This is a genomic window from Azonexus sp. R2A61 (assembly GCF_021401135.1).
GTDB lineage: Bacteria > Pseudomonadota > Gammaproteobacteria > Burkholderiales > Rhodocyclaceae > Azonexus.
The window spans coordinates 1-57,671 of sequence record NZ_JACBFO010000006.1 but is presented as its reverse complement, the minus strand read 5'-3'; the positions used below and the strand labels follow the sequence as shown (position 1 = coordinate 57,671).

Annotated in this window: 47 protein-coding genes and 1 tRNA gene (1 of these 48 running past the window's edge); 28 read left to right on the top strand and 20 right to left on the bottom strand. The window is 64.6% G+C overall.

The window, feature by feature from the left end; all coding sequences use genetic code 11:
• The 3 genes in view from L0962_RS16805 to mnmA are tightly spaced (each overlapping or abutting the next) and all read left to right on the top strand, a layout consistent with a single transcriptional unit that may run on beyond the window.
• On the top strand, positions 1-279 hold the 3' portion of the coding sequence (locus L0962_RS16805; RefSeq protein ID WP_234087631.1) for an NUDIX hydrolase. The gene continues 177 nt to the left of window position 1, outside the view; 279 of the gene's 456 nt are visible here — the last part of the coding sequence; its start codon lies off the left edge, out of view; its stop codon occupies positions 277-279.
• Positions 279-839, top strand: coding sequence for a hypothetical protein (locus L0962_RS16800; RefSeq protein WP_234087630.1), 561 nt, complete (start codon positions 279-281; stop codon positions 837-839). Before L0962_RS16805 ends, L0962_RS16800 begins: the two co-directional genes overlap by 1 nt.
• The gene (gene mnmA / locus L0962_RS16795) at positions 832-1,929 is read left to right on the top strand and encodes a tRNA 2-thiouridine(34) synthase MnmA (RefSeq protein ID WP_234087629.1); all 1,098 of its coding nucleotides are present in this window, start codon (positions 832-834) and stop codon (positions 1,927-1,929) included. The genes L0962_RS16800 and mnmA overlap by 8 nt, the downstream gene beginning before the upstream one ends.
• 12 nt (positions 1,930-1,941) lie before the next feature.
• On the opposite strand, the gene L0962_RS16790 is transcribed toward mnmA, so the two are convergent.
• Positions 1,942-2,511 carry an HD-GYP domain-containing protein gene (locus L0962_RS16790; protein ID WP_234087628.1) on the bottom strand — a complete coding sequence of 190 codons (570 nt, stop codon included), beginning with the start codon at positions 2,509-2,511 and terminating at the stop codon, positions 1,942-1,944.
• A gap of 75 nt (positions 2,512-2,586) precedes the next feature.
• Positions 2,587-3,195: a glutathione S-transferase gene (locus L0962_RS16785; RefSeq protein ID WP_234087627.1), complete on the bottom strand. Its 609-nt coding sequence runs from the start codon at positions 3,193-3,195 to the stop codon at positions 2,587-2,589.
• Positions 3,196-3,308: 113 nt separating this feature from the next.
• Here L0962_RS16785 and purB point away from each other — a divergent pair, with 113 nt between their 5' ends.
• The 5 genes from purB to L0962_RS16760 all read left to right on the top strand — a co-directional run bounded on the left by purB (position 3,309) and on the right by L0962_RS16760 (position 6,550).
• Positions 3,309-4,676: an adenylosuccinate lyase gene (gene purB, locus L0962_RS16780; RefSeq protein ID WP_234087626.1), complete on the top strand. Its 1,368-nt coding sequence runs from the start codon at positions 3,309-3,311 to the stop codon at positions 4,674-4,676.
• Positions 4,676-4,870 (top strand): hypothetical protein, encoded by a 195-nt coding sequence (locus L0962_RS16775; RefSeq protein ID WP_234087625.1) that lies wholly within the window; start codon positions 4,676-4,678, stop codon positions 4,868-4,870. Before purB ends, L0962_RS16775 begins: the two co-directional genes overlap by 1 nt.
• A gap of 2 nt (positions 4,871-4,872) precedes the next feature.
• Positions 4,873-5,190: a DUF2322 family protein gene (locus tag L0962_RS16770; RefSeq protein WP_234087624.1), complete on the top strand. Its 318-nt coding sequence runs from the start codon at positions 4,873-4,875 to the stop codon at positions 5,188-5,190.
• Between the two features lie 130 nt (positions 5,191-5,320).
• The gene (locus L0962_RS16765) at positions 5,321-5,773 is read left to right on the top strand and encodes a cytochrome c (protein WP_234087770.1); all 453 of its coding nucleotides are present in this window, start codon (positions 5,321-5,323) and stop codon (positions 5,771-5,773) included.
• Between the two features lie 81 nt (positions 5,774-5,854).
• A complete protein-coding gene (locus L0962_RS16760; protein ID WP_234087623.1) occupies positions 5,855-6,550 on the top strand; it encodes a cytochrome b/b6 domain-containing protein in 696 nt (231 codons plus the stop codon).
• Positions 6,551-6,634: 84 nt separating this feature from the next.
• On the opposite strand, the gene secF is transcribed toward L0962_RS16760, so the two are convergent.
• Genes secF through queA form a run of 5 tightly spaced genes read right to left on the bottom strand, consistent with a single transcriptional unit; the run spans position 6,635 to position 12,040 of the window.
• Positions 6,635-7,582 (bottom strand): protein translocase subunit SecF, encoded by a 948-nt coding sequence (secF, locus tag L0962_RS16755; protein WP_234087622.1) that lies wholly within the window; start codon positions 7,580-7,582, stop codon positions 6,635-6,637.
• A gap of 12 nt (positions 7,583-7,594) precedes the next feature.
• A complete protein-coding gene (secD, locus tag L0962_RS16750; protein ID WP_234087621.1) occupies positions 7,595-9,472 on the bottom strand; it encodes a protein translocase subunit SecD in 1,878 nt (625 codons plus the stop codon).
• 49 nt (positions 9,473-9,521) lie between these two features.
• Complete coding sequence (gene yajC / locus L0962_RS16745) at positions 9,522-9,845, bottom strand: preprotein translocase subunit YajC (protein WP_234087620.1); 324 nt, start codon at positions 9,843-9,845, stop codon at positions 9,522-9,524.
• Between the two features lie 43 nt (positions 9,846-9,888).
• Positions 9,889-10,998: a tRNA guanosine(34) transglycosylase Tgt gene (tgt, locus tag L0962_RS16740; protein WP_234087619.1), complete on the bottom strand. Its 1,110-nt coding sequence runs from the start codon at positions 10,996-10,998 to the stop codon at positions 9,889-9,891.
• The gene (queA, locus tag L0962_RS16735; RefSeq protein WP_234087618.1) at positions 10,988-12,040 is read right to left on the bottom strand and encodes a tRNA preQ1(34) S-adenosylmethionine ribosyltransferase-isomerase QueA; all 1,053 of its coding nucleotides are present in this window, start codon (positions 12,038-12,040) and stop codon (positions 10,988-10,990) included. Before queA ends, tgt begins: the two co-directional genes overlap by 11 nt.
• Positions 12,041-12,234: 194 nt before the next feature.
• On the opposite strand from queA, the gene L0962_RS16730 reads away from it, so the two are divergent.
• The 3 genes from L0962_RS16730 to L0962_RS16720 are packed head-to-tail and all read left to right on the top strand — an operon-like array spanning position 12,235 to position 14,539.
• Positions 12,235-12,780 carry a YfiR family protein gene (locus L0962_RS16730; RefSeq protein WP_234087617.1) on the top strand — a complete coding sequence of 182 codons (546 nt, stop codon included), beginning with the start codon at positions 12,235-12,237 and terminating at the stop codon, positions 12,778-12,780.
• Positions 12,777-14,051 carry a diguanylate cyclase gene (locus L0962_RS16725; protein WP_234087616.1) on the top strand — a complete coding sequence of 425 codons (1,275 nt, stop codon included), beginning with the start codon at positions 12,777-12,779 and terminating at the stop codon, positions 14,049-14,051. The genes L0962_RS16730 and L0962_RS16725 overlap by 4 nt, the downstream gene beginning before the upstream one ends.
• A complete protein-coding gene (locus L0962_RS16720; protein WP_234087615.1) occupies positions 14,051-14,539 on the top strand; it encodes an OmpA family protein in 489 nt (162 codons plus the stop codon). The genes L0962_RS16725 and L0962_RS16720 overlap by 1 nt, the downstream gene beginning before the upstream one ends.
• Before the next feature lie 42 nt (positions 14,540-14,581).
• Here L0962_RS16720 and L0962_RS16715 read toward each other — a convergent pair.
• The 7 genes from L0962_RS16715 to L0962_RS16685 all read right to left on the bottom strand — a co-directional run bounded on the left by L0962_RS16715 (position 14,582) and on the right by L0962_RS16685 (position 23,572).
• Positions 14,582-14,666 (bottom strand) — tRNA-Leu (locus tag L0962_RS16715).
• A 25-nt stretch (positions 14,667-14,691) separates the two neighbouring features.
• Entirely contained in the window at positions 14,692-15,093 is a 402-nt protein-coding gene (locus L0962_RS16710; protein WP_234087614.1) for a Rap1a/Tai family immunity protein, read from the bottom strand.
• Positions 15,090-15,854, bottom strand: a complete 765-nt coding sequence (gene cobA, locus L0962_RS16705; protein ID WP_234087613.1) for a uroporphyrinogen-III C-methyltransferase — start codon at positions 15,852-15,854, stop codon at positions 15,090-15,092. The genes L0962_RS16710 and cobA overlap by 4 nt, the downstream gene beginning before the upstream one ends.
• Entirely contained in the window at positions 15,851-18,445 is a 2,595-nt protein-coding gene (gene cphA / locus L0962_RS16700) for a cyanophycin synthetase (protein WP_234087612.1), read from the bottom strand. Before cphA (L0962_RS16700) ends, cobA begins: the two co-directional genes overlap by 4 nt.
• Before the next feature lie 18 nt (positions 18,446-18,463).
• Positions 18,464-20,707, bottom strand: a complete 2,244-nt coding sequence (cphA, locus tag L0962_RS16695) for a cyanophycin synthetase (protein WP_234087611.1) — start codon at positions 20,705-20,707, stop codon at positions 18,464-18,466.
• A gap of 96 nt (positions 20,708-20,803) precedes the next feature.
• The gene (locus tag L0962_RS16690; RefSeq protein ID WP_234087610.1) at positions 20,804-21,274 is read right to left on the bottom strand and encodes a DUF1854 domain-containing protein; all 471 of its coding nucleotides are present in this window, start codon (positions 21,272-21,274) and stop codon (positions 20,804-20,806) included.
• A gap of 6 nt (positions 21,275-21,280) precedes the next feature.
• Positions 21,281-23,572, bottom strand: a complete 2,292-nt coding sequence (locus tag L0962_RS16685) for an ABC transporter ATP-binding protein (protein WP_234087609.1) — start codon at positions 23,570-23,572, stop codon at positions 21,281-21,283.
• 104 nt (positions 23,573-23,676) lie between these two features.
• On the opposite strand from L0962_RS16685, the gene L0962_RS16680 reads away from it, so the two are divergent.
• From L0962_RS16680 to L0962_RS16670, 3 genes are read left to right on the top strand one after another with little or no spacing between them, the layout of a single operon-like run.
• Positions 23,677-24,246: a pseudouridine synthase gene (locus L0962_RS16680; RefSeq protein ID WP_234087608.1), complete on the top strand. Its 570-nt coding sequence runs from the start codon at positions 23,677-23,679 to the stop codon at positions 24,244-24,246.
• Positions 24,246-24,683, top strand: a complete 438-nt coding sequence (locus L0962_RS16675; protein WP_234087607.1) for a DUF192 domain-containing protein — start codon at positions 24,246-24,248, stop codon at positions 24,681-24,683. Before L0962_RS16680 ends, L0962_RS16675 begins: the two co-directional genes overlap by 1 nt.
• On the top strand, positions 24,683-25,189 hold the full coding sequence (locus L0962_RS16670) for a chorismate lyase (protein ID WP_234087606.1): 507 nt from the start codon (positions 24,683-24,685) through the stop codon (positions 25,187-25,189). Before L0962_RS16675 ends, L0962_RS16670 begins: the two co-directional genes overlap by 1 nt.
• 3 nt (positions 25,190-25,192) lie before the next feature.
• Here the strand turns inward: L0962_RS16670 and L0962_RS16665 are convergent, their stop codons facing one another.
• The 3 genes from L0962_RS16665 to L0962_RS16655 all read right to left on the bottom strand — a co-directional run bounded on the left by L0962_RS16665 (position 25,193) and on the right by L0962_RS16655 (position 27,828).
• Positions 25,193-25,585 (bottom strand): hypothetical protein, encoded by a 393-nt coding sequence (locus L0962_RS16665; protein WP_234087605.1) that lies wholly within the window; start codon positions 25,583-25,585, stop codon positions 25,193-25,195.
• A 122-nt stretch (positions 25,586-25,707) separates the two neighbouring features.
• Positions 25,708-27,564, bottom strand: a complete 1,857-nt coding sequence (locus L0962_RS16660; protein WP_234087604.1) for a sodium:solute symporter family protein — start codon at positions 27,562-27,564, stop codon at positions 25,708-25,710.
• Positions 27,565-27,573: 9 nt separating this feature from the next.
• A complete protein-coding gene (locus L0962_RS16655) occupies positions 27,574-27,828 on the bottom strand; it encodes a DUF4212 domain-containing protein (RefSeq protein ID WP_234087603.1) in 255 nt (84 codons plus the stop codon).
• 39 nt (positions 27,829-27,867) lie between these two features.
• Here L0962_RS16655 and L0962_RS16650 point away from each other — a divergent pair, with 39 nt between their 5' ends.
• The 3 genes from L0962_RS16650 (at position 27,868) to L0962_RS16640 (ending at position 40,876) form a co-directional block, all read left to right on the top strand.
• Positions 27,868-29,820, top strand: coding sequence for a ShlB/FhaC/HecB family hemolysin secretion/activation protein (locus tag L0962_RS16650; protein WP_234087602.1), 1,953 nt, complete (start codon positions 27,868-27,870; stop codon positions 29,818-29,820).
• Positions 29,821-29,833: 13 nt separating this feature from the next.
• Positions 29,834-40,330 carry a hemagglutinin repeat-containing protein gene (locus L0962_RS16645; protein ID WP_234087601.1) on the top strand — a complete coding sequence of 3,499 codons (10,497 nt, stop codon included), beginning with the start codon at positions 29,834-29,836 and terminating at the stop codon, positions 40,328-40,330.
• Between the two features lie 102 nt (positions 40,331-40,432).
• Positions 40,433-40,876, top strand: coding sequence for an SET domain-containing protein-lysine N-methyltransferase (locus L0962_RS16640; RefSeq protein ID WP_234087600.1), 444 nt, complete (start codon positions 40,433-40,435; stop codon positions 40,874-40,876).
• Positions 40,877-40,883: 7 nt separating this feature from the next.
• Here L0962_RS16640 and L0962_RS16635 read toward each other — a convergent pair whose 3' ends face one another.
• From L0962_RS16635 to xseA, 3 genes are all read right to left on the bottom strand, one after another.
• Complete coding sequence (locus tag L0962_RS16635; protein WP_234087599.1) at positions 40,884-44,639, bottom strand: AAA family ATPase; 3,756 nt, start codon at positions 44,637-44,639, stop codon at positions 40,884-40,886.
• Between the two features lie 107 nt (positions 44,640-44,746).
• On the bottom strand, positions 44,747-45,334 hold the full coding sequence (locus tag L0962_RS16630; protein ID WP_234087598.1) for a superoxide dismutase: 588 nt from the start codon (positions 45,332-45,334) through the stop codon (positions 44,747-44,749).
• A 33-nt stretch (positions 45,335-45,367) separates the two neighbouring features.
• Complete coding sequence (gene xseA / locus L0962_RS16625; protein ID WP_234087597.1) at positions 45,368-46,714, bottom strand: exodeoxyribonuclease VII large subunit; 1,347 nt, start codon at positions 46,712-46,714, stop codon at positions 45,368-45,370.
• 282 nt (positions 46,715-46,996) lie between these two features.
• Here xseA and L0962_RS16620 point away from each other — a divergent pair, with 282 nt between their 5' ends.
• From L0962_RS16620 to L0962_RS16570, 11 genes are all read left to right on the top strand, one after another.
• Positions 46,997-47,602: a MotA/TolQ/ExbB proton channel family protein gene (locus L0962_RS16620; RefSeq protein WP_234087596.1), complete on the top strand. Its 606-nt coding sequence runs from the start codon at positions 46,997-46,999 to the stop codon at positions 47,600-47,602.
• 4 nt (positions 47,603-47,606) lie between these two features.
• On the top strand, positions 47,607-48,020 hold the full coding sequence (locus L0962_RS16615; RefSeq protein WP_234087595.1) for a biopolymer transporter ExbD: 414 nt from the start codon (positions 47,607-47,609) through the stop codon (positions 48,018-48,020).
• Entirely contained in the window at positions 48,017-49,021 is a 1,005-nt protein-coding gene (gene lpxK, locus L0962_RS16610) for a tetraacyldisaccharide 4'-kinase (RefSeq protein WP_367398037.1), read from the top strand. The genes L0962_RS16615 and lpxK overlap by 4 nt, the downstream gene beginning before the upstream one ends.
• A complete protein-coding gene (locus L0962_RS16605) occupies positions 49,002-49,178 on the top strand; it encodes a Trm112 family protein (RefSeq protein ID WP_234087594.1) in 177 nt (58 codons plus the stop codon). Before lpxK ends, L0962_RS16605 begins: the two co-directional genes overlap by 20 nt.
• A complete protein-coding gene (gene kdsB / locus L0962_RS16600; protein WP_234087593.1) occupies positions 49,175-49,948 on the top strand; it encodes a 3-deoxy-manno-octulosonate cytidylyltransferase in 774 nt (257 codons plus the stop codon). Before L0962_RS16605 ends, kdsB begins: the two co-directional genes overlap by 4 nt.
• A gap of 85 nt (positions 49,949-50,033) precedes the next feature.
• Positions 50,034-50,687, top strand: coding sequence for an adenylate kinase (gene adk / locus L0962_RS16595; protein ID WP_121459297.1), 654 nt, complete (start codon positions 50,034-50,036; stop codon positions 50,685-50,687).
• A gap of 4 nt (positions 50,688-50,691) precedes the next feature.
• Positions 50,692-51,945, top strand: a complete 1,254-nt coding sequence (locus L0962_RS16590) for a 6-phosphofructokinase (RefSeq protein ID WP_234087592.1) — start codon at positions 50,692-50,694, stop codon at positions 51,943-51,945.
• A 96-nt stretch (positions 51,946-52,041) separates the two neighbouring features.
• Positions 52,042-54,210: a type I secretion system permease/ATPase gene (locus tag L0962_RS16585; RefSeq protein ID WP_234087591.1), complete on the top strand. Its 2,169-nt coding sequence runs from the start codon at positions 52,042-52,044 to the stop codon at positions 54,208-54,210.
• A complete protein-coding gene (locus tag L0962_RS16580; protein ID WP_234087590.1) occupies positions 54,207-55,622 on the top strand; it encodes an HlyD family type I secretion periplasmic adaptor subunit in 1,416 nt (471 codons plus the stop codon). Before L0962_RS16585 ends, L0962_RS16580 begins: the two co-directional genes overlap by 4 nt.
• On the top strand, positions 55,622-56,233 hold the full coding sequence (locus L0962_RS16575; protein WP_234087589.1) for a response regulator transcription factor: 612 nt from the start codon (positions 55,622-55,624) through the stop codon (positions 56,231-56,233). Before L0962_RS16580 ends, L0962_RS16575 begins: the two co-directional genes overlap by 1 nt.
• 90 nt (positions 56,234-56,323) lie before the next feature.
• Positions 56,324-57,671 (top strand): retention module-containing protein (locus L0962_RS16570; RefSeq protein WP_234087588.1); only part of this gene is annotated, 1,348 nt, incomplete at its 3' end.

Below are 57,671 nucleotides of genomic sequence, written 5' to 3'. Positions count from 1 at the left end.
ACCGCCTACCATTTCAGGCCGACGCATCTGGTCGGCATCTACCAGTGGAAGCATCCGGTCAAGGCGTTGACCTACCTGCGTTTTGCGTTCGGCGGCGAACTGCGCGGCTACGAGGCCGGCCGGCCGCTCGACGACGGTATCGTCGGTGCCCGCTGGCTGACGCTCGACGAAGTGAAGGCGACGCAGGCGCGCCATCGCAGCCCGCTGATCCTGCGCTGTTGCGAAGATCTGCTGGCCGGCCGGCACTATCCGCTCGACTTGCTGGTGCATTACGACTGATGCTGCGGTCGACGGCCCTTTTCGGCCTTTTTCTGTGGTCGACCGTGGCGGTCGCCGATGAGACGGTCCTGGTCTGTCACGGCTACGGTTGCCTCGGGCAAAGCGAAATCCACTATTCGGAAGGTCAGCTCGGCGACGTGCGGCGTTTGCTGCGGGCTGCGGTCGACCCCGTCGATGAGCGAAAAAGGCTGGCCGAGGCGGTTGGGCTGCTGTATCGCTGGGCCGGCGAACAATCGGACGTACGCAACGACCGCGCCGGCAATTTCAACGACGGGCACGTGCCCGGCAAGATGGATTGCATCGACCATTCGACGTCGACCACGCGTTTGCTCGAGGTGCTGGCCGGCCGCGGCTATCTGCGCTGGCATCGGGTGCTGGCGCCCGAAGGCCGGTATTTTCTCGGCCTGTTCGTCAATCACTGGTCAGCGACGATCGAGGAAACCGGCGGGCCGCAGGCCGGCGCGCGTTTCGTCGTCGACAGCTGGTTCGTCAACAATGGAGAAGCAGCGGTGATCCTGCCGCTGGATGACTGGAAGAAAGGGGCTGGGCCCGATGTCTAAGGGAACCGTGGTGGTGGGATTGTCGGGCGGCGTCGATTCGTCGGTCGCGGCGTTGCTGTTGAAGCGCCAGGGCTGGAAGGTGATCGGCCTGTTCATGAAGAACTGGGAGGACGACGACAACGACGAGTATTGCTCGTCGCGCCAGGACCTGGTCGATGTGATGAGCGTCGCCGACGTCATCGGCATCGACGTCGAGGTGGTCAATTTCGCCGCCGAGTACCGCGAGCGGGTGTTTGCCGAGTTCCTGCGCGAGTACCAGGCCGGCCGCACGCCGAATCCGGACATCCTGTGCAACTCGGAAATCAAGTTCAAGGCCTTCCTCGACCACGCCATGCAGCTTGGTGCCGACAAGATCGCCACCGGCCACTACGCCGGCGTGCGCGAGTTCGACGGCAAGTTCCAGTTGCTCAAGGCCGAGGATGGGACCAAGGACCAGAGCTATTTCCTCTATCGCCTGAACCAGGCGCAGCTGTCGAAGACGCTGTTTCCGCTGGCCGACATCTACAAGCGCGAAGTGCGCAAGATCGCCGAAAGCGAGGGCCTGCACGTCGCTGCCAAGAAGGATTCGACCGGCATCTGTTTCATCGGTGAGCGGCCGTTCAAGGACTTCCTCAGCCGCTACCTGCCGCCGAAGCAGGGCGAAATCCGCCGCCTCGACGACGGCAAGGTGCTGGGCAGCCACGACGGCCTGATGTACCACACCATCGGCCAGCGCAAGGGGCTGCACATCGGCGGCCTGAAGGAGAAGGGCCAGCCCGGCGGCGGCGATCACGACGCCTGGTTCGTCGCCGGCAAGGACATGGAGAAGAACGTGCTCTACGTCGTCCAGGGCCACGACCATCCGGCGCTGCTGCGCGACGACCTGATTGCCGAACAGCTGAGCTGGGTGTCCGGGCAGGCACCACATACCAACTGGGTGTATACCGCCAAGCCGCGCTACCGGACCAGCGACCAGCCCTGCCATGTCGAGGCGGTCGACGGCGAAGCCTGCACGATCCGCTTCGCCGAGCCGCAGTGGGCGCTGACGCCCGGCCAGTCGGTGGTGCTTTACGAAAGCCGGGTTTGCCTCGGTGGCGGGGTGATCCGCTGAGCGTCGCCGCGCTCAGGCCGCACGCAGCGGCGAACGTTCGATGAGGTGACGGAAGGCGTGCAGCAGGTCCGGATCGAATTTCCGCGACTCGCTGTCCAGGATGCTGATGATGTCGCGATGGCTGCGGCCGCCATGGTAGGGGCGGCTGACCGCCATCGCGTCGTAGTTGTCGACCAGTGCGATGATCCGCGCGGCAAGCGGAATGTCTTCGCCGGCCAGTTGGTCGGGATAGCCGCTGCCGTCGAAGTTTTCGTGGTGATGGCGGACGATGCGACCGAGTTCGACCGCCTGTTCGTCGGCGATCGATAGCACGATCTGCTGGCCGATCGCCGGGTGAGCCTGCATTGCCGCCCGTTCATCCGGATCGAAGGGCGCCGCCTTGTGCAGGATGCGGTCCGGGATGCCGATCTTGCCGATATCGTGGCATTGGGCACCGAGTTTCAGCATGTCCAGCTCGCGCTGGCTCAGCTCGAGGTGGATGCCGAGTTCCTGCGACAGCTCGACGACGCGGTCGCAATGCTGGCGGGTGCCGCGATCGCGGGCGCACAGGGCGCTGCTCAGGGAACGGGTGATGTCGTGCATGGGAAGGATTCCGGCCGGTGTCGACCGGGTGGACAGCGCCGGGCCCCGATTGGTTCGCCCGGCGTGTGCGGCGGTTCAGTCGTGCGGCACGCTTTCGGCGAACGACGGACGTGCCATCAGCTTGTCGTAGAGCTTGGCCAGGTTCGGATGGCTTTCCTGCCAGTGGATGTCCGGAAAACGGAAACACAGGTAACCGAGCGCAGCGCCGACGGCAATGTCGGCCAGCGAGAAATGAGTGCCCATGCAGAAGGGCTTTTCCGCCAGCTGGCGCGCCATGAACCCGAGCGCGCGCTCGACCTTGTCGTGCTGGCGAGCGATCCAGGTGGCGCTTTGTTCCTTCTTCGGTCGCTTGGATTCCAGCAACGCGCTGACGGCGGCGTCGAGCAGGCCGTCGGCCAGGGCTTCCCAGCGCTTGACTTCGGTCCGCTCGCGGTTGGGGGCCGGGAAAAGCTTGTTGTTCGGCGTTACGTTGTCGATGTGCTCGACGATCACCCGCGAATCGAACAACGGCGTTTCGTCGTCCAGCACCAGAACGGGAATCTTGCCGAGCGGATTGAAATCCGGCACGCCGGTTTCGTCCTGCCAGGGCGAGTCGATCACCAGTTCGTAGTCCATCTTCTTTTCGGCCAGCACGATGCGGACCTTGCGGACGAACGGGCTGGTATGGGAGCCGATCAGCTTCATCGCATGCTCTTGGATTGGGGAAAGCGGATTATAGCGTATCGCCGGGCGAGGTATGGCGCGTCGATGCCGCCGACAGGGTAAAATGTCGGGCTCGACTGACAAGGAAGTTTTTTATGGAATTCAATCCGTTGACCGCACTGTCCCCGCTCGATGGCCGTTATGCCGGCAAGGTCGATGCGCTGCGCGAACATTTCTCCGAATTCGGCCTGATCCGCGCCCGCCTCAAAGTCGAGATCGAGTGGCTGAAAGCCCTGTCGGCTGAACCGCATTTTGCGGAAATTGCCGCTTTTTCCCCGTCGACCGTGGCAGAGCTCGACGCCCTCGTCGCCAGCTTCGGTCCGGCCCAGGCGGCCGAGGTCAAGGCCATCGAGGCGACCACCAACCACGACGTCAAGGCGCTCGAATACTGGATCAAGGACAAGACCAAGGGCAACGCCGAAGTGGTCAAGGTCAGCGAGTTCATCCACTTCGCCTGCACCTCGGAAGACATCAACAACCTGTCGCACGCGCTGATGTGCCAGGGTGCCCGCGAACAGGCCATGCTGCCGACGCTCGACAAGGTCATCGCCAAGCTGGTCGAGCTGGCCCACGCCTACGCCGACATCCCGATGATGAGCCGTACGCACGGCCAGCCGGCGACGCCGTCGACGATGGGCAAGGAAATGGCCAACGTCGCCTACCGTCTGCAGCGCGCCCGCGCCCGCATCGCCCAGGTCGAACTGCTCGGCAAGATCAACGGCGCGGTCGGCAACTACAACGCCCACCTGGCCGCCTATCCGGGCTATGACTGGGAAGGCTTCGCCAAGCGCTTCGTCGAGTCGCTTGGCCTGACTTTCAATCCCTACACCATCCAGATCGAGCCGCACGATGCGCTGGCCGAGCTGTTCGACGCCTTCGCCCGTGCCAACAGCATTCTGGTCGACCTCGACCGCGACGTCTGGGGCTACATCTCGCTGGGCTTCTTCAAGCAGAAGGTCAAGGCTGGCGAAATCGGTTCCTCGACCATGCCGCACAAGGTCAATCCGATCGACTTCGAGAATTCCGAAGGCAACCTCGGCCTGGCCAACGCCATGCTCAAGTTCCTTGCCGAGAAGCTGCCGGTCTCGCGCTGGCAGCGCGACCTGACCGACTCGACGGTGCTCCGCAACATGGGCGTCGGCCTCGGCTACACGCTGCTCGGCTACGACTCGCTGCTGAAGGGCCTGGGCAAGCTGGAAATCAACGCCGACCTGATGAAGGCCGACCTCGACGCCAACTGGGAACTGCTCGCCGAGCCGATCCAGACGGTGATGCGCCGCTACGCCGTGGCCAACGCCTACGAAAAGCTCAAGGAGCTGACCCGCGGCACCCGCGTCTCGCGTGAAGGCATGCAGGCCTTCGTCTCGACGCTGGACATCCCGGAAGCCGCCAAGGCCGAGCTGCTCAAGCTGACGCCCTGGGATTACACCGGCAAGGCCGCCGAACTGGCCAAGCGCATCTGATGTCGTCGCAGGCGCTCAATGCCGCCCTCAAGGGCGGTGCGCTGGGCCTGGCATTCGGGCTGCTGGTGCTGACCGGCGCGTTGCTGGCCGGCGATGCCGGATCCCTGCCGGTGCCGCTGTTGCTGCTGCCGCTGGCCAGCTTTGCCGGCGGCGTGGGCTTCGGCCTGTTCCTGAACAAACGCAAGACTCATTGATCATGTCATTTGCTGAAAACCTGAAGAAACTTCCCGGCATTTCCCACCTTGCCGCCATCAACCTGCTCGACGCCGACGGCAATATCGTTGCGTCGATCGAGAACAAGGCCGGCAGCCAGGGTTCGCTCGCCGTGTATAACCACCTTGCCCAGACCTATGGTTCGATCAATGTCGAGGCGGCGAAGAAGGGCCTGGAAATCTTTGCCGAGCATACCGAGGACGAGCGCGCCAACCCCGGCAAGCATCCGAACATCGCTCGCCTGCTGCAGATCGAAGCCGGCTCGCCGGCCTTGCGCGTCAAGCATCTGTTCGCGGTCTGAAGTCCGGCCTTTTTACAATTGCTTTCGATATCGCCGCGCATCCTGTGCGGCGGGTGTCATATTAGCGGGCTATAATTTTCGTGCTCGTCCCGCTCGGATGGAGCGTTTTGCCAATACAACGGAGAACATGATGAAAAGCAAGCTGACTCTCGCACTGGTCGCCGCCACCCTGGCCGCTTCCGCGCAGGCCCAGGTCAAGGTCGAAGACGCCATCAAGTGGCGTCAGGCGAACTACGCCACGATGGGCTGGAATATGGGCCGCATCAAAGCCAGCCTCGACGGTGCCTATAACAAGGACGAAGTGATCCAGGCGGCCAACGTGATCCAGGCGATCGCCAATTCCGGCATGGGCAAGCTCTATGTGCCGGGCAGCGACAAGGGCAGTGGTTTCCATGAAACCAAGGTCAAGCCGGAACTGTTCACCGAGGGCGCCAAGGTCGGCAAGATCGCCGGCGATTTCAACGCGGCCGCCAACGATCTGGCCAAGGTTGCCGCCACCGGCGACGCCGCGGCAGTCAAGGCCGCGTTCGGCAAGCTGGGCGGCACCTGCAAGTCCTGTCACGACGATTTCCGCAACAAGTGAGCGGAATCAGGCGCAGTGCTTGAGCCGGGGCGCCGCTAGGCGCCCTTTTTGTTTCAAACAACCATAACAACGAGGTCTAGGATGAACAGTCAACGCATCTATCTCTGGGACTTGCCGACGCGTCTTTTTCACTGGTTGCTGGCCTTGTCCATCGTGGCGGCAGTGATCACCGGGCAGGTCGGCGGCAACTGGATCGAATGGCATGCCAAGCTCGGCCTGCTGATCGTCGGTCTGCTCGTCTTTCGCGTGGTCTGGGGCTTTATCGGCTCGACCTATGCGCGTTTTGGCGAGTTCTTCCCGACGCCGGCCAAGATTTCGACCTACCTGAAAGGGGCCTGGCGGCGTCCCGGGCACAATCCGTTGGGCGCGCTATCGGTGTTCGGTCTGCTGGCGGTTTGTGCGCTGCAGGTGACGAGCGGTCTGTTTGCCAATGACGACATCGCCTTCAACGGCCCCTTGCTTGATCTGGTCGGCAAGGCGGTCAGCGACCGCCTGACCGGCTTCCATCATCTGCTGGTCAATCTGCTGATCCTGCTGGTGGCGTTGCATCTGGCGGCCATCGTGTTCTATGCCCATGTCCGCAAGGACAACCTGGTCAAGCCGATGGTTGTCGGCTGGAAGGAAACCGAAGGGCCGGCGGAGTCGGCGAAAGGCGGCGGTTTTGTTGCGCTGCTGGTCGCGCTGATACTTGCCGCAGCAGCGGTCTATGGCGCCAGCGGGGCCTGGATGCCGGCCCCGCCGCCGCCGGCCCCTGCCGCGACGACACCGTCCTGGTGAAATCCGGGCGGCGGTGAAACGCCGGCCGGAAAAACAAAAAAGCCACCGGATCCGGTGGCTTTTTCATGTCGACCGCAGGACGCCTCAGACGCAGGCGCCATCGTCGGTGACGCCTTCGGCGACCGCCTTTTTCGGCTTGACGAACTGTTCGCGCGAAACGCCCAGCCACATCACCAGCGGGCTGGCGACCAGCACCGACGAGTAGATGCCGAAGCAGATGCCGATGGTCAGCGCCAGCGAGAAGTAGTACAGCGTTTCGCCGCCGAAGATCAGCATCGACAGGACCATGATCTGCGTCGAACCGTGGGTGATGATGGTCCGGCTGATCGTGCTGGTGATCGCGTGGTCGAGGACTTGCGGCGTGTTCAGGCCGCGCACCTTCTTGAAGGTTTCGCGGACGCGGTCGAAGACCACCACCGATTCGTTCACCGAGTAGCCGAGCACGGCCAGCACCGCCGCCAGCACCGACAGCGAGAACTCCCACTGGAAGGCGGCGAAGAAGCCGAGGATGATGATCACGTCGTGCAGGTTGGCTATGATCGCCGAGACCGAGAAGCGCCATTCGAAGCGGAAAGCCAGGTAGACGACGATGCCGATGATCACCAGTAGCAGCGCCAGCGCGCCGTTCTCGGCCAGTTCGCGGCCGACCTGCGGGCCGACGAATTCGACGCGCTTGAGATCGGCGCCCGGCGCCTCGGCCGTCAGCGCCTGCATGACCGCCTCGCCCTGTTGCGCGCTGTCCTGGGCGCCGCGCAGCGGCAGGCGGATCAGCACGTCCTGCGACGAACCGAAGTTCTGCACCGCGTAGTCGGAGAAGCCGCTCTTGCCGAGCGCGCCGCGGATCTTCTCGAGATCGGCGGCCTGTTCGTACTTGACCTCGATCAGCGTGCCGCCGGTGAATTCCACCGACAGGTGCAGGCCCTTGGTGACCAGGAAGAAGACGGCGAGCAGGAAGGTGATGAAGGAGATGATGTTGAACTTCAGCGCATGGCGCATGAAGGGGATGTCGTTCTTGATGCGGAAGAATTCCATGACCGTTTTTCCTCAGTTCTTGCGGTCGACCGCAACATTGCCCGGTTTCCAGATGGCGCCGATCGACACCTTGGCGAGCTTCTTCTGGCGACCGTAGATCAGGTTGACCAGCGAACGCGAGATCAGCACCGCCGAGAAGATCGAGGTCATGATGCCCAGGCAGTGCACCACGGCAAAGCCGCGCACCGGGCCGGAGCCGAAGATGAGCAGGGCCAGGCCGGCGATCAGCGTGGTGATGTTGGAGTCCAGGATGGTGCCGAAGGCGCGTTCGTAGCCTTCGGCGATGGCGGCCTGCGGCGGCATGCCGGCGCGCAGTTCCTCGCGGATGCGTTCGTTGATCAGCACGTTGGCGTCGATCGCCATGCCCAGCGTCAGCGCGATGGCGGCGATGCCGGGCAGCGTCAGCGTGGCCTGCAGCAAGGACAGCAGCGCGACCAGCAGCAGCAGGTTGGAAGCCAGCGCGACGACCGAGATGAAACCGAACATCTGGTAGTAGAGGATCATGAATACGGCGATCGCCACGAAGCCCCACAGCGTCGAGTGGAAGCCGCGCTTGATGTTCTCGGCGCCGAGCGTCGGGCCGATCGTGCGTTCCTCGACGATGTCCATCGGCGCCGCCAGCGAACCGGCGCGCAGCAGCAGCGCGACGTCGTTGGCCTCGCTGGTCGTCATGCGGCCGGAAATCTGCACGCGGCCGCCGCCGATCTCGGTACGGATGACCGGCGCGGTGACCACTTCGCCCTTGCCCTTCTCGATCAGCAGGATGGCCATCCGCTTGCCGACGTTGTCGCGCGTGATGTCCTTGAAGATGCGCGCACCGGCCGAATCCAGCGTCAGGTGCACGGCCGGTTCGTGGTTCTGGCCGTCGAAGCCCGGCTGGGCGTCGGTCAGCCGGTCGCCGGTCAGTACGACCTGCTTCTTGACCAGCAGCGGCGAGCCGCCGCGTTCAACGTAGGCTTCGGTGCCGAACGGCGGGTTGCCGGCCAGTGCGGCGTCGAGCGCGCCCGGCGTGTCGTCGACCATGCGGATTTCCAGGGTCGCGGTACGGCCGAGGATGTCCTTGGCCTTGGCGGTGTCCTGTACGCCGGGCAACTGGACGACGATGCGGTCGGCGCCCTGCTGCTGGATCACCGGCTCGGCGACGCCGAGTTCGTTGATCCGGTTGTGCAGCGTGTTGATGTTCTGCTTGATGGCGAATTCGCCGATCTTCTTCAGCGCTTCCGGCTTCAGCGTGGCGATCAGGCGCAGGTCATCGCCGGCGCCGGCTTCGGCGACGAGCAGGTCGGGCGCGTTGTTCGACAGTTGCAGGCGGGCGCCGTCGCGGGTCTCGGCATCGCGGAACTTGATGACGATGCGGTCGCCGTCGCGGTTGATGCCGCCGTGCCGCAGGTTCTTGTCGCGCAGCAGGCTGCGCAGGTCGGCAGCAGTCGAGTCCAGGCGTTTTTCAAGCGCGCCCTTCATGTCGACCTGCAGCAGGAAGTGCACGCCACCGCGCAGGTCCAGGCCGAGATACATCGGCAGCGCGTGCATGGCGGTCAACCAGCGCGGCGAGGCGGAAAGCAGGTTCAACGCGACGACGTACTGGGCGTCGGCGGGGTCCGGGTTGAAGGCGCGCTCGATGGCGTCCTTGGCCTTCAACTGGGTGTCGGTATCCTTGAAGCGTACCTTGACGCCGACATTGTCCAGCTGGATGCCGTCATGGGCGATGCCGGCGGTGCGCAGGATGTCTTCGACACGCGACTGGGTGGCGGTGTCGACCTTGAGCGTGACCTTGGCGCTGGAAACCTGGACGGCCGGCGATTCGCCGAAGAAATTGGGCAGGGTGAAGACGAAGCCGAAGATCAACGCCAGGGCGACGACGACGTACTTCCAGAGAGGGTATCGGTTCATGGCAGCTTTGAAGCGAAAAAGGCGGCCGCAGCCGCCTTTCGGGATCGGATTACAGCGATTTCAGCGTGCCCTTGGGCAGCACGATGGCGACGGCGGGCTTCTGGACCACGACTTCGGTGCCTTCGGCGATCTCGACCTTGACGTAACTGTCGTCGACCTTGGTGACCTTGCCGACCAGGCCGCCGCCGGTGACGACTTCGTCGCCCTTCTGCAGTGCGGCGAGCAGCGCCTTGTGTTCCTTGGCCTTCTTCATTTGCGGGCGGATCATCAGGAACCACAGCACGACGAACATCAGGATCATCGGCAGCAGTTGCATGAAACCCCCCGTCGGGTCGGCTGCGCCAGCGGTCTGGGCATGGGCAAGACTGATCATTCGGTTGTCTCCGGATAAGAAATTTGCAGAACGGGCGATTCTATCATTGGCCGGAAGATCGGTCGTGCGCGAAGGCGACTGACCATGCTTCCAGTTTTCCCGATTCGATGGCGGCGCGCATCTCGGCCATGATCGTCTGGTAGAAATGCAGGTTGTGGATGGTGTTGAGCATGCCGCCGAGAATCTCGCCGCAGCGGAACAGGTGGTGCAGGTAGGCGCGGCTGAAATTCCGGCAGGTATAGCAGGTGCAGGACGAATCGAGCGGGCCGGTGTCGGTCTTGTGCCGGGCGTTCTTGATCTTGATGTCGCCGAAGCGGGTGAACAGGTGGCCGTTGCGCGCGTTGCGCGTCGGCATCACGCAGTCGAACATGTCGATGCCGTTCTTGACGCCGTTGACCAGGTCTTCCGGCGTGCCGACGCCCATCAGGTAGCGCGGCTTGTGCGTCGGCAGGCGCGGTGCGACGTGGGCCAGCACGCGCTGCATGTCTTCCTTGGGCTCGCCGACCGACAGGCCGCCGATCGCCATGCCGTGGAAACCGATGTCGTCGAGGCCGGCCAGCGACTCGTCGCGCAGGTCCTCGTACATCCCGCCCTGGACGATGCCGAACAGCGCGTTGGGATTTTCCAGGCGGTCGAATTCGTCGCGTGAGCGTCTGGCCCAGCGCATGCTCAAGCGCATCGACTTCGCCGCCTCGTCGCGCGTCGCCGGGTAGGGCGTGCATTCGTCGAAGATCATCGCGATGTCCGAGTTGAGTACCTTCTGGATCTGCATCGAGATTTCCGGCGACAGGAACAGCTTGGCGCCATCGATCGGCGAACTGAACTTGACGCCTTCCTCGGTAATCTTGCGCAGCGCACCGAGCGAAAACACCTGAAAGCCGCCGGAGTCGGTCAGGATCGGCTTCTGCCACTGCATGAAGTCGTGCAGGCCCTGATGCGCGTCGATGACGTCCAGCCCCGGCCGCAGCCACAGGTGGAAGGTGTTGCCCAGGCAGATCTGCGCGCCGATGTCGGCGAGCGCGGCCGGCGTCATCGCCTTGACCGTGCCGTAGGTGCCGACCGGCATGAACACCGGCGTCTGGACGACGCCGTGGTTGAGCGTCAGCGTGCCACGGCGGGCGCCACCGTCGGTTTTCAGGAGTTCAAACTGCATGGTCGTTTCTTTCGAGCAGCATCGCGTCGCCGTAGCTGAAAAAACGATAGCGTTCGGCGACGGCATGGGCGTAGGCGGCGCGGATTGCGTCGTAGCCGGCAAAGGCCGAGACGAGCATGAGCAGCGTCGATTTCGGTAGGTGGAAGTTGGTGATCAGCCGGTCGACGACCTGGAAGCGGTAGCCGGGGGTGATGAAGATGTCGGTTTCGGCGGCGCCGGTGCGTACCGTGCCGTCGGCGTTGCCGGCCGATTCCAGGGCGCGCAGGCTGGTCGTGCCGACGGCGATGACGCGGCCGCCGGCAGCGCGGGTGGCGGCAATGGCGGCGGCGGTTTCCGGGGGCACGACAAAGCGCTCGCTGTGCATGCGGTGATCGGCAATCCTGTCCACGCGCACCGGCTGATAGGTGCCGGCGCCGACGTGCAGGGTCAGGAAGGCGGTGGCGATGCCCTGCGCGCGCAGCGTGGCCAGCATCGTGTCGTCGAAATGCAGGCCGGCGGTCGGGGCGGCGACGGCGCCGGGTTCGCGGGCATAGACCGTCTGGTAACGGCTTTCGTCGGCGGCGTCGGCCGGGTGTTCGATATAGGGCGGTAGCGGCAGTCGACCGTGGCTCTCGGCCATTTCCCACCAATTGGCGCGGTCGACCGTACGCAGCGCGAAAAATTCGCCGGCGGCGCCGGCCCGGCCGGTCACCTCGACTTCGAAGGCGTCGGCCAGGCGCAGCCGGCTGCCGGGTTTCGGCGACTTGCTGGCGCGTACTTGGGCGACGGCGTTTTCCGCGTCGACGATGCGTTCGAGCAGGACTTCGACCTGTCCGCCGGTTTCCTTGCTGCCGAAGAAGCGCGCCTTGATCACGCGCGTGTCGTTGAAGACCAGCAGGTCGCCGGCCGACAGCAGCGCGGGCAGGTCGGCAAATTTGCGGTCGACCGGTCGTTGACCGCACAAATGCAGCAGCCGGCTACCGCCGCGTTCGGCGGCGGGGTGCTGGGCGATCAGGTCCGGGGGGAGCGGGAAATCGAAATCGTCGACGGTGAGCGACGTCATGGCGGAAATGGCTCGAAGGGCGGAGGCCGGAAAACGGCGAAGGGCGGAATGATACGGGCTGGAAGCAAGGAAAATCAATTGCTTGCTGTTGTAATTGCCCACCCCGCTGCCAGACGTTATGATCAGCTCATCAAAGTATCTGCAAACGTGCTGTCGCTACGCTGGCGACCGCCTTCCTGCCTGATCGGGTTTCCGTGCGCCGTTTTCTCGCTCCCTTCCTGTCCCTCCTGTTTGCCGGCCTGGCCATTGCCGGCGTTCTGCGCACGGAGTCGTCGGACGCTGCGGCTCCCGAGCCCGCGGCGCAGGTGTCCCGGATGGTGTCCGGCATCATCGGCTACGCGCGCTGGCCGCAGACGCCGGAAAGCTATCGTTTCTGCGTTGCCGGCAAGCCGGTCTATCTGAGCGGGAATGCCGGCGAACTGGCGGCTGCGCTCGATGTGCCGCTGACCTTGCAGAGCGTCGGCGGCGGCGATGCCGGTGCGCTGTCCGGTTGTGACGTGCTCTATCTGGCCGGGCTGAGCGCTGCCCAGCGTGCCGCCTTGCTGGCGGCGGCTATCGGGCGGCCGGTGCTGACCCTGGTCGAAAATGACCCGCTGTGCGCCGATCCCGCCATGTTCTGCCTGAGCGTGAAAGCCGGCGAGGTTGGCCTGCTGGTCAACGTCGATGCAATCTCGCGCAGCGCCGTGCGCGTCAATCCCAAGGTCCTGCAACTGGTTCGCCGCCGGCAGGAGGCTCAGTGAGTACGGCGAAGGCATCGCCGGACCGACTGCCGACGCTGGCCGACGTGCTGCACGTGACCAACATGCGGCTGGCGTTGATCGCCGTACTGCTGGTTGGCGCGTCGTTGTTCGTGCTCGGCCTGATCGCCCTGCGTTTCTACATGCTCGACAACCTGGCGCTTTCCGCCCGTTCGGTCGCTTATGCAGTCGAAGCGCCGGTGGTGTTCGGCGATCGCGATGCGGCGTTCGAGGCGTTGGAGCAGATGACCCAAAGCCGGCCGGTGTCGGTGGCTTACGTCACCGACCGGGATGGCTCGGAAGTCGCCCGCTGGCAGGCCCCCGTGCCGCGCGGCTGGGGATTCCTGGAAAGCCTGCTGGCCCGGGCCTTTCTGCCCGACCCGGCGGTCGAGGCGATCCGTCACAATGGCCGGGATGTCGGCATGGTCAAACTGTTCGGCTCGGGCCGGGATCTGGCCATGTTCCTGTTGATCGCCGGCGTTTGCGGTGCGTTGTCGTTGCTGTTGTGCGGCAGCGTCGCGGTCCGACTGTCGCGACGGGCCAGCCGCGACATTGCGGCGCCCCTGCAGAATCTGGCGACAGTGGCGGCCGGTGCGCGCCGCGAGCGGCGCTTCGAGCGGCGGGTCGCGCCGGCGGCGATCGCCGAGCTGCGCGATCTGGGAGACGATTTCAACGCCCTGCTGGCGGAACTCGAACGCTGGCAGGAGCAGATGCGCAGTCACCATGAAGTGCTTGCCTACCGTGCCAGCCATGACCCGCTGACCGGCCTGGCCAATCGCGCCGGTTTCGAGGATCGCCTGGGCAAGGTGCTGGCGGCGGCGAACCGGGACGGAGGGCATGCCGCGCTGTTCTTCATCGATGCCGATCGATTCAAGTCGATCAACGACGAGTTGGGGCACGAGGTCGGCGATGTGGTGTTGTGCGCCATCGCCCGGCGTCTGCGCGCCCGTGTGCGCGAGAGCGATCTGGTGGCGCGCCTGGGGGGCGACGAATTCGCCGTGCTGCTGTCGCCGCTGAGCGATCTGTCGCAGGCCGCGCGCATCGCGGGCGGCATGCTGGAGAGCATGGTCGAACCGATCGAGTTGCCGTCCGGGCGGATGCTCAATGTGTCGCTCAGCATCGGCATCGCCTTTTACCCCGATCGTGCGGTCGACGCCGCCGGTTTGCTGAAAAAGGCCGACGAAGCCATGTATGAGTCGAAGCGGGCGGGCCGCGGCGTGTATTCGGTCGCGCCGCCGCCGCGCGGCACGATCAGAGGAAAGGAGTCTTCCTGATGCGCAAGTTGTCGATGGGGTTGTTCATGTTCTGCGGCGTGTTGCTGCTGGGGTGTCAGAGTGCGCCGGAAACCCGGCGTGGCCTGAGCGAGGCGCAGATTGCCGCGCTCAAGCAGCAAGGCTTTGTCGAATCCGACGAGGGTTGGGAGTTCAGCGCTTCCGAGAAACTGCTGTTCGGTTCCAACGAATCCGTCCTGACACCGGAAGCCCGGCTGGCGGTCGGCAAGATCAGCGCTTTGCTGACCAAGCTGGAAATTCCCAGCGTTCGGGTCGATGGTCACACCGATGCCACGGGCAGCGTCGCACACAACGAGCAGTTGTCGCTGAAACGGGCGCAGGCTGTTGCCGATGTCCTGATTGCCAGCGGCTTGCCGGCGGTCGGGGTCAAAGTGCGCGGCGTCGGCAGTCGAGCGCCGGTGGCCAGCAATCAGAGCGTCGAAGGACGGATGCAGAACCGCCGTGTCGTGCTGGTGATTCCTGGCGGCTGAAAACGGAAAAGCCTGCATTGCGCAGGCTTTTCTTCACATCCTTGGTGCCCCGGGCCAGACTCGAACTGGCACGCCGTTAAGCGGCGGATTTTGAATCCGCTGCGTCTACCGATTCCGCCACCGGGGCGCGTGGAGGCCGGATTATCCCCGAATCACTTCTTCGATTCAAGTGAATCCGGACAAGGGAAGGCTTTGGCCAGTGCGCCGGCCACCAGCGTGGCGGTAGTTGCGGTGGTACTCGGTGGCACGCGCTCGACATGGATCACCACCGCGCGGACCAGTCGCATCGACAGATCGTCGTCATTGGGCAGGCAGAAAGCGTTGATCTTCATGCCGATTTTGCCGGCCAGGTAGTCACTGACGGCGTAACCGTCGGCAAAGCCGGCGACATAGGAAATACAGCGGCCGCTGCGCATTGCAAAGATCGGATCGCTGTTCTTCTCGCCGCCGTACATCCGTTCGGCCTGGCGGCAGTCCTCCAGCAATTCCTGGGCGGTATAGGCGTGGGCGCTGCCGGCAAGCAGGGCGCTGCACAGTATCAGGAGTTTGATCATCGGTTTTCGAACCAGGAAAGTTTTTCGTGCAGGCCGACCACGCTGCCGACCACGATCAGTGCCGGCGGCTTGATGCCGGACTCGGCGATCCGTTGCGGCAATTCACCCAGCGACGACAGCAGCGTCTGCTGATCGGCCAGTGTCCCCCGGCGGACAACGGCCGCCGGCGTCGATCGTGGCAAGCCATGGGCGATCATCTGGCGGCAGATTTCCGGTGCGCCGCCGATGCCCATGTAGAAAACGACGGTTTGGCCGGGACGCGCCAGAGCGGGCCAGTCCAGGTTGACCGAGTGATCCTTCAGGTGACCCGTGACGAATACGACTGACTGCGCATGATCGCGATGGGTCAGCGGAAAACCTGCGTAGGCGGCGCAGCCGGCGGCGGCAGTGACGCCGGGAACGACTTCGAAGGGAATGCCCGCGGCGTGCAGCGTTTCAAGCTCCTCGCCGCCCCGGCCGAAGATAAAGGGGTCGCCACCTTTCAGGCGGATGACGCGCATGCCCTGGCGGGCCAGATCGACCAGCAATGCGTTGATTTCTTCCTGCTTCAGCGTGTGTTTGGCCGCTTTTTTGCCGACGTATTCCAGCCTGGCCCGGGTGGGGAAAAGCTGGCGAACGCCTTCGCCGACCAAATGGTCGTAGACGATTGCCTGGGCCGATTCGATCAGCCGTGCGGCCTTGACGGTCAGCAACTCGGCGTCGCCGGGCCCGGCGCCGACCAGCCAGACCTTGCCGGTCGTTGCCGGGGCTGCGTCGTTCATGCGGTGCCGGCCTCGACGATGCGTCGCTGGAGGTGCGCCAGCGCTTCTTCCACCTGATCGATCAGGATCAGGCACAGGTCGCCTTTACCCAGTCGGGCGAGCGCAGTGTCGATGGCGACGAATTCGCCGGTGATTTCCTCGACATGACGCACGCGTGACGATTTGGCCAGGCCGGCGCGCAACAGTGCGATGACTTCGCCGTCGGCACGGCCGCGTTGGCAGGCGTCCTGGTAGAGGATGACTTCGTCGAAGGCTTCACCGAGGATCTCCGTCTGTTGCCGGATATCCTCGTCGCGGCGGTCGCCGGCCCCGCTGATGACCACCGAACGGGTGGCCGCCGGCATGTTCTCGACGGCCTTGACCAATGCCGTCATGGCGTCCGGGTTGTGGCCGTAATCGGCAATCAGCGTCGCACCTCGGTAATCGAAGACGTTGAATCGTCCGGGGGCGGTGGCGCTGTCGCTGACAAAGCCGGAAATGGCTTGCTCGATGCTCGTCCACTCGTAGCCGAGTGCCCAGGCGGTGGCGACAGCGGCCATCACGTTCTCGACCTGGAAGCCGATCGTGCCGTTGCGGGTCAGCGGAATGCCGGCCAGCGGAATGCGATGCTTCTTGCGGCCCTCGCTGCAGACGATCTCGTCCTTTTCGACGTAGAGCACGCGCTTGCCCTGGGCGCGGTGGGTGGACAACACCGGATTGTTCGCATCGAGCGCGAAGAAGGTGACGTTGCCCGGGCAGTGCCGTGCCATGGCGGCAACCACCGGATCGGCGGCATTGAGCACGGCGGTGCCGCTCGGCGCGACGTTCTCGACGATGACCCGCTTGATCACCGCCAGATCGTGCACGGTGGTGATGTAGTTGAGGCCGAGGTGATCACCCAGGCCGATGTTGGTGACCACGGCGACGTCGCACATGTCGAAGCCGAGGCCTTCGCGCAACAGACCGCCGCGTGCCGTTTCAAGTACGGCGGCATCGACATCCGGGTGTGCCAGCACGTTGCGTGCGCTGCGTGGGCCGGAGCAGTCGCCGTCGTCGATCCGCTGGTTCTGGACGTAGATGCCGTCGGTACTGGTCATGCCGACGCGCAAGCCGTTTTGTTCGAAGATGCGGCCGATCAGGCGGCTGGTTGTTGTCTTGCCGTTGGTACCGGTGACCGCGACGACCGGGATGCGGCCGTTGTCGGCTTTGCCGTCGGGGCCGTCCGGATACATCATGCCGATGATCGCCTCGCCGACCGGGCGGCCCTTGCCGAAGGACGGGGCAAGGTGCATGCGCAGGCCGGGCGCGGCATTCACTTCGACGATGCCGCCGCCCTGGTCTTCGAGCGGCTTGAGCATGGTGTCGCAGACCACATCGATGCCGGCGATGTCGAGCCCGACCGTCTGGGCGGCGGCAACGGCGGCAGCCGCCAGATCGGGATGGACGTCGTTGGTGACATCGGTGGCGGTACCGCCGGTCGACAGATTGGCGTTGTTGCGCAGGACGACGCGGACGCCGCGTTCAGGCACCGAGTCGGCGGTGTAGCCCTGTTCGGCGAGGCGGGCCAGCGCGATTTCATCGAAGCGGATCTTGGTCAGTGAGGTGGCGTGACCGTCCGAGCGGCGCGGATCGCTGTTGACGATGTCGACCAGTTCGCGGACGGTGTGCGTACCGTCGCCGACGACCAGCGGCGGATCGCGGCGAGCGGCGGCGATCAGCTTGTCGCCGATGACCAGCAGGCGCCAGTCGTGGCCCGGCAGGTACTTCTCGACCATGATGTCGTCGAAGAAACCGACGGCGACGCGGTAGGCGTGACGCACCTGTTCCTCGCTCGTCAGGTTGACCGAGATGCCCTTGCCCTGGTTGCCGTCCTGCGGCTTGACGACGACCGGCAGGCCGATTTCCTGGGCGGCGGCCCAGGCATCGTCCTCGTCTTCCACCGGACGGCCGATCGGTACGGCGACGCCGGCGGCGTGCAGCAACTGCTTGGTCAGTTCCTTGTCCTGCGCGATCGATTCGGCAATCGCGCTGGTGAAGCTGGTTTCGGCGGCCTGGATGCGCTTCTGCTTGCTGCCCCAGCCGAGCTGGACCAGGCTGCCCTGCGTCAGGCGGCGGAACGGGATGCCGCGAGCGACGGCGGCGGTGACGATGGCGCCGGTCGACGGGCCGAGGCGGATGTCTTCGTCGAGCTCACGCAGTTCCTTCAAGGTCGCCTCGAGGTCGAACGGCGTGTCGTTCAGCGCGGCCAGGCAGAGTTGCTCGGCGCGTTCGAACGCGAGCCGGCCGACTTCTTCCTCGGTGTATTCGACGACGACCTGGTAGACCCCCTTGTCGACCGTCTGTGCGGTGCGGCTGAAGGTCACCGGACAGCCGGCCTGCGCCTGCAGGCCGAGTGCGGCGAATTCGAGCGCATGGGCCATCGACACGGTGTCGAGATGGTCGGTCGGGATCAGTTCGCCGAGTTCGGGAAAACGGGCGCGCAGGCGCGGCTCGAAACCGGGCAGGTCGGCAATCGCGCATTCGGCACCGTCGCAGGTGACGATGGCCTGGATGGCGGTGTGGCGGCTCCAGAGGTTGGGGCCGCGCAGGGCTCGGATACGGGAAACGTCCATGAGCGGAAAATCCTGGGATCAGATTTGACTGGCCGAGGCGGCCGGTTTGCGGGCACGACGGGGCAGCAGTGCGAAGGGGTCGGCCAGTTCGAGGCCGTAGGTCTTCAGGCCGGTGACGATGACGTCCTGGGTCAGACCCAGCGCCCACCCGGCAGCGACCGCCGCCAGCACGTTGGCGATGGTCTCCGGCGATTTCTGCTTGCCGATGGCGGGAATATCGCCCAGTCGGCACAGGCGGATTTCGTCCTGTCCGGTGCCCAGGAAAATCCGGCTTTCGCTGATGTAGACCGCACGCTTGCCGGCATCCAGATGCGCATTGAGCACCGCCGATTCGGCGTCGCTGGAGAACAGCACGACTTCGCCGTCGCACAGCTCGGCAAAGTCGGCCACCTGCGCATCGTCGGCGTTGAGGACGGCGTAACCGGACTTGAGCACGACATCGACCTGGGTACGGTAGGTCGAGCGCCAGGTCGTGTAGTACTCGCCGCCGGTCGGGTGGATGTCCCAGCGCGACAGGTCTTCGACGTCGGGCAGCACGTTGGTGACGATGCCGACCTGGCAGCGGTCGTAGGCCAGCCCCTCGCCGAGGATGACCCGGCCGCCATTTTCGATGACGGCGGCGTCGACCGCACGATTGAGCAGCAGCCGGCGACCGCCGGCCCAGTTGGCGGCATCGCTCTTCTGTACCTGGCGGCGGCCGAGGAACAGGCCTTCGCTGCTGGCCAGGCCGACGCGTTTGCCGGACAGGTGCAGGAAATGGGCGACCAGCCGGGCGACCGGGGTCTTGCCGCGTGAGCCGGAAACGCCGACCACCGGAATGCGGCCGGTGTCCTTTTCGCCGAACAGATTGTCGACAATCGCCTGGCCGACCGGACGCGGCTTGCCGATGCCCGGTTTGATGTGCATCAGCAGGCTCGGGCCGGCGTTGACCTCGACGATGGCGCCGCCCTGGCCGGCCAGCGGCTGCGAGATGTCCTGGCAGACCAGATCGATACCGGCAATGTCGAGGCCGACGACGCGGGCGGCTAGCGCGGCGACGGCGGCAGTATCGGGATGGACCTCGTCGGTGCAGTCGAAGGCGTGGTTGGCGTTGCGCTGGATCAGCACCTCGCGGCCGGCGGCCGGCACGCTGTCGCCGGTCAGGCCCTGACGTTCGAGTTCCATGCGGGCCGCGGTGTCGATGCGGATGATCGACAGCGGGTGCAATTCGGTCTCGCCGCGTCGCGGATCGGTGTTGATCTGCGTGTCGATCAGTTGCTGCACCGTCGCCTGGCCATTGCCCTGCACGGTGATCAGGTCGCTGCGGTTGGCGGCGACCAGCTTGCCGCCGACGATCAGCAGGCGGTGTTCGATGCCCTGGATCGAGCGTTCGACGAGCACGCCGGAGCCTTCCTCGGCGGCGATCGGGTAGGCCTTGCGGACGGCTTCCGGCGTGACCAGATCGATGAACACGCCGCGGCCGTGATTGCCGTCGGTCGGCTTGACGACCACCGGGTAGCCGATGTCCTCGGCGGCGGCGACGGCATCGTCGGCATCGTCGACCTCGCGGCCTTCGGGGACCGGCACGCCGACCGAGGAGATCAGTTCCTTGGTCAGGTCCTTGTCGCGCGAGATGGTTTCGGCGATGGCGCTGGTGGCATCGGTTTCGGCGGTCCAGATGCGGCGCATCGCGGCGCCGTAGCCGAGCTGCACCAGGTTGCCGTCGTCGAGCAGGCGGATGTGCGGGATCTTGCGCGCTTCGGCGGCGTCGACGATGGCGGCGGTGGAGGGGCCGAGATACTTGCGGTCAACCTTGCGGCGCAGGGTTTTTATTGCCGCTTCGACATCGAAGGCTTCGTCGTGAATCGCTGCCAGCAGCAGTTCGCGGCCGAGTTGCAGCGCCAGCCGGGTGCATTCCTCGTGGAAGTTGCTGACCACCAGTTTGTACACGCCGCGTTTGGTCATCTCGCGGGTGCGGCCGAAGCCGTCGGGCAGGCCGGCGAGCGCCATCAGTTCGATGGTGATGTGCTCGAGGATGTGGCCGGCCCAGGTGCCTTCCTTGAGCCGGCGCAGGAAACCGCCGTGCTCGTCGTAGTTGCAGCGGTGCTCGACCAGGCTGGGCAGCCAGGCGGACAGCCGTTCGTACAGGCCGGGAATCTTGTTGGACGGGAAGTCTTCGAGTTCGCCGAGGTCGATCCAGGTTTCGATGACCGGCGGATAGGTCCAGATGCTGGGACCGCGCAGCGCGAAGCTGTCGAGAAATACGATGTCTTTTTTGCTCATTCGTGTGTCGCCGTGGAGGGGCTTTCGCGATTATTAACGCTTTCCGCCGGGCTTGGATGACCCGCGTCAAAAAAATTCACGGGCTGCTACGCGGCGTTACAGGAAACGGTCGAGCAGCTTGCGGCTTTGCCGGTCGAGCGCCGTCAGGTCGCGCACCAGGAACTGGATGCCGTGGCTGTCGGCGATCAGCAGCCGGGTGGCGCCGAGACGGCGGATGTCTTCCTCGCCCTTGAGGATCAGTTCGCAGGCGCCGCGGTCGGTGTCCACTGTCCAGGTACTCGGACAGGCGAAGCTGGAGACGGCGGCGATGCGGCGGATTTCCGGCACGAAGTCGCGGCTGGCCAGTTCGGCTTCGATCAGGCTGCGCATGGCGTCGGGCAGGTCGGCCAGGCGCGCGATCCAGACCAGTTCGCGGCCTTCGCTGCCGAGCAGGGAGATGCCTTCGCCCGGGGCGCCGATCGGAAAGGCGCAGACCGGGACGACGGCATCGTGCCGTTCGCCGTTTTCGTCGGTCAGGACGAGTCGACCGTAGGCGTCGCGTTCGAGTTGAAAGCTGGGTATCGGCATGGCGGCTCAGGGGTGGCTGGTTTTCGGCAGGTCGGGCGCGACCGGCTCGGGGGCTTCGTTATCGACGTTGCGGGCCTGCGCCATGTACAGCTTGTGGTAGTGGCCTTCGGCTGCCATCAGCTGGTCGTGGTTGCCGATCTCGACGATGCGGCCGCGATCCATCACCACCAGGCGGTCGGCCTTGCGCAGCGTGGAGAGGCGGTGGGCGATGGCGATCGTCGTGCGGCCCTTGACCAGATTGTCGAGCGCCTTCTGGATTTCCTTCTCGGTTTCGGTGTCGACCGCAGAAGTCGCCTCGTCGAGGATCAGGATGCGCGGGTCGATGAGCAGCGCGCGGGCGATCGAGATGCGCTGGCGCTCGCCACCGGACAGGCCCTGGCCGCGCTCGCCGACCAGCGAGTCGTAACCGTGCGGCAGGCGCAGGATGAATTCGTGGGCATGCGCGGCGCGGGCGGCGGCGACGATTTCCTCGCGCGTCGCGTCGGGCTTGCCGTAGGCGATGTTGTCGGCGATGGTGCCGAAGAACAGGAAGGGCTCCTGCAGCACCAGCCCGATGTGGCTGCGGAATTCGGCGACCGGCACCGAGCGCACGTCGACGCCGTCGATCAGCACCTGGCCTTCGGAAACGTCGTAGAAACGGCAGATCAGGTTGACCAGCGTCGATTTGCCGGAGCCGCTGTGCCCGACCAGACCGATCATCTCGCCCGGCTGGATGACCAGATCGACATCGCGGGTGACGGCCCGGGTGCCATAGCGGAAACCGGCCTGCTTGAGTTCGATGCGGCCGCTGACCTTGGCCAGATGCACCGGCTTGCTTGGTTCCGGCACGCTGGAAACATGGTCGAGGATGTCGAAGATGCGCTTGGTCGACGAGGCGGCGCGCTGGGTTGCCGAGACGATGCGGCTCATCGAATCGAGGCGAGTGTAGAAACGGCCGATGTAGGCGAGGAAGGCGGTCAGCGTGCCGACCGTCGAATCGCCGTGGGCGATCTGCCAGATGCCGAAGACCCAGACGACGAGCAGGCCGATTTCGGTGAGCAGCGTCACTGTCGGCGTGAACAGCGACCAGGTCTTGTTCAGCTTGTCGTTCATCGCCAGGTTGTGCTCGTTGGCGGCGCGGAAACGTTCGGCCTCGCGCTTTTCCTGGGCGAAGGCTTTGACCACGCGGATGCCGGGGATGGTGTCGGCGAGCACGTTGGTCACTTCGGCCCAGACGCGGTCGATCTTCTCGAAACCGGTGCGCAGCTTCTCGCGCACGAAGTGGATCATCCAGCCGATGATCGGCAAGGGCAGCAGCGTCACCAGCGCCAGCCACGGGTTGATGGTGAACAGGATGATCGCGGTCATGGCGATCATCAGCACGTCGGTGGCGAAGTTGAGCAGGTCGAGCGACAGGAAGATGTTGATGCGGTCGGTCTCGTTGCCGATGCGCGCCATCAGGTCGCCGGTGCGCTTGCCGCCGAAATACTCCAGAGACAGACCCAGCAGGTGGCGGTAGGTGGTGGTGCGCAGGTCGCGGCCCATCCGTTCCGACACCTTGGCCAGAATCCAGGTCCGCGCCCAGCCGAGCAGCCAGGCCAGCAAGGCGGCGCCGAGCAGGCCGCCGAGGTACAGGGCGACCAGGTCCCAGGCCAGCGGCTGGCCGTTCTGGAACGGGATCAGCACGTTGTCCATCAGCGGCATCGTCAGGTAGGGCGGCACCAGCGTTGCTGCGGTCGACGCCAGCGTCAGCAGAAAACCGGTGAGCAACTGCCAGCGGTAGGGGCGGGCGAAGCGCCACAGCCGGAACAGGGTCCAGGTCGACGGGGCGACCGTCGATTCGCGGTTGCAGACCGGGCATTCTTCTTCGCCGGGCGGGATCGGCGCCTTGCATTTCGGGCAGCAATCGTCGGTCGACCGCGTCAATGGATGGCCGGCGACCCGGCTGTCGCGTTGCAGGCCGAACTCGTCGATCAGGCGCAGCGCGGCGAGGTTGCGGCCCAGCGTGTAGCGCCAGACGGCAAGCCGGCGCCGGTCGTCGACCAGTTCCAGCGTGCCGACGCCGGCGTGATCGTGATGCTGCAACTGCAGTGCCGCGGCCAGCGGCCATTCGCGCACGGCCTGTCCGGCATCGAGCGCAAGCAGCCGGTCTTCGGTGAGCAGCAGCAGGCCGGGCGAGAACTGCAGGCGTTCGTCGAGATCGATTTCCAGCCAGGCCAGCACGGTTTCGGCAGGATGCAGCGCGCTGGCGGCGGGGGCGGACCAACGGTCCGGCAGGGTCGGCACGTTGCCGGCAAGGCTAGGCAGGGAGGAGGGCATCCGGAAAGTATAGCGGAGGGCGGTGGGCAACTAACGCGGCGGCGGCGCCCCGGTTGACCGCGCCTGCCGTAGAATCGCGCCTTTCATCCGGTTCTGCGGTCGACGTGGCGAAAATCGTCCTTTTCAACAAGCCTTACGGCGTGCTCAGCCAGTTTACGGCTGAGGGACGCTGGCGCGGGCTGGCCGGGCTGATTCCGGTCAAGGACGTCTATGTCGCCGGTCGGCTGGATGCCGACAGCGAAGGTTTGCTGATCCTCACCGACGACGGCCGGTTGCAGGCGCGCATCGCCAATCCGCAGCACAAGCTGGTGAAAACCTATTGGGCGCAGGTCGAGGGCGAGCCGTCGGAGGACGATCTCGAACCGCTGCGGCGCGGCGTCAAGCTGTCCGACTTCACCGCCAGACCGGCGCAGGTCCGGCGCATCGCCGAACCGCCGGGGCTGTGGCAGCGCGATCCGCCGATCCGCTACCGGGCGGCGATCCCGACCAGCTGGCTGGAAATCCGCATCGCGGAAGGCAAGAACCGGCAGGTCCGGCGGATGGGCGCGGCGATCGGCTATCCTGTGCTGCGCCTGGTGCGGGCGGCGATCGGCGCGCTGACGGTGGACGGCCTGGCGCTGGGCGAATGGCGCCAGCTCGAGGGCGATTTCAACGTGTTTCAGGGGAAAGTCTGATGTTCAAGTTCGTGTTGGCGGCACTGCTGGCGGTGAATGCGCTGGTCGCGCAGGCCCAGGAAAATCTTCCGCTGGTCGAGTTGACCGCAGGATTCCATCGCATCGAGGCCGAAGTGGCGGCCAACGACCGGACGCGGCAGGTCGGCCTGATGAACCGGCGGACGATGCCGCCGCAGCGCGGCATGCTGTTCGTCTTCGACCAGCCGAATACCCACTGCATGTGGATGCGCAACACCCTGATCCCGCTGTCGGTGGCCTTCATGGATGAAGACGGGCGGATCATCAACATCGAGGACATGCAGCCGCAGACCGAGAACAATCACTGCGCCCGCCGTCCGGCGCGCTACGCGCTGGAAATGAATCTCGGCTGGTTCGCCCAGCGCGGCATTGCCGCCGGCGCCAGTTTGCGCGGTCTGGAACGCGCGTCCCGGCGCTGATGGCGCTGCGCGAAACGCGCTGGCATCGCCGGCCGGCCGGCCGGATCGACCGCCTGCTGCGCGACTGGCTGACCGAGCCCGGATCGCTGACGGCGCGCTGCCGGCGCCATTGCACGCGCTTTGCCGTCCGTCGTCTGGATCAGTCGCGGCAAGCGGTCGGTGGCGGCGTTCTGCCGGTGCGCGACGTGTTGCTGGAATGCGATGGCCAGCCGGTGATTTTTGCCCGCAGCAGCCTGTCGACCGCAAGAGCGGGACGACTGGGCGCCTGGTTCGGGCAGCTCGGCAATCGTTCGCTGGGGTCGTTGCTGTTTGCCCATCCGGGCTTTCGGCGCCAGGGCATCGAATATTGCCGGCTGGGCCCGCGCGACGCGCTTCATCGCCGGGTGAGCGGCTTGCTTGGCGAGCAGCCCGATGCGCTGTGGGTACGCCGTTCGCGCCATCGTCTCGGCGCGTACAGCGTTCTGGTGATCGAAGTGTTTCTGCCGGCGATAATGCAGTTGCGCTGACGTTCAGCGGGGCTGGCCGGCGGCGTCGTGTTCGGGGCGGCGCTGGAGAAATCCGGGAAGTTTCATCGGGTGTGCCTGACGGCTCAGCGCAAAGCTGAGGAAGATCTTGCACCAGATCGTCGAGCCGGCAATCGCAATCCAGGTCTGATAGTCGAGTTCGCCGGCCAGGACGCCGGCAATGACGGCCAGCGACACGCTGCCGGCCACCAGGTTGATCGCCGCTTCGAAGGGGGCGTAGCGTTCCGGGTTGGCCGGCGCTTCGCCGCGCTTGAGCGCGACTTCGGAGAAATCCTTGTTGATCGCGATGCGCCAGGCCCGGCGCAGCCAGATGAAAGTCATCGGGAACAGGGCCAGGAACAGGATCCAGGTCATTGCGATGTGCACATTGAATTCCATGAGGAACCTCGTTACGGCTGCGGTCGACCAGCGACCTTGAAGAAAAACCCCGACGCGAGCGGGTCGCGCCGGGGACTGGAGGTTTCCCGCCCGGTCAGGCGGGAAACCCGGTTGGCCGGCGCTTAGTGGGCGCCATCGACAGCCTTGGCGCCGCGCGGGATGCGGACGTCTTCGACCATCTTCTGGATGTGGGCAGGCGGTTCGCCGGTCATCTTGTCGACCGCGAAGGCCACCGCGAAGTTCACCAGGGCACCGATGGCACCGAAGGCTTCCGGCGTGATGCCGAAGAAGGCGTTCGGGCCGCCGATCAGGCCGACGAAGTCGGTTCCCTTGATGAAGAAGATGCCCTTGTGTGCGAACACGTAGAACAGGGTGATGAACAGGCCAGCCAGCATGCCGGCGATCGCGCCTTCCTTGTTCATCTTCTTGGAGAAGATGCCCAGCATGATTGCCGGGAACAGCGAGGAAGCAGCGATACCGAAGGCCAGTGCCACCGTGCCGGCAGCGAAGCCCGGCGGGTTGAGACCCAGCCAGCCGGCGATGACGATGGCCACGGCCATGGCGATCTTGCCGGCGCGCAGTTCGGCCTGTTCGGAGATGTTCGGCATGAACACACCCTTGACCAGGTCATGCGATACGGCCGCGGAGATCGCCATCAGCAGGCCGGCGGCGGTCGACAGTGCGGCAGCCAGACCACCGGCAGCAACCAGCGCGATGACCCAGTTCGGCAGCAGCGCGATTTCCGGGTTGGCGAGCACGATGATGTCGGCGTTGACCGTCAGTTCGTTGCCCTTCCAGCCGGCGGCATCAGCCTTGGCCTTGAAGTCGGCGTTCTTGGACTTGTCGTTGTAGTACTGGATGCGGCCGTCGCCGTTCTTGTCCTCGAACTTCAGCAGACCGGTCTTTTCCCAGCGCTTCATCCATTCCGGGCGTTGCTCGTACTGCAGCGAGGCTTCGGTGGCGAAGACGTCGGTGTGGGCCTTGATCGTTGTCGGATTGACCTTCATCGAACCGTCGGCCGCCGTTTCCAGGCCGACTGCGTTGTTCACCGTGCCATGCAGGTTCAGCTTCGCCATGGCGCCGACGGCCGGTGCCGTGGTGTACAGGATGGCGATGAAAACCAGTGCCCAGCCGGCGGACGCGCGGGCGTCAGAGACCTTGGCTACCGTGAAGAAGCGCATGATGACGTGCGGCAGACCGGCGGTGCCGATCATCAGCGACATCGTGTAGACGAACATGTTCAGCTTGTCGCCCGGCAGTTGCGTCGTGTATTGGCTGAAGCCGAGGTCGGTGACGACCTGGTCGAGCTTCTGCAGCAGCGACATGTCGGTGCCGACGATGTTCGAGCCCAGGCCCAGTTGCGGCAGCGGGTTGCCGGTCAGTTGCAGCGAGATGAAGATGGCCGGCACCGTGTAGGCCAGGATCAGCACGATGTACTGCGCAACCTGGGTATAGGTGATGCCCTTCATGCCGCCGAACACGGCGTAGGCGAACACGATGGCCATGCCGATGTAGATGCCGGTGTCGCTCGAAACGCCGAGGAAGCGCGAGAAGGCGACGCCGACGCCGGTCATCTGGCCGATGATGTAGGTGATCGATGCGGTCAGCAGGCAGATCACGGCGATCGTCGATGCGCTCTTCGAGTAGAAGCGGTCACCGATGAACTGCGGCACCGTGAACTTGCCGAACTTGCGCAGGTACGGGGCGAGCAGACAGGCCAGCAGAACGTAGCCGCCGGTCCAGCCCATCAGGAACAGGCCGCCGCCGTAACCCATGTTGGCGATCAGGCCGGCCATCGAGATGAACGAGGCGGCGGACATCCAGTCGGCGGCGGTGGCCATGCCGTTGGTGATCGGGTGAACGCTGCCGCCGGCGGCGTAGAACTCGGACGTGCTGCCAGCGCGCGCCCAGATGGCGATCCCGATGTACAGCGCAAAGGATGCGCCGACCACCAGGTAAGTCATTGTTTGCAGATCCATGGTGGCTCCTTAGTCTTCGTGCACGTCGAACTTGCGGTCGATGTTGCCCATTGCCTTGGCGTAGTAAAAGATCAGGGCAATGAAGATGTAGATCGACCCTTGGTGGGCAAAGAAGAAGCCCAGCGGGTAACCCCCGAGTTTGATGCTGTTCAGTGCGTCGGCGAAGATGATGCCCGCGCCGAACGAGATCAGGAACCAGATCGCCAGGATTTTCCCCAGCAGTCCGAGTGTGGCGGACCAGTAGGCCTTGCCTTGATCGTCCATTGTTGTCTCCTCCAGAAAAATTAGGGTCGTCCCACCTGAGTGTGGTACGGCCGCGTCGTCAGTCTGGAATGTGAAACTTACAGAAAACTGACGTTTCTTTCGAAATACTTACGGCGGTGCTTGCCGCCATTTCGTCCCGTAAAAAGTCGTCCGGAAAGCGTGAGAAGCCTGTTAACGGAGTTTTCACGGTGTGCTGTAACAGTGTTTCCCCTGGCGGGAGTGGGGACTCCCGAAACATCCATCGGGGGCGCTGTGAAAGCGGGAAAAATCGAAGTCAGGCGGCTATTCGGCTGCCTTGGGTGCAGTCTGGTTCTGGCGATCGTCGCGAGCCCGACGGTCAATGCGCAAACGCCCGCCGTCATCGAGGCGGCGCGGCAAGCCGAGATTTTGCAGAAACAGCAACGCGAACTGCTGCTCCAGGAGCAGGAGCGCGCCCGGGGCAGCGTTCCCGGCGTCGGCGGTCAGGATTTGCGGCAACCGGCGGTCCCGAGCGGCGGACGGGATGACGGGCGTTGCCGGCAGATCGATGAACTGGTGATCGACGGGGGCGAGCTGCTGCGTCGGCGGGTTGCCGAGACACTGGCGGAAAAATATGTCGGCCGCTGTCTCGGGGTCGGCGACATCGAGGCGATCCTGGCCAGCATTACCGCCGATTACATCGAACAGGGCTATATCACGGCCCGCGCCTATCTGCCGGCGCAGGATCTGGTGTCCGGCCGGCTGACGATCGTCGTCGTCGAGGGGGAAATCGAGGCCTACCGCCTGGATGGCGAGGGCGCCGGACGAATCTTCGTGCCCGGCGCTTTTCCGGGAGCCGCGGGCGACAAGTTGAATCTGCGTGACCTGGAGCAGGGCATCGACCAGCTCAACCGCCTGGCTTCCAACCGGGCGAGCATGGAAATCCTGCCCGGGAGTGCGCCGGGCAAGAGCATCGTGGTGATCCGCAATGCCCGCAGCCTGCCGGCGCATGCCTATCTCGGCTACGACAATCTGGGCAGCCGGTCCACCGGCAAACGTGCCTATACCCTGACGGCGACGCTGGATGCGCCCCTTGGACTCAACGAACGCTGGATGTTTACCCGGCGTGACGCCTTGCCGGACGATCCCGAGCACAATTCGCTCAGCAATTCGTTCGACTTCTGGATGCCGGCGGGCAAATGGTCGGTTGGCTTCAACATCAGCCGCTCGACCTATGTGAACGTGCTGACCCTGGCTTCCGGTGCGCCGATGCATACCAATGGCAGCACGCTGACCCAGGCTTTCACGCTGGATCGCCTGGTCTACCGCGACCAGGCAACCAAAATCAATGCATTTGCCCGTCTGACGGCTCAGGATTCCCGCAATTACATCCTTGGCCAGTTGATGGGGGTCAGCAGCCGAAAACTGTCGTATGCCGAATTGGGCGGGAATGCCTTTTTCCTGGTTGCCGGGGGCGTGCTGACCAGCCAGATGACCTATGCGCACGGCTTGCGGCTGTTCGGTGCGCTCGATGATCCACAGGACATCGCCCAGGAGGCGCCGCGCGCGCAGTTTTCGAAATTCAACCTCGACCTGGGCTTCTCGCGGAATTTCTCGTTGCTCGGCCTGACCCTGGGCTGGTCCAGCCAGTTGGCCTATCAGTTCGCCCGCACCCCGCTGTATGGCTCGCAGCAGATGTTGATCGGCAGCACCTCCTCGGTGCGCGGCCATACACGGAATGCGTTGAGCGGCGATCGCGGTTACTACTGGCGCAACGAGCTTTCCGCGCCTTGGCGTCTGGCACTCGGCGGCGAAATGTTGAGCGGGCGCTTTTTTGCCGGTTACGACACTGGACAGGTGCGCAGCTGGGTCCAGGGGGCCAGCGAAGGGCGGCTGACCGGCCGAACCCTGGGCCTTGCCGCGCAATGGCGCGGCGGCAATTGGGAAATCTACAACAGCCGTGGCATCGACCAGCCGTCCTTCATGCTGAAGGAGCCATCCCAGACCTGGTTCCGGGTCTCTTACGCATTTTGAGGATTGAATCGCCATGAATCGTATCTATCGAGTCGTATGGAATGCCAGCCGCTGTGTCTGGGTCGCTGTTGCCGAATGCGCCAGGAGCCATGGCAAGACCAAGTCCGCCGTCGTCGCCGTGCTGTCGGCGCCGGCGCTGCTGTCGGCGCAGACGCCGAGCGTCGTCCCGGTTGGCAGTGCTACCGGTAGCTATGTCGCGCCCAATGGGGTGACGGTGGTCAATATCGCCAGCGCCAACGCCGCGGGTCTGTCGCATAACCAATACACGCAGTACAACGTCGATCTGAAGGGGCTGGTGCTGAACAATGCCATGGCCAACGAGTTGTCCGTCAACTCGCAACTGGCCGGCCAGATATTGACCAATGTCGGTATGACCCGTCAGGCGTCGGTGATCCTCAATGAAGTGGTTAGCGCCAACCGCTCGGTGTTGAACGGGTTTACCGAAGTCGTCGGCGCCAAGGCCGACGTGGTCGTCGCCAATCCCTACGGAATTACCTGTAACGGTTGCGGTTTCATCAATACCGACCGGGCCACCCTGTCGACGGGCGTGCCTTTCCTCAACGGCGACGGTTCGCTCGGCGGTTTCGACGTCCGCCAGGGAGATATCCTGATCAGCGGCAGCGGCATGAATGCCACGGCTCAGCAGATTCTCGATCTGGTCGGCCGCAGCATCCGCCTGGAAGGCAATGTGAATGCGCGCGACGTTTCGGTAACGGCCGGCGCGAATCGCTGGGACTACGGGGACCGTCAGGTCACCGGGGCGCTGGTCGGCAGCGGGACTGTGTCCTACGCCATCGACAGTTCGCTGCTCGGGGGCATGTATGCGGAGCGCATCCGGCTGCTGGCCACCGAAAACGGGGTTGGCGTGCAGATGCGCGGCGACATGGCCGCAACGGCCGGTGACTTCTCGCTGACGGCGGCCGGCCGCATTGAAATCCGCGGCAAGCTTTCCGCGGAAAACGATCTGAAGTTGACGACGACCGCGGTTGGCAGCGACGCACTGACATTGCAGCAAAGCGCATTGACCGCCCGGCGGGATTTGTCGCTGAGCGCCGCCGGTGGCGTTGAACTCTTGGATGGCTCGCTGTATGCGGGCCGCGATCTTGCGTTGTCGGCCAGCCGCTTGAGCGATCGCTCTGGCAACGTCGGAGAAAGCCAGCGATATGCCGGTGCCACCCTGAATCTGGCGGTGGCCGGTGCGGCGGGCATCGATGGCAGCGTCTGGCGCAGCGTGAGCGATTGGCAAGGCAGTTTCATCACCTTGACCGTCGCCAGCGGCGCCTTTGACAGCGGCGGCAAGCTGACGTTGAGCGCCGGCGGTGCGCTCGATCTTGGTAGCGCCCAGGTTCGGGCGCAGGGTGACGTCGTCGTCGGTGCCGAAGGCAACCTGGCCGTTGCCGGCAAGCTGCAAAGCCGCAGCGGCAATGTCGACCTGAATGCCGGAGGCAGCCTGAACAACGCCGGGACGGTTTCGGCCGATGCCGGCCAACTGAAAATCCGGGCGAACGGTACGGAGAACGCGGGGACGCTGTATGGCAAGACGCGGATCGACATGGCTGATGCGGCGGGTAGCGGCAATTTTGCCTTTACCAACACGTCGACCGGCGCCGTGCTGAGCGACGGCGACCTGCTGTTGCGTGCGGCAGCGGCCGACAACCGGGGCGGAGGCTGGATTCAGTCGGCAACGGGCAGCACGGTGATGGTGGCGAGTCTGGGTAATGCCGGGACGTGGTTGCTGTCGACGACAAATGGCGGCGGCACGGACAACGTGACCTCGGATGGCGCGTTGCACAACGATGGCCTGTTGCAGTCGGCGCAATCGCTGACGATGACGGCGAGCGGAACCGAAAACGCCGGCAAGCTGCTCGCCGCTGGCGCTTTCGCGCTGAACGGCGGCAATTTCACGAATACCGCGGGCGGCGTGCTCCAGGGCGGCACTCTGGCGCTGATGGCGGCCCGCGTCGACAACCAGGCCGGCGCGACGATCGAGGGCGACAGCGTCGCCCTGAGCGCGAGTGCCGGGCTCGACAACGCCGGCACCTTGAGCGCCGGGAACGGCGCGCTAACCATCCGCGCCGCCGGCACCAGCAACCGCGGCACGGCCTACGGCAAGACCGCCGTCGACATCGCCGACGCCGCCGGCAACGGCAGCGCCGCCTTCGTCAACCGCGGCACGCTGATCAGCGACGGGACGCTGGCCTTGCTTGCCAGCAGCGCCGAGAACCAGAGCGCCGATCCCCTGCAGCCCGACAGCGCCTGGATTCAGGCGGCGAGTGGCAGCACGGTTTCGGTCGCCAGCCTGAGCAATTTCGGCAGCTGGCTGCTGTCGACCGTAAGCGTCGGCCGCGACCGGGTGACGGTAGCCGACGCTCTCGCCAACCGCGGCCTGCTGCAGTCGGGGCGCGCGCTCGAGCTGAGCGCCGGCAGTGTCGACAACGCCGGCAAGCTGCTCACCGCCGGGGCTTTCGACCTGGGCACCGGCAATTTCACGAATACCTCGGGCGGCGTGCTCCAGGGCGGCGCGCTGGCGCTGACGGCGGCCCGCGTCGACAACCAGGCCGGCGCCACGATCAAGGGCGACAGCGTCGCCCTGAGCGCGAGCGCCGGGCTGGCCAACGCCGGTACCTTGAGCGCCGAGAGTGGCGCGCTGACCATCCGCGCCGCCGGCACCAGCAACAGCGGCACGGTCTACGGCAAGACCGCTGTCGACATTGCCGACGCCGCCGGCAACGGCAGCGCTGCCTTCGTCAACCGCGGTACGCTGATCAGCGACGGGACGCTGGCCTTGCTTGCCAGCAGCGCCGAGAACCAGAGCGCCGATGCCCAGCAGCCGAATCAAGCCTGGATCCAGGCGGCGACCGGCAGCACCGTGTCAGTCGCCAGCCTGAGCAATTTTGGCACCTGGCTGCTGTCGACCGTAGGCATCGGCAGCGACCGGGTGACGGTGTCCAACGCCCTCGCCAACCACGGTCTGCTGCAGTCCCGGCGCGGCCTGGACCTCGCGGCGGCGAGCGTGGACAACGCCGGCAAGCTGCTCGCCAGCGGTGCCTTCAACCTGAACAGCGGCAATTTCACGAATACCTCGGGCGGCGTGCTCCAGGGCGGCGCGCTGGCGCTGACGGCAGCCCGTGTCGACAACCAGGGCGGGGCGACGATCAAGGGCGACAGCGTCGCCCTGACGGCGAGCGCCGGGCTCGCCAATGCCGGCACGCTCAGCGCCGAAAAAGACGCACTGACCATTCGCGCCGCCGGTACCACCAACAGCGGCACGATCTACGGCAAGACCGCGGTGGACATTGCCGACGCCGCCGGCGACGACAGCGCCGCCTTCGTCAACCGCGGCACGCTGATCAGCGCCGGCAGTTTCAAGCTGCTCGCCAGCAGCGCCGAGAACAAGAGCAGCGACGCCCAGCAGCCGGACAAGGCCTGGATCCAGGCGCGGAGCGGCAGCATCGTCAAGGTCGCCAGCTTGAGCAATTTTGGCACTTGGCTGCTGTCGACCGTCAGTGTCGCCGGCAACGAAGACCAACTGAACGTCGGTAATACCCTGGACAACGCCGGCAAGCTGCTGGGGGCGAACGACCTGACGCTGGTCGCCGGCGCACTGAACAACAGCCAGTCGCTGGCTGCCGGTGGCACCCTGTCGATCGCCGGCGACAACCTCGACATCGACAATGCCAAGGACGCGGCGATCCAGGCCGAGCGGCTGGTTTTCAGCGGCAATCGCCTAGTCAACAAGGGCACCATCCAGGGCGGCGCGGCGGCCGACAGCGTCCTCAGCTTCGATACGCTGGAAAACGCCGCCGACGCCACGCTGACGCTGGCCGACGCGGCAACCGGCGGTGGCAGCATCAACATCCGCCGGCTCGACAACGACGGCACGCTGCAGTCCTACGGCAGCCTGACGGTCAATTACAGCGCGGCGATCGACAACACCAGGACGCTGCTCAGCGGCGGCGCGATGACGCTGCGCAGCACCTCGGCCGGCGGCCGCATCGACGTCGGCGATGGCAGTACCATCCAGGCCGGCGGTGTGCTCGACATCGACGCCGCCGACGGCGGTCGCGGTGTCGTCCTCGACATCGCCAAGGGCGGCCTGGTTCTCGGCGACACCGTCGATATCGCCGTCGGCACGCTGGCGTTGGCCGACGAGGCTCGCCTGTCGTCGACGCGCAACATGCAGGTTTACGCCAACACGCTGACGCTGGCCGGTGCCAACAGCCAGATCCTCGCCGTCACCGGCGGCAGTGGCTGGGCCAAAATCGATTTGATCAACGATTTCGCCAACAACGGCCTGGTCTATTCGGCCGGCCAACTGGATTTCATCACTGACGGCAAGCTCGACAACAACCAGAACGGCGCCTTCGCTGCGCAGAAGGACCTGCTCGTCAAGACGCGCGGCGGGAATGTGACCAACCGCGGCGCCATCTGGAGCGGCAAGACAGCCTCGGTGACGGCGTCGAACACGCTGATCAACGTCGGCACGCGCAGCGGCGCCATCGGTACCATCGACGCCGACGAGGCGGTCAAGCTGGTGGCCAACGAAATCGTCAACAACAGCACGATCAGCAGCCTGGGCAACATCACGTTGCAGGCCGGGACGATCCGCAACGAGATTCAGGGCGGGGATGACCGGGTCTGGGGCGGCGCGACGTCGAAGGTGACCAAGGAACTGTCCAACCCGCAACAGAAATCCGATCCGGAATACAAGGAAGGTATCCTGACCTACGTCTTTCCGGACAACTGGTACGAGCATTTCTACAAGGACGAGTGGTCGCGCGACCAGTATTACAGCGGCGGCAAGCCGACCTTCAAGCCCCAGATCGTCGGTGCCGAAACGGTCAAGCTGGCGGGCTTTTCCTATGCCGCGAATCTGGGCGGAGTGATCTCCGGGAAGAACGTCGAGATCACCGGCAACGGCGGTAGCAAGTTCTTCAACGACGACCTGGCGCTGCAGCGGGAATACATTGTCGACCGTTACTCGACGCTGACGCACTACATCGGTTTGGTCCATGCGAGCCTGGGGACGTATGAAGACGATTACGACCCGCATCACAATTCGGTCGTTACAAAAACCACCGCCACCATCGACAGCATCGGTGCCGGCGTCTATGCGACGAACACGCTGAAGATCACCGCCGAGGAGGTCGGGCAGAAGTCGTCGGTTTCGGGTTCCACGCCCTATGCTGCGCAACAGCACTCGAAGTCGGCAACCGCCCCGACCGGCACCTCGACGACGGGAACAACCGATATCGGGGTCGGCGCCGGCCGCAACTACGACGGCGGCGAAGACGCCGGCGGCGAGCAGGCCGCCGCCTATACCAGCAGCGGCAAGGTCGATTCCCGCACCGGTACCGCGGTCGCGCCGTCGACACCGGCGACGCCGCAGGGACCGGTCAGTTTCGGCGGTGTCACGATCAACCTGCCGAGCAGCCCGAACGGTTATTTCGTCATCGCCACCGCGCCGAATGCGCGCTACCTGGTCGAGAGCAATCCGCGCTACCTGTCGGCCGGCAATTTCGCCGGCTCCGACCTGCTCGCCAAGCAGCTCGGCTACGATCCGGACACGCTGGCCAAGCGCCTCGGCGACGGTGCCTACGAGGCCTACCTGATCCGCCAGGAACTGGTCGCCCAGGTCGGCCGGGCGATGCTCGCCGGCTTCTCCAGCGAGAGTAGCCAGATGCAGTACCTGATGGACAACGCCGCCAAGGAAGCCAAGCAGCTTGGCCTGGAATGGGGCAAGGCGCCGAGTGCGGCGCAGGTGGCGGCGCTGAAGAGCGATGTCGTGTGGATGGTCGAGCAGGAAGTGTCCGGGCAGCGCGTGCTGGTCCCGGTCGTCTACCTGTCGGCCGAGACCCGCGCCAGCATCGAAACCGGTGCGGTGATTGCCGCTGCCGATGTGAACATCGATGCTGGCCGCTTCGACAACGTTGGCGGCACCGTCGCTGGCGCCAAGACGCTGACCGTCGTCGCCAGGCAGGACATCACCAACCTCTCGGGCACGATCAAGGGCGGCGACGTCAACCTGACCTCGACCGAGGGTAGTGTCGTCAATCGCACCTATAGCAGCGGCTCGGGCAACGACGAGTTTTACACCACCGATATCGGCCGTACCGCGCAGATTATTTCGACCGGCGATCTGACCATCGACGCCAAGCGCAGCATCGACGTCGTCGGCGCCCAGGTCAATGCCGGCGGCAACGCGACGCTGAACGCCGGCGACGGAGTCAATTTCGACAGCCTCGAGAAGCGTACGACGACCTCCACCAGCACCGGCTCGCAAGGGCTTTTCGGTAGCAGCAGTAAGAGTTCGACGACGACCACCGTCGAGCAGCTGAAGTCCGGGCTGACCGTCGGCGGCAACCTGGCCGCCAAGTCGGGCAAGGACATCACCTTTGCCGCCACCGACGTCAAGGTCGGCGGCGATGCGGCGCTCGACGCGGCGGGTGCGGTCAACATCGTCAGCAAGGCAAATACCACCAAGACCACCGAGACCAGCAAGGAGAGCGGTCTCGGCGTCGGCGGCGGGCTCTGGGGCGAAACCACGACGACCAAGACGCAGACGGTCAGCAAGAACGTCGCCAGCAGCTTCGCGGTCGGCGGCGACGCCAGCATCAAGGCCAGCAAGGACGTCACGCTGCAGGGTTCCAGCCTCGATGTTGGCGGCGATGCCGACATCAAGGCGAGCAATATCAACGTGCTGGCCGGGCTGGACAAGGTCGAGACGCATACCGAGACGACGACCACGACCTTCCTCCGGGTGACCGACGGCAAGGGCTCGGCCGATGCCTCGGCCGGGGCGGTGGCCAAGGGCGACGCCGGCAAGACCGGCCTGAGCGGCAACGTCGGCGCCAGCGCGCAGGCCTCGGCCGAAGGCAGCGGCGGCCTCGAACTGATGGCCAACGAAAAGACGGTGACCGACAGCCTGTCGGCGCGCAATGTCGCATCGACGATCAAGGTCGGCGGCAATACCCGCCTGAGCGCCGACGGTACCGTCAAGGTCCAGGGGTCGAGCATCGACACCGCCGGCAACACGACGATCCAGGCGCGCGATGTCGAGGTGCTCGCCGGGCGCGACGTCGACATCTCGGTGACGACCAGCGACAAGACCTCGATCGGCCTGATGGCCAGCTCGAACAACAGCGCCGGTGCCGGGGCGTCGGCCAACGGCAGCGTCGGGGTCGGCGGCGTTGCCGTCGGTGCCGGCGTCGGCGCCAGTGCTCGCAGCGAGAGCAGCGTCAACTTCCTCGAATCGACGCAGAGCAAGGAAACCAGCCTGGAGATCCGCAACCAGGCCGCCGGCATCAAGAGCGGCGGCAACATGAGCGTCGATGCCAAGAACAAGGTCGTGCTCGAAGGCAGCCAGCTGGCTGCCGGCGGCAACATGGACCTGCGCGCGGCGAGTGTCGATGTGCGGACCTCGGAAGATGTCTCGCTGAAGACCACCGAAACCACCAAGACCAGCGTCGGCCTGATGCTCGGCAGCAACAACGAGGCCGGCGCCGGCGGTTCGGCGGCGGCCGGGGGTGCAGCCCTGCTGCCGTCGGCCAAGGTGGCGGCGAACGCCGGTTCCGACAACACTCTCGATGTACTGCGGGTCGAGACCGGCAAGACCAGCACGCTCGAGACACGCAACAACAAATCCGGGATCAGCGCCGGCGGCAATCTGTCGCTGACGGCCAATGATCTCACCGTCAAGGGCTCGGACATCGCCGCCGGCGGCGACGTCGCGCTGAAGGCCGAGAACATGCGCTTCCTGGCCGCCGACGACCGCAAGGAAACGAGCAGCAGCAAGAACACCACCTCGGTCGGCCTCTACGCCGGTGCCAACGCCGGCGCCAACGCCGAGGCGCAGTTGAACGCCAAGGCCGGCGCCTCGGCCGAGATCAGCATGGGTTACCGCGTCAACAACGTCGACGAGAAGTCGGTCAGCGGCAGCACGACGGCCGTGGTGTCGACGATCAAGGCCGGCGGCGATCTCACCCGCGACGCCGGCGGCGGCACCATCCGCGATGTCGGCACGCAGATCGACGTCGGCGGTTCGATGAGCCAGCGCGCCGGCACCATCGAATCGCTGGCGGCCCGCGATACTACCTACGAATCCTCGACCAAGCTCGACAACACCGCCAAGGTCGGCATGTACGCCGGCGCCTCGGCGCAGGCCGGGGTCACTTCCGGGGCCGGCTACGATGCCTCGGTCGGCGGCCGCGTCAGCGCCAGTTCGTCGTACGAGAAGACCAGTGCCGACACCTCGACCGCGATCGCGTCGACGATCCGCGTCGGCAAGGGCTTCAGCAGCGAGTCGTCGGGCAAGACGACACTCGAGGGGACGCACATCGCGGCCGGCGGCGACGTCGCCATCCAGGCCGCCTCGCTCGACTACAAGGCGGCGCAGAACACCGCCAGCAGCCATTCCGAGAAAATCGACGCCGGCGCGGTGTTGACCGTCAACGTCAATGCCCAGAGCGTCGTTGGCGGCAGCCTCAGCGTCAGCGCCTCGGGCGAGACGGCCGACAAGTCGCGCGTCCAGGAAGTCGGCGGTTCGATCCAGTCGGGCGGCAACGTCCGCATCAAGACCAGCGGCGACACCACGCTCAAGGGCACCAGCATCGAGTCGGCCGGCAGCACGACGCTCGACGCCGGCGGCAAGCTCAACCTGCTGGCGGCGGAAGACCGGACGACGGCGAGCAGCCGCGGTGCCGACGCCTCGGTCAATATTGGCATGAGCACCGGCGGCAAGGCCGGCAGCGGCGGCCAGTCGCAGACCGGCGGCATGCTCGAAGTCAGCGCCGGCTACAACCAGTCGGACAGCAGCAGCTCGACCAAGAGCGGCGTGAACATCCGCAGCGGCGGCGACACTGCGTTGCGCAGCGGCGGCGACATGGACCTCGAAGGGACCAAGATCGCCAGCGCCGGCGATACCACGCTCAATGCCGGCGGCAATGTCCAGCTGCGGGCGGCGCAGAACACCAGCAGCTCGACAGCCTTCGGTCTCAGCGCCGGTGTCGGCGTCAGCCAGGAGACCTCGCGCGGCGCCACGGAAACGAGCACGACGCGCAAGGCCGACCTGAGCGGCGCCGCCAACCTCGATATCGAGCGCAGCACCAGCTACGACGCGGTCTCGATCAACAGCGGCGGCCGTTCGCAGGTCAGCGCCGGCAAGGATCTGCGCAACGAAGGCGCCGCCGTGCGCGGGACATCGACGTCGGTCACCGCCGCCGGCAAGGTCACCGATGTCGTCCAGAAGGACTCGTCGATGGCGCTCTCGCTCGGCATCCAGGCCGACGTCACCTTGAGCAAGACGACCACCAAGCCGAACAGTCCGGCTGCCGGGGGCAGTGGCGATCAGGGCAAGGGCGCCGCGCCGGAGGACAAATCGGCGCCGCCCAAGGACGACAAGACGCCGCCGGCCGGCGACGACGCCGGCAAGGCCGCTCCGCCGGCCCCGGCCGATGACGGCAAGGGCCCGGGCAACAAGGGCGACGACGATGGCAAGGGCGCACCGGCGCCCCAGAGCCCGCCGGCACCGGGCGGTGGCGACAGTGATTCCGATGCTGGCAAGGGCGGTGCAGATGATGGCAAGGGAGCCCCGGCTCCGCAGCCGGCGCCGATCGACGGCGGCAAGGGTTCGGACGCCGGCAAGGGCGGTGCCGATGATGGCCAGGGAGCTCCGGCTCCGCTGCCGCAACCGGCGCCGATCGATGGCGGCAAGGGTTCGGATGCCGGCAAGGGCGGTGCGGATGATGGCAAGGGAGCGCCGGCTCCGCTGCCGCAACCGGCGCCGATCGACGGTGGCAAGGGTTCGGACGCCGGCAAGGGTGGTACCGACGATGGCAAGGGGGCACCGGCCCCTCTGCCGCAACCAGCGCCGATCGACGGTGGCAAGGGTTCGGACGCCGGCAAGGGTGGTACCGACGATGGCAAGGGGGCACCGGCCCCTCTGCCGCAACCAGCGCCGATCGACGGCGGTAAGGGGTCGGGCGCTGGCAAGGGCGGTGCGGATGATGGCAAGGGAGCGCCAGCCCCGCTGCCGCAACCGGCGCCGATCGGTGGCAGCAAGGGTTCGGACGCCGGCAAGGGTGGTACCGACGATGGCAAGGGAGCGCCGGCTCCGCTGCCGCAACCTGCACCGATCGACGGCGGCAAGGGCTCGGATGCCGGCAAAGGCGGTGCGAATGTCGCACCGATCGACCTGAAGATTCCGCTACCGCCGCCGATCGACAGCGGCAAGGGCTCGGATGCCGGCAAAGGCGGTGCGAATGTTGCGCCGATCGACCTGAAGATTCCGCTACCGCCGCCGATCGACAGCGGCAAGGGCTCGGATGCCGGTAAAGGTGGTGCGAATGTCGCACCGATCGACCTGAAGATTCCGCTACCGCCGCCGGTCGACGGCGGCAAGGGCTCGGATGCTGGCAAAGGCGGTGCGAATGTCGCACCGATCGACCTGAGGATTCCGCTACCGCCGCCGATCGATGGCGGCAAGGGCGCGGTACGTCCGGGGGCGGCCTGAGGCGAGGGGGCGGTTATTCTTGCCGCAGCCAGTCCGTCTGGCCCTTATCCGGGCTGCCTGCGGTAGGCAGCCCGGGGTTGCGTATTTTTGCGGAGTTCTTGCGTGAAAAAAGTTTTGCCACCGTCGATCCACGTGGCCCTGACCGGGACCGCCAGGGGGCGTGGAGTCTTTGCCGGGAAGGTATTCCTGCCGGGCGAACTGGTCGAGGTGTCGCCGGTCGTGCTGGTCGATTGCAAGCATTTCGATCTGCCGGTGGAAATCACCCACTATGCCTTCAGCTGGCAAGGCCTGACCGGCGGCGCATCGCTGCAGGCCCTGGCCCTTGGCTACGGCAGTCTGTACAACCATGCCAATCCGGCGAACATGGTTTACCGTGGCGATGTCGAGAACAACGCCATCGTTTTTCTGGCCGCACGTCGGATCGAGGCCGGCGAGGAATTGACGATCAACTACAGCGCACCCGGTGGCGGCGCCGCCTGCGAGGGCGAGCGCTGGTTTGCCCAGCACGATGTGCAGCCTTGCCCGGATACGCCTGCCGACAACTGAGCAGCGGTCAGTGGGGCATTTGGTCGAGCAGGGCCTTTGCCTCGACCAGGTCGGGAATGTCGATTTCCTGATCGCAGCGGGACAGCCAGTGGCGCAGGATTGCCTGGTTGTCCGGCGAAGGACTGTGGCGGACCAGACTGCTGGCGGCGCGCAGCGCCAGTATCGTCGCACCCTGTTCGCGGGCCTGTTCCAGGGCTTCGCCAAATAGCGCGAGTGCCGTCGGGCGGCCGGCGCTGCCACGGGCGAGCTGGATTTCGCCCTGAATGCGGCGTATTTCCGGAATCAGGTAGTTGTCCTGGGTGTGGACGATGACGCTCATGCAGCGGGCCGCCAGTTGCTCGGCTTCGTCAAGGCGTCCGAGCAGGTGCAGGGCGTCGAGCCAGAAGGCCAGAAAGGTCGCCTCGACCGCGGACATCGCCCGGTGCGCCGCCTCGGCAGCCTGTTCGATGAAGGCCAGGCCGCTGTCGTCGCCGGTGGCGCAACGGACCCAGCCGGTGACCAGGGCGGCGGTTGCCTGCCAGAGCTGCAGGCCGTTGCTTTGTGCCAGTTCGGCGAGTTCGGCGAGGTGTTGGCCGGCCAGCTCGGGACGGCGCAGGTGCTTGCCGAGCACGGCGGCAAAGGTCAGGGCGAAGGCCAGCGTGTGCGCGTGCTTGCAGGCGCGGGCCTCGGCAATGGCGGCGTTGGCTTGCGCCAGGGCCAGTGCCGGACGTCCTTCGATCCACTCGATCCAGGACAGGAAGGCGCGGGCCGGCACGGCGCTGTTTTCACCGAAGCGTTCAATCTGCTGGGCGCAGTTGCATGTCTGGCCGAGTTGGATGGCGGTTTCCAGATGGGCTCTGGCCTCGGCGTAACGGGCCAGCCAGAAAAAGTTGTTGCCGTAGGCGTAACTGACTTGCAGCCTGACACCGGGGTCGTCATTACCACGGGCTGCCTGTTCGAGGTGCCGGGCTAGCGCCAGGGGGTGTTCGATCGAGCCGGTTGAACGGCCGCCGAGCCATAGACCCCAAAGCACGCGGATGACTTCGATGTCGCTGCCCAGTTGCTTCGATAGCGAGAGCGCGCTGGCAAGCAACTCGCGGCTTTCGGCGTTGCCATAACCCTGGGTGGCGAGCAACGCACTACCGAGACCGACACGAAGATGAAACTCGGCTTCCTGCGATTGTCCGGCGTCAGCCAGAAAGCGGAGTGCAGCCAGCCCGTTGCGGTAGAAATGTGCTGCCTGTTGCTGCATCGATGCGCCGGCGGCCCGCTGGCCTGCATTAAGCCAGCAGGTCGCCGTCTCCGGGGCCTCTGCTTCATGGAGATGGGTGGCCAAAAGTTCGGGATGCTGACTGATCCGTTCGGCAAATTGCGAGCGCAATACTCGCGCCAGTCTCTGGTGAATACGTCGCCGTTCCGCAGAGGGAATCGATTGCAGCGCGGCATCCCGGATCAGGGCGTGGCGAAAAGAGGGAAGTGTCTGCGTGCCGGTGATCAGACCGTTGTTGCGCAATGCCGCGAGGCCGGCCCGTAGTTCTTCCTCGCTGTCGTCCCAGAGCGCGGCGAGCAACTGCAGTTCAAATTCGCGGCCGATCACGGCGGCGCACTGGGCCAGCTTGCGATGGCGTCCCTGGGCGTCGATCCGCGCGGCAAGCAGATCGTGCAGGTTTTCCGGGATGCCGGTCTGCGGCAGGCCCTGGTCGAGCGCGAAAAGCAGTTGCTCGACATAGAGCGGGACGCCGTCGGAACGACTGACGACATCCCTGATGCGCGCTTCGTCGAAGCCTTCGTCCACCAGGCTGCGGGCCAGTGCTGTTGTTTCCTCGTCGGGGAGTGTGCCCAGCGGCAACTGAGGGGCGTAATCGCCGATGTGTTCGGGGCTGCGCGAGGTGGTGACGATCAATAGCGGTTGCAGGCGGCGGCGAGAGCGCTCGCTGGCCAGGCGGCGCAACAGGGCGAGCGTTTCGCTGTCGCTCCAGTGGATGTCCTCGAGGACGAGCAGCCAGGGGGCCGTTTCGGTCAGGGCATCCAGCAAACTCACGATGGCCGCTTCGAGGCGGGAAAGCTGCTGCTGGGGGTCGCTGATGGCGTCCAGGGGCGAGGGCAGGCCGAGCAGCCGGTGAATGATGTCGCCATGGGCGGCAAGGAAAGCGTGGTGGCTTTCCAGCCGATGCTTCAGTCGTGTCAGCCGTAGCGATTGAGACAGGTTGGCATCGTCGCGCAACAGGTTGCCGATCGCCGCAGCGATCGGTCGATAGGGCGCATGCTGGGTTTCCGGCAGACAATGCAAGGTGCTGCTGCGGGCGCCAAGGCTGCGCAACTGGCGGACAAAAGCCTGCAATAGCCTTGATTTTCCGATGCCGGGTTCGCCGGTTATCTGGACGAATGAAATGCCGAGTTTGGCGGTGTCGCGCCAGCATTCGATCAGAAAGTGCATCTCTCGGCGCCTGCCGATCAGCGGGTGCGCCAGTGCCCGTCGTCGTTTCAAGGGGCGTTCGCGCCGTTCGCTGATGCGGACGCTGCCGTCGTCGACAGGCTGGCCGCCGATATGCTCGCGGATCTGTTCGTACATGCCGGGGGAAACATGGATGTCGTTGCGTAGTACCCGGTCGAGCATGGCAATGGTCGCCTGGCTGACTTCTCCACTGACGTCCGGGAAGGTATAGCGTTCGTCGACCAGGCTCAGGCCTCGGTGCAGCGCCTGCCGGCAATCGATGCGGGAGAATCCGGAAATGCAGGAACGGGTCTCCAATGCTGCGTTGATGGCTTCGCGGGCGGCTTGTTCCCGTGATTTTGGAAAACCGAAATAACCGATCAGCAGGTTGGCGTGAATGGCGGCGAAGCGGCCGTTATGCCGCTGGACGATGTCACGCACGCTGCCGGCAGCGGCGGCAAGTTCGGAAAAACAGTCTTCGGTCGATGCATCGTCGGGCGGCGATAGCCGGCAGGCGAGGACGGTCAGCGGGCTGCGCAACTGGGTGCGGGCCGGTTGTCTGGCCGGAATGGCCTGCTCGCGGCAGAGGCGCTGGGCCAGTTCGGTGGTCCGGCTTTCCGGTGCCAGCCCCATTTCTCGTTCCAGGTAACGCTGGCAGTCGAGGTAGGTCTGCCAGATTTGACCGTAATGTCCGTCCTCGGCCAGCAGTTCCATCAATTGGCAGTAATTGGCTTCGATCCAGGGAGTCAGTTCGAGCTTGCGCCGAACGTGACGGATGGCGGCTTCGCGTTGTCCTTGTCCGGCATGCCAGACCGCCAGGCGATCGAGCATCCCGATGGCGCGCTGTAACAGGGCTTCGCGCTTGATCTGCAGCCAGTGATCGAACTCTGCGGAGTCGGCGACTTCGACCCCTTCCAGGAAGCTGCCCCAGTAGAGTGCCGCCTTCCTGGACAGGGCTTGCATGGTGGCGGTTGCCGGCAGATCGCCGGGCAGGTCGCTGGTGAATTCGACGAGGTCGATGCGAATCCGCTGGTCCGGAAAAAGACCGATCGAGTTGCGGTTCGCCTGCAGCGGATCGATGCCGATGCCTTCGAACAGCTGGCGCAGTTCGTAGAGTGCCCGGCGCAGGCTGATGCGTGCCGCCTCGGCACTGGCGTTGGGCCACAACAGTTCGGCCAGTGCGTCACGCCGAATCCATTGGCCCGGTGCTGCAGCGAGATAGCCGAGCAGCGCCCGGATCTTGTCGTAGGCGAAATTGCCGTATTCGACGCCGCCATGGCTGATCGACACCTTGCCGAGCAGATGGAGGCGAAGTGGCGGGTCGTCGCTGGCTGCGGCCTGGGGATTCATGGTTTCCGGTGAACGGAGCGTGGGTGCCCGGCGACAAGCGGTCGTTCGGGGCGAAAAAAGGGGGAGTGCCTGACTCCCCCCGGATTACCTTCGTGCGGTCGACTGACTCAAGCGCCGAGATTCGCCTGAACGAAATCCCAGTTGACCAGGTTGTTCAGGAAGGTCTCGACGAACTTCGGACGCAGGTTGCGGTAGTCGATGTAGTAGGCGTGTTCCCAGACGTCAACGCAGAGCAGGGCCTTGTCGCCGGTGGTCAGCGGGGTGCCGGCGGCACCCATGTTGACGATCTCCAGGGAACCGTCGGCCTTCTTGACCAGCCAGGTCCAGCCGGAGCCGAAGTTGCCGACGGCGGAGGTCTGGAAGGCGGTCTTGAAGGCGTCGAACGAGCCCCACTTGGCGTCGATGGCAGCAGCCAGGGCGCCGGTCGGGGCGCCGCCGCCGTTCGGCTTCATGCAGTTCCAGAAGAAGGTGTGGTTCCAGACCTGGGCGGCGTTGTTGTAGATGCCGCCGGCTGGCGCCTTATTGACGATGGCTTCGAGGTCGAGGGCTTCGTATTCGGTGCCCTTGATCAGGTTGTTCAGGTTAACCACGTAGGCATTGTGGTGCTTGCTGTAGTGGTAGTCGAAGGTCTCGGCCGACATGTGCGGGGCGAGGGCGTCCTTGGCGTACGGCAGGGCGGGCAGTTGATGTTCCATTATTTTCTCCGTTGTTTGAGGGGTGGCGAAATTCTAGTCAGCTTCGACCGGCGGGACAACCTGAATCACGCTGGCATCGAGCTGTCCGCGGGCCAGGGCGATTTTTATCGGTTGCCCCGCGTCGACCGCAGCAGCATCGCGCAGCGTACGGCCGTCCGGCAGCGAGACCAGCGCATAGCCCCGCGCCAGTACCGCATGCGGATCGAGTTGTCTCAGACCGCGATCGAGTGCGCTTAGTTTCATCCGGAGTGCGTTCCGCCGTTGCCGGTCGGCCAGTTCGATGCGCCGTTGCGCAGCCGCCAGGCGTTCCAGACGAGGGCCGGTGGCCGGCCGGGCGATCCCCTGTCGTCGCGCCAGGTTGCCGAGCAGCATCCGCCAGCGTGCCAGGCGGGCGCCCTGCGCCAGCGACAGGCGTTGTGTCAGCTGGCTCAGCATCTGCCGTTGGCGGGCGATCCGTTCCGCGGGATGGATGAGCCGGCTGGCGGCCCAGTCGAGTGCCTGCAGTCGACGGTTCTGGTGGTCGTGCCAATGCCGCTGCAGGCGTTGCGCCAGACCGGTCAGGCCGGCGCGCAGCGCGTCGCGTTCGGGGGCGATCAGTTCGGCGGCGGCGGTTGGCGTCGGCGCGCGCAGGTCGGCGGCAAAATCGGCGATGGTGAAATCGGTTTCGTGGCCGACGCCGCAGACCACCGGCTTGGCGCAGGCGGCGATGGCGCGTGCCACGCATTCTTCGTTGAATGCCCACAGGTCTTCGATACTGCCGCCGCCACGGCACAGCAACACGCTATCGGCGGTGGTCTTGCCCGCCGCAACGATGGCGGCCGCGATGCGCGGCCCGGCGGCTTCGCCCTGGACCGGTGTGGGCAGCAGGGTCAGCTGCAGATGCGGCGCCCGCCGGTGCAGGGTGCTCAGGACGTCGCGCAAGGCCGCTGCCTGCGGGCTGGTGACGATGGCAACGTGGCGCGGGAACTTCGGTAACGCACGCTTGCGGTCGACGGCGAACAATCCCTCTTTTTCGAGTTGGGCCTTGAGCCGCAGGAATCGCTCGAACAGGTCGCCCTGACCGGCTCGCCGGACGGCTTCGACGTTGAGCTGGAACTCGCCGCGCGGTTCGTAGAACGAAACCAGGGCACGGATTTCGATCTGCTGGCCGTTTTCCAGGCGCCAGCCCAGCGTCTGCGCGCGGCTGCGCCACATCACGCAGCGGACCTGGGCACTGGCATCCTTCAGCGAAAAATAGACGTGTCCGGAAGCGGCGTAGGTCAGGTTCGAGATTTCGCCACCGACCCAGCACAGGGGAAAGGTCGATTCCAGGCAGTTGCGTACCTGTCGGTTCAGTGTGCTGACCGTCAGGACCTCGTTGATCGATTGGTTGGCTGGCATCCCGGCATTCTAGCCGCGGAGTGGCAAGTGCGATAGGCGCTTGACATGGCTTTGAAAACCCAGGTTGTTGATTTTAAAGTGCATTAATTCGATGCCTCGTTTTTTGGCAGAGCAAGGCCGGGCCTTATTCGGCGCGGCTTCCGGCTGAGTGTCTACAGCTCATCCACAGAGTTATCCACAGCTTCTGGGGATAAGCCGGAAAATCGCCGATCTCTGCGTACTTGCCGGGGATGGCTGGGGGAGGCAGAATTGCAGGCTGCATTTGCTCAAGGACAAGCGCTCGTGTTCGAAATCGTCAAAGCCGCCGGCTGGCCGATCTGGCCTCTTTTGCTGGCTTCCGTCATTTCCGTTGCATTGATCATCGAACGTCTGGTTGCGCTGCGCCGCAGCAAGATCGTTCCACCCGGGCTGTTGCAGCGCGCGGTAGGCGAATTCAAGCGGGGCTCGGACAACAGCCGGCTGATCGACGAGCTGGATCGTCATTCGCCGCTCGGTCGCGTGCTTTCGGCGGGGCTGCGCAATGTGAATACGTCGCGCGAAGTGATGAAGGAATCGATCGAAGAGGCCGGTTCCGCCGTCGCCCACGAACTGAACCGCTACCTGACGACGCTGGGGACGATCGCTTCGATCAGCCCGCTGATGGGTTTGTTCGGCACCGTGGTCGGGATGATCGAGATCTTCGGTTCGCAGGCGCCGGGTACCGGCAGCCCGCAACAGCTGGCGCACGGCATTTCGATTGCGCTGTACAACACCGGGTTCGGCATCTTCATCGCGATCCCCAGCCTGATCTTCTGGCGCCATTTCCGGGCGCTGGTCGACGGTTTCGTCGTCGAGATGGAGCAGCAGGCCGTACGCCTGGTCGAAATCATGCACGGCGAGCGGAAGTAAGGCGATGAAGTTCCAGCGTCAAGGGCGCGAAGAGCCGGAGATCAACCTGATTCCGATGATCGACGTGCTGCTGGTGATCATCATCTTCCTGATGCTGACCACGACCTATTCGAAGTTTGCCGGGCTCGAGATCAACCTGCCGACCGCCGATGCTTCGCAGCAGAACGAGCAGCCGAACGAGATCGACGTTGCGGTCACCGCCAGCGGCCAGATCCTGATCAACAAGTCGCCGCTGCCCGGCGGCGAGGTGGCGGCGATTTCCGATGCCCTGCGTCGTGCTGCCGGCGGCCGTGCCGATCCGGTGATCGTCATCAACGCGGACGCCAAGGCGACCCATCAGCGGGTTGTCGATGTGATGCAGGCGGCGCAAGCGGCCGGTTATCCGCACATTTCCTTCGCGACGCAGACCACGCAGTGATCGTCTGGTTGCAGCGGCAGATTTTCCAACGCCGGCTGACGCCGGCGTTGTGGCTTTTGTCGCCGCTGCTGTGGCCGCTGTCGCTGCTGTTCCGCACGCTGGCCGCGATTCGTCGACGCTATCTGGCCCGGACGCGTTTGCCGGTGCCGGTGATCGTCGTCGGCAATCTGGTGGCCGGCGGCGCAGGAAAAACGCCGCTCACCCTGTGCTTGGCACAAGCGCTGCGTCAGCGCGGCTGGCGGCCCGGCATCGTCAGTCGCGGCTATGGCGGAAAGGCAACGGCGCCGCGCGCGGTTTTGCCCGGTGCGCTTGCGGTCGACGTCGGCGACGAGCCGATTTTGCTGGCATCCCGCAGCGGCGTGCCGGTCTGGGTGTGCCGTGACCGGGTGGCTGCCGGCCGGGCCTTGCTGGCGGCGCATGCCGACGTCGATGTCCTGCTTTGCGACGATGGCTTGCAGCACTATCGGCTGGCCCGCGACATCGAACTGGCGGTTTTTGACCGACGCGGTGCCGGGAATGGGCACTGCCTGCCTTTCGGTCCGTTGCGCGAACCGCTGGCGCGTCTTGCTGCGGTCGACGCGGTGATCGGCAACGATTTCGATGCCTCGACGCTGGCCAAGGGAAGGCCGCATTTCACGATGCAGCTGCGCCCCGGGGCTTTCCGTCGCCTCGACGATCCCGATGTTACCTGCGCTGCCGACGATCTGGCCGGACGCTCCCTGCATGCGCTGGCCGGCATCGGCGATCCGGGGCGTTTCTTCCGGACCTTGGCCGGCTTGGGTTTGCGTTTCGTCGAACATCCTTTTCCGGATCATCACGCCTATGTGGCCGGTGATCTGGCGTTCGGTCCGCAAGCGGTGCTGCTGATGACCGAGAAGGATGCAGTAAAATGCGCGGGATTGTGCACCGGCGAAGCCTGGGTGCTGCCCGTCGACGCCGAGCTGTCGCCGGCCCTGATCGATCTGATAACGGAGAAATGCCTTGGACGCCAGGCTGCTTGAAATCCTCGTCTGCCCCATTTGCAAGGGGCCGCTCGACCATCGCAAGAACGAACAGGAACTGGTTTGCAAGCCCTGCAAGCTGGCTTTTCCGATTCGCGACGACATCCCGGTGATGCTTGAGGACGAAGCTCGTCCGCTGGGCCCTGAAGAAGCGTGAGCGGCCCGGATTTCAAGGTCGTCATCCCGGCGCGCTTCGCGTCGACCCGGTTGCCCGGAAAACCCCTGCTCGATCTCGGCGGCAAGCCGATGGTGGTGCGGGTTGCCGAGCGTGCCCGGCTGTCCGGTGCCGCCGAGGTCTGGGTGGCCACCGATCACCCGGAGGTTCGCGCCGTTTGCGAGGCGCATGAAGTCGCTGCATTGATGACGCGCAGCGATCATTCGACCGGTACCGATCGCCTGGCCGAAGTCGTGGCGCAACGCGGCTGGGGGCGGGATGCGATCGTCGTCAACGTTCAGGGTGACGAACCGCTGATCGAGCCGGCGGTAATCGCGCAGACCGCGCGGCAACTGGCGAGCAGCGGTGCGGATATCGCCACGGTGGCGCATCCGATTGTCGAGGCGAGCGATTTTTTCAACCCGAATGTCGTCAAGGTGGTTTGTCGGGCGGATGGCGATGCGGTGTATTTTTCCCGCGCGCCGATTCCCTATGCACGTGACCATTTTGCCCGCGACGGTGGCATGGCGACGCTGCCGACCGGTTTTCCGGCACTGCGGCATGTCGGTCTGTACGCCTATCGGGCCGGCTTTTTGCAGGCTTACGCCGGGTTGACCGTGGCACCGACCGAACACTTCGAAGCGCTCGAACAACTGCGCGCCCTGTGGCACGGTTACCGGATCAGCGTTGCCCTGATCGACGCTGCGCCGGCGCCCGGCGTGGATACGCCCGAGGATGCCGAGCGGGTGCGCAAACTGTTTGACCATGCCTGAATAAGCAGGTAATTTCGGGCGCCTAGAGAACGGCGCCGACAGCCGACAACAAGAATTTTCAAACGTAACCAGAGGGACACATTTCATGAAACTGATTCTTTTGGGCGCACCCGGCGCCGGCAAGGGTACGCAAGCCAAGTACATTTGCGAAAAGTTCGGTATTCCGCAGATTTCCACCGGCGACATGCTGCGCGCCCAGGTCAAGGCGGGCACGCCGCTTGGACTGGAAGCCAAGAAGCACATGGACGCCGGCGGCCTGGTGCCGGACGCCGTGATCATCGGCATGGTCAAGGACCGCCTGCAGCAGGACGATTGCAAGAACGGCTACCTGTTCGACGGTTTTCCGCGCACCATTCCGCAGGCGCAGGCGATGAAGGATGCCGGCGTGCCGATCGAGTTCGTGCTTGAGATTGACGTGCCCGACAGCGACATCATCGAACGCATGGCCGGCCGCCGTGCCCACCTGGCCTCGGGCCGCACCTACCACGTCAAGTTCAACCCGCCCAAGGTCGAAGGTAAGGATGACGTCACCGGCGAGGACCTGGTGCAGCGCGATGACGACAAGGAAGAAACGGTCAAGAAGCGGCTCGACGTCTATCACTCGCAGACCAAGCCGCTGGTCGATTTCTACGGCCAGTGGGCGGCAGCGGGCGATGCCGCGGCGCCGAAGGTGCGCAAGATCGCCGGCGTCGGCAGCGTCGACAGCATCACGGCAGCGGTTTTCAACGCGCTGAAATAAACGCGTGACGGCAAGGAACGCCCTCTACGCGCAATCGGGAGGCGTCACCGCCGTCATCAACGCAACGGCGTGCGGCCTGATCGAGGCTGCACGCCGTTTGCATTTCGAGTCTCCGGATCGCTTCGGCAAGGTGTTTGCCGGCCACGATGGCATCATCGGGGCCCTGACCGAAGATTTGATCGATACGAGTCTCGAATCCGACGAGGATATTGCCCGGCTGCGCTATGCCCCCGGCGGTGCCTTCGGCTCCAGTCGCTACCGCCTGGGTCCGCTGGCGACGCATCGGGCGGATTATGAGCGCTTGGTCGAGGTTTTCCGGGCGCACGATATCGGCTATTTTTTCTTCAACGGTGGCGATGGCACGATGGGGGCCGCGCTGCATCTGTCGCAAATCATGGAAGCGCTGGGTTATCCGTTGCAGGTGATCGGCATTCCGAAGACGGTCGATAACGATCTGGCCTTGACCGATACCTGCCCGGGTTTCGGTTCGGTAGCGAAATACGTGGCGACTTCGATGCGCGAGGCCGGCCTGGACGTGGCATCGATGGCACGTAGTTCGACCCGTGTCTTCATCCTTGAGGCGATGGGCCGTCACGCCGGCTGGATTGCTGCCGCAGCCGGTCTGGCCAGTGAGCGGGATGGCGATCCTCCGCATATCCTGCTGTTCCCGGAGGTCCCTTTCGATGCCGGGCGTTTTCTGGCCCGGGTCCGGGCGTGCGTCGAGCGCCATGGATATTGTGCGATCTGTGCTGCCGAAGGCATGTGCGATGGCGGGGGATGCCGTATCGACAGCGCCGACAATACCCGGCCGGGGTCCGTCGGACGCTATCTGGCCGATTTGATCGAGAGCCATCTGGGCTACAAGCATCACCTGGCGCTGGCCGATTATCTGCAGCGGGCCGCCCGACATCTGGCCTCGCGCACCGATGTCGAGCAGGCATATGCCCTGGGGGCGGCTGCGGTCGACCTGGCTTTTCAGGGAAAAACCAGGGTGCTGCCGATCATCCTCAGGGTGTCGGATCGCCCCTATCGATGGGAAATCGGAGAGGTTCCACTGTCTGCCGTCGCCAACGTTGAACGGCGGATGCCGGCCGATTTCATTGCGGCCGACGGGTTTCATATTACCCAGTCGTGTCGGGACTACCTGTTGCCGTTGATCGAGGGCGAAGACCCGCCGCCCTTCGTTCGCGGTTTGCCGGATTATGTGCGTTTACGCGCTCAGCGCGTCGCCCGGAAACTGCCGCCCTACGGGCTGTAAATGCAGTTGGGGCAAGCTTCTTTGCATTTTTTTGCGATATCCCCACGAAACCGACGTTAGAATCAAAGAAAACTCATTCAGGGAAGAAGGAAGTCGATGAGCGCGTCCGGCCAGACGGAGAGCCTCCCGGGCATCCGTGACGATCTATTGCATCATGATCCGCTGCTCGACTGTCTGGTCGAGCTGACGCGGATTTACGGCCGCCCCAGTACGCGGGCGGCACTGGTGGCCGGTCTGCCGCTGGAGCGCGGGCTATTAACGCCTTCCCTCTTCTGGCGTGCAGCGGGGCGTGCCGGCCTGTCGGCCAAGCTGGGCAAGCGGGCGCTGGATCGCATCGACGATCTCCTGTTGCCGGCCGTGTTGCTGCTGAAGGACGAGGAAGCCTGTGTCCTGCTCGGCTGGGATGAGGCGCGGGAAAATGCGCGCGTGCTCTTTCCGGAAAGCGGTCAGGGATCGGTCACGCTGCCTCGCGAACAATTGCTTGCCCGATATACCGGTGTCGCCATCTTTTCCCGGCCGCACTTCCGTTTCGACAAACGGACGCCGCAGGTCGGTGATGTCAAGTTGCGTCACTGGTTCTGGGGGGCGCTGGCCGATCAGTGGATGGTCTATCGGGATGTGCTCGGTGCTGCTTTACTGATCAACGTGCTGGCGCTCAGCATGCCGTTGTTCACGATGAATGTTTACGATCGCGTGGTGCCCAATCATGCGATGGAGACCTTGTGGGTTCTCGCGCTGGGGATCGTCATCGTGATTGGGGTCGATTTTGTGATGCGCCTGCTGCGCGGGTATTTCATCGACCTCGCCAGCGCGCGGATCGACATGCAGCTATCGTCCAAGATCATGGAGCGCGTGCTGGGCATGCGCATGGAGGCGCGTCCGGCCGCCGTCGGTTCATTTGCCTCCAACCTGCGCTCTTTCGAGTCGGTGCGTGATTTCATCACCTCGGCGTCGGTGACGGCCTTCATCGATCTGCCGTTTGCACTGGTTTTCGTGCTGGTCATCGCCTTGATTGCCTGGCCGCTGGTTCTGCCGGTTCTGCTGGCGATCGTGACGGTGATCGTTTACGCCTACATCCTGCAGCACAAGATGCACGAATTGTCGGAAACCACCTACCGCGCCGGGGCCTTGCGCAATGCAACCCTGGTCGAGAGCCTGTCGGCGCTGGAGACCATCAAGACGCAGGGGGCCGAAGGCATCATGCAGTCGAAGTGGGAAAAATCGGTGGCTTTCGTTGCCCGCGTCAACAATCAGACCCGTTTCCTGTCGGCTGCGGCGACCAACGGTGCTGCCGAAATCCAGCAGCTGGTCAACGTTACCGTGGTGGTTGCCGGCGTATACCTGATTGCCGAAGGGATGCTCAGCATGGGCGGTTTGATTGCCTGCACGATGCTGTCCTCGCGTGCGGTGGCGCCGCTCGGTCAGATGGTCGGTATGCTGCTGCAGTATCAGAATGCCAAGGTCGCATTGACCTCGCTTGAACAGATCATGCGCAATCCCGTCGAGCGTCCGGCCGACGCGAACTTCGTTCATCGCCCCGAGTTGCGCGGCAATATCGAGTTCAGGGATGTTCATTTCAGCTATCCGAACACTCAGGTATCGGCCCTGAAAGGGGTGACGGCCAGGATTCCCCAGGGCGAGAAGGTCGTCATCATCGGCCGAGTGGGCAGCGGCAAGACGACCCTGCAGAAATTGCTGCTGGGTTTGTACATGCCCAGTGAAGGGGCCGTCAGCATTGACGGTGTCGATGTCAGGCAACTGGATCCTGCCGATCTGCGCCGCAATATCGGGTATGTCCCTCAGGATGTCACCCTGTTCTACGGCACCTTGCGTGACAACATTGCGATCGGTGCTCCATATGCCGACGACGCGGCAATCCTGGCGGCGGCCGAGGCGGGGGGCTTGAGCGAGTTTGTCAATCGGCATCCGGACGGCTTCGACATGATGATCGGCGAGCGTGGTGAGTCCCTGTCCGGCGGTCAGCGCCAGGGCGTGGCGATTGCCCGGGCGTTTCTGATGGATCCCCCCATACTGTTGCTCGACGAACCGACCAGTGCGATGGATTTTTCCTCGGAACAGCAGTTCAAGCAGCGCTTGCAGACCATTGCTGCCCACAAGACGGTGTTGATCGTCACGCATCGCAACAGTTTGCTCGATCTGGCGACCCGGGTAATCGTCGTCGATGATGGCAAGGTCGTGGCCGATGGACCGCGGGATCAGGTCATTCAGGCGCTGCAAAGCGGACGGATCGGGAGAGCGGCATGAATCGCCTGATGTCCTTGGTTAAACGATTGAACGCCTGGCTTGAAGCCCTTGCGCTGCGGAACAAGCCGTTTGTCGAGCGCCTGCTCGGAAAATTGCCCAATCGTGAAGACGTCGATGCGGTCGACTTTGCGACCGATGCGGATTTGGCGATGCTTCGCCAGGAGCCCTTGCGGGCCAAGGTCCTGCTGCGCGCCATTGGCCTGGTGTTTCTGGTTTTCATCGTGTGGGCGGCGATTGCCAGGCTCGATGAAGTCACTCGCGGGGAAGGAAAGGTCATCCCTTCGAAGCAGTTGCAGGTGCTGCAGAGCATCGACGGCGGTCTGGTCTCCGAGATACTGGTTCGCGAAGGCGATGTCGTCCAGCCTGATCAACTGCTGGTCAAGATCGATGAAACGCGCTTTCAGTCTTCGGTCAACGAGAGCCGGGCGCAATATTTGAGTTTGCTGGCCAGGGCTGCCCGTTTGAAGGCGATCGCCGAAGGCAAGGCGTTCGTGCCGCCGCCCGAAGCAGAAAAGGAAAGTCCGGAGACCGTTGAGCAGGAACGGCAGTTCTACGAGGCGCGACGCAATGAGCTGGCTGCCACCCTGTCTATCGCACAGCAGCAACTCGCCCAGCGCCGTCAGGAACTGAACGAGGCGCAGGCGCGTCGCGAACAGGCCTCCCATGGCTATGAGCTGACTTCCAAGGAATTGACGCAAACCCGTCCGTTGATCAATTCGGGAGCGGTTTCCGAAGTCGAATTGCTGCGTTTGGAGCGCGATGTTTCGAGGTATCGCGGCGAGCGGGACATGGCGGGTGCCCAGATTGTCCGGGTGCAGGCCGCAATTGCCGAAGCACAGCGAAAGATCGAGGAAGTCGAGTTGAGTTTTCGCAATGATGCCGGCAAAGAGCTTTCCGAGACGATGGCCAAGTTGAACAGTCTGGCTGAGGGGAGCGTGGCCTTGTCGGACCGCGTCAAGCAGTCGTCGATCCGGTCGCCGGTCAAGGGCGTGGTCCAGCGCCTGCTGGTGAACACCGTTGGCGGTGTGGTTCAGCCGGGCAAGGACATGATCGAAATCGTGCCGCTGGAAGATACCCTGCTCGTTGAAGCCCGGGTCCTGCCCCGCGATGTGGCTTTCCTGCGTCCCGGGCAGCCTGCGATGGTCAAGTTCACTGCCTACGATTTCTCGATTTACGGCGGCCTGGAAGGAACGCTCGAGCACATCAGTGCCGATACGGTAATGGACGAAAAGGGGAATTCCTACTACGTCGTTCGCGTCAGGACCGTCAAGTCGGGATTCGGCGATGCCAATTTGCCCATCATCCCCGGGATGATTGCCGAAGTGGATATCCTGACCGGCAAGAAGAGTGTGCTCTCCTACCTGCTTAAACCTGTTCTGCGCGCCAAGAGCGTGGCTTTGACGGAGCGCTGATGAAACATCTGATCATTGATGACGCAATGCGTCTTTTGCCCAACTGGCAGGAGGCATTTCCGGAGGTGGGTGTGGTCAGCCGTCAGCAGGCGATGCATGACGAGCCGCAGGTAAATGCCATGTACTGGCTACGGCTTGGTGTCGAGGAATTTCCGGCGCAGGTGATTTCGTCCTTGCCTCAGCCTGGAAAACTGGTGGTCCTGGCAGATGAGCCGCGGGAAGTGAATGTGCTCGAGTCCCTGACTGCAGGAGCGCTTGGCTGCTGCAACACGCATGCGGCACCCGAGGTCCTGCGGCAGGTTGAAATCGTTGTGGGCAATGGCGGTTTATGGGTCGGCCAGTCCTTGTTGCAACAGGTGCTGGTGAGCACATCCAGGGTTTTGGAGAGCAAGGCTCGAGATCTGCCAGGCGAAGACTGGAAAAGCCAGCTTTCCGAACGCGAAGTCGGGGTTGCGAGGCTGGTGGCGGCAGGGGAAAGCAACAAGGAAATTGCCGCCGAGCTGGCTATCACCGAGCGGACTGTCAAAGCTCACCTGACGGCGATCTTCGACAAGCTTCAAGTGCGTGACCGATTGCAGCTCTCTCTCAGGGTCAACGGCCTGAAATTGTAAAGAATTCTTGGGTTGTACTTTGGTGCAATAGCCACTGCCAATGACAACTCCTACACTGGCAACATCGCTAACAGTGTCTGGAGTAATGTCATGGCCCAAGCCGCAGTGATTGCCAAAGTCTCGTCGATCAACGGAGAAGCGTTCGCACGGGATCAGTCCGGTAATTTGCGCCGATTGAAGGTCGGTGATGCCGTTCGTGAAGGAGAGACCGTCGTTGCCGGTAACGGTGCCGAAGTCGTGCTCAAGCTTGCGGATGGGCGTGACATGGTGGTTGGCCAGCGTGAGTCGGTGACGCTTGATGCTGAGGTTGCTGCTCAGGTCAAACCCGATGCAACGGACAGCGCAGTTTCTTCCAATGAAAAAGGTTTCCAGAAGATCGCCAGTGCGTTGACGGACGGCGGAAACCTGGATGATCTTCTCGAGGATCCGGCGGCCGGTGGTGCCGGTCCTGGTGGCAACGAAGGCCACACCTTTGTCGAATTCCTCCGTGTGGTGGAATCGGTCGATCCCCTTGCCTATCAGTTCGGTACTGATCGCGGGCGTCCCCTGGATACCATTCAGGGCGCGCCGCTCACGCGTCCCGAAGACATTCAGATCACGGTTGGCGATGCTGACGTGGCGGAAGGTCAGGATCTGGTGTTCGATGTGACGTTCAGCACGACGTCGGCAAATCCGGTGGAGTTGAATTTCACGGTGACGCCGAGTGGTGCGAATCCGATCGAAGCGAACGACATCGGGACGATGGTGGTTCGCGACAGTTTCGGGAATGTGTTGACGGCGAATGCGAACGGCAGCTACACGGTGCCGGCGAACGCCACCGGGGTGACGGTGACGATTCCGTCGATCCAGGACAATGTCTATGAAGGCCGTGAAACCTTCACGCTGGGAGTAACCAGCCCGACGACCGGCGTAACGACGGGTGATACGGGTCAGGGGACGATCCGTGACGATGGCACGGGTGGTCCGCCGCCGGATGACGACCGTCCGACGGTGACGGTGAATGACGTGACGGTAGCGGAAGGTCAGGAAGCGGTGTTCACGGTGACGCTGAGCAATCCGTCGGAAGCTTCGACGACGGTGACGCTGAACCTTGGGAACACGGTTGATCCGACGGACCAGGATGCGACGCTGGGGACGGACCTGTCGACGGACCTGAAGGTGACGTTCGACAACGGTGTGACGTGGTCGCCGGTGGTGGGCGGTCAGGTTGAAGTGCCGGCTGGCGTGACGACGTTCTACGTTGCGGTAGCGACGACGGCGGACGAGCCGAACCCGGTGTATGAAGGTCCGGAGAAGTTCACGCTGACGGCGGGAACGGTGCGCGGGACGGACGTTGGTGTTGGGACGATTGTTGACGACGGCACGTCGGTGCCGCCGCCGGTGACGCCACCGACGACGCCGCCGACGCCGCCGGTGGACGACCGTCCGACGGTGACGG

Excerpts from the sequence above, each read along its gene's own strand:
- L0962_RS16800 (WP_234087630.1), top strand. The coding sequence starts at position 279 with ATGCTGCGGTCGACGGCCCTTTTCGGCCTTTTTCTGTGGTCGACCGTG.
- mnmA (WP_234087629.1), top strand. The coding sequence starts at position 832 with ATGTCTAAGGGAACCGTGGTGGTGGGATTGTCGGGCGGCGTCGATTCG.
- L0962_RS16790 (WP_234087628.1), bottom strand. The coding sequence starts at position 2,511 with ATGCACGACATCACCCGTTCCCTGAGCAGCGCCCTGTGCGCCCGCGAT.
- L0962_RS16785 (WP_234087627.1), bottom strand. The coding sequence starts at position 3,195 with ATGAAGCTGATCGGCTCCCATACCAGCCCGTTCGTCCGCAAGGTCCGC.
- purB (WP_234087626.1), top strand. The coding sequence starts at position 3,309 with ATGGAATTCAATCCGTTGACCGCACTGTCCCCGCTCGATGGCCGTTAT.
- L0962_RS16775 (WP_234087625.1), top strand. The coding sequence starts at position 4,676 with ATGTCGTCGCAGGCGCTCAATGCCGCCCTCAAGGGCGGTGCGCTGGGC.
- L0962_RS16770 (WP_234087624.1), top strand. The coding sequence starts at position 4,873 with ATGTCATTTGCTGAAAACCTGAAGAAACTTCCCGGCATTTCCCACCTT.
- L0962_RS16765 (WP_234087770.1), top strand. The coding sequence starts at position 5,321 with ATGAAAAGCAAGCTGACTCTCGCACTGGTCGCCGCCACCCTGGCCGCT.
- L0962_RS16760 (WP_234087623.1), top strand. The coding sequence starts at position 5,855 with ATGAACAGTCAACGCATCTATCTCTGGGACTTGCCGACGCGTCTTTTT.
- secF (WP_234087622.1), bottom strand. The coding sequence starts at position 7,582 with ATGGAATTCTTCCGCATCAAGAACGACATCCCCTTCATGCGCCATGCG.
- secD (WP_234087621.1), bottom strand. The coding sequence starts at position 9,472 with ATGAACCGATACCCTCTCTGGAAGTACGTCGTCGTCGCCCTGGCGTTG.
- yajC (WP_234087620.1), bottom strand. The coding sequence starts at position 9,845 with ATGATCAGTCTTGCCCATGCCCAGACCGCTGGCGCAGCCGACCCGACG.
- tgt (WP_234087619.1), bottom strand. The coding sequence starts at position 10,998 with ATGCAGTTTGAACTCCTGAAAACCGACGGTGGCGCCCGCCGTGGCACG.
- queA (WP_234087618.1), bottom strand. The coding sequence starts at position 12,040 with ATGACGTCGCTCACCGTCGACGATTTCGATTTCCCGCTCCCCCCGGAC.
- L0962_RS16720 (WP_234087615.1), top strand. The coding sequence starts at position 14,051 with ATGCGCAAGTTGTCGATGGGGTTGTTCATGTTCTGCGGCGTGTTGCTG.
- L0962_RS16710 (WP_234087614.1), bottom strand. The coding sequence starts at position 15,093 with ATGATCAAACTCCTGATACTGTGCAGCGCCCTGCTTGCCGGCAGCGCC.
- cobA (WP_234087613.1), bottom strand. The coding sequence starts at position 15,854 with ATGAACGACGCAGCCCCGGCAACGACCGGCAAGGTCTGGCTGGTCGGC.
- cphA (WP_234087612.1), bottom strand. The coding sequence starts at position 18,445 with ATGGACGTTTCCCGTATCCGAGCCCTGCGCGGCCCCAACCTCTGGAGC.
- cphA (WP_234087611.1), bottom strand. The coding sequence starts at position 20,707 with ATGAGCAAAAAAGACATCGTATTTCTCGACAGCTTCGCGCTGCGCGGT.
- L0962_RS16690 (WP_234087610.1), bottom strand. The coding sequence starts at position 21,274 with ATGCCGATACCCAGCTTTCAACTCGAACGCGACGCCTACGGTCGACTC.
- L0962_RS16685 (WP_234087609.1), bottom strand. The coding sequence starts at position 23,572 with ATGCCCTCCTCCCTGCCTAGCCTTGCCGGCAACGTGCCGACCCTGCCG.
- L0962_RS16675 (WP_234087607.1), top strand. The coding sequence starts at position 24,246 with ATGTTCAAGTTCGTGTTGGCGGCACTGCTGGCGGTGAATGCGCTGGTC.
- L0962_RS16670 (WP_234087606.1), top strand. The coding sequence starts at position 24,683 with ATGGCGCTGCGCGAAACGCGCTGGCATCGCCGGCCGGCCGGCCGGATC.
- L0962_RS16665 (WP_234087605.1), bottom strand. The coding sequence starts at position 25,585 with ATGGAATTCAATGTGCACATCGCAATGACCTGGATCCTGTTCCTGGCC.
- L0962_RS16660 (WP_234087604.1), bottom strand. The coding sequence starts at position 27,564 with ATGGATCTGCAAACAATGACTTACCTGGTGGTCGGCGCATCCTTTGCG.
- L0962_RS16655 (WP_234087603.1), bottom strand. The coding sequence starts at position 27,828 with ATGGACGATCAAGGCAAGGCCTACTGGTCCGCCACACTCGGACTGCTG.
- L0962_RS16645 (WP_234087601.1), top strand. The coding sequence starts at position 29,834 with ATGAATCGTATCTATCGAGTCGTATGGAATGCCAGCCGCTGTGTCTGG.
- L0962_RS16635 (WP_234087599.1), bottom strand. The coding sequence starts at position 44,639 with ATGAATCCCCAGGCCGCAGCCAGCGACGACCCGCCACTTCGCCTCCAT.
- L0962_RS16630 (WP_234087598.1), bottom strand. The coding sequence starts at position 45,334 with ATGGAACATCAACTGCCCGCCCTGCCGTACGCCAAGGACGCCCTCGCC.
- xseA (WP_234087597.1), bottom strand. The coding sequence starts at position 46,714 with ATGCCAGCCAACCAATCGATCAACGAGGTCCTGACGGTCAGCACACTG.
- L0962_RS16615 (WP_234087595.1), top strand. The coding sequence starts at position 47,607 with ATGAAGTTCCAGCGTCAAGGGCGCGAAGAGCCGGAGATCAACCTGATT.
- adk (WP_121459297.1), top strand. The coding sequence starts at position 50,034 with ATGAAACTGATTCTTTTGGGCGCACCCGGCGCCGGCAAGGGTACGCAA.
- L0962_RS16585 (WP_234087591.1), top strand. The coding sequence starts at position 52,042 with ATGAGCGCGTCCGGCCAGACGGAGAGCCTCCCGGGCATCCGTGACGAT.
- L0962_RS16580 (WP_234087590.1), top strand. The coding sequence starts at position 54,207 with ATGAATCGCCTGATGTCCTTGGTTAAACGATTGAACGCCTGGCTTGAA.
- L0962_RS16575 (WP_234087589.1), top strand. The coding sequence starts at position 55,622 with ATGAAACATCTGATCATTGATGACGCAATGCGTCTTTTGCCCAACTGG.